Raw genomic sequence first — 55034 nt, 5'->3', positions numbered from 1 at the left:
CGACGGGGCGAGCCGGTTGACCTCGCCGCCGTAGGAGCTGAGGGTGACGGAGGCGCCGGGCAGGACGACGTCCGTGCGCGTCAGGTGCTTGTACAGCGCGGCGAGCTGGCGGTCGGGGAAGGCCGCGCGCATGTAAGCGGACTTGTACTCCTGCCGGTAGGTCGGGTCGGTGAGGTTGGTGTTGGTGGTGCCGAGATAGCGGGTGGCCTCCAGCCAGGGCAGCTTGCGGGGTTCGGCGTAGCTCGCCATCGGGCCGAACTCGGCGAACTGGCGGGTCACGGCGACGGTCGGCACGTCGACGCCGGCGCCGATCGCGGCAAGGTAACCATCGAGGAGCTGACGGGCGTTGGGAACGGTCGCGTCGACCTGGGTGACCATGGCGATCTGGCCGGCGGACTTGTGGGTCAGCACGAGGAAGCTGGCCAGGGCCAGTTCAGGGGCGCCCGGGGCGCTGTGCGCGGTGAACCAGCGCGCGTAGTTCTGCGCCAGCCTGGAGAACCTCGCCTCCGTCATGGTCTCCCACGGCCAGGCCTGCGCCACCAGATACACCTCGCGGGGCGGCCTGGGCAGGAGCTTCTTCGGGTCGGTGCTGGTGGCGCCGGGCGTGCGGAACCAGTAGCGCGTGACGACACCGAAGTTGCCGCCGCCGCCGCCCGCGTGGGCCCACCACAGCTCGCGGTGGGGATCGCCGGGATCGTTGGTCGCCACGACAGTGCGCACCTTGCCGTCGGCGCCGACCACAACCACCTCGACGGCGCACAGGTAGTCGATGATCAGACCGAGCTGGCGGCACAGCAGGCCCCAGCCGCCGCCGCTGACGTGGCCGCCGGCCGCCACGGAGTAGCAGATGCCGCCGGGCACGGTGACGCCGTACACCTGGTAGAGCAGGGTGTAGACGTCGAGGAGCTGGGCGCCCGTCTCGACGGCGAACGCGCGCCGCCCGGCGTCGTAGTACACGTTGTTGAGCTGTGACAGATCGAGCACCACCTGGACCTCGGGGTTGAAGACGAAGTCCTCCAGGCAGTGGCCGCCGGAGCGCACGGTCAGACGTTTGCCGGCGGTGACGGCGGCCTGCACGACACCTGCCACCTGGGAGACATCGTCCACGATCTGCACGGCCTCGGGGCTGCCGACGTAACGGTTGTTCATGCCGTGCACGAGCTCGCCGTACTGGGCGTCCGCCGGCGTCACCGTCACCGGGGCGAATGTGACGGTCGCGGCCTCCTGCTCCGCTGCCGCCGCCCGCCCGGCGAGTGCTCCGCCCATGGCGGCCGTGCCGCCCATGGCCGCGGCGGTCGTGAAGAACCGCCTGCGGCCTATTCCCTTGTTGTCGCGCACTCTACGTCTCCCGTTCTCGCCATTTTCGGCGCACCGCTTCACGCGTTCACCTGCGCCGCGACAGTACGAATCAGCCATCGCGGAAAACACCCCGGATCTTGCGGTCGAATCCCTGAACGGCGGATTCCGGGATACGACCGCAAGATGGGGAGTGTCGGACCGCTCACCGATCGCCACCATCGGAGTCAGATGGAATTCGCCATGGTGGAAGGAGGCGGGGCCGGTGACGGTCAGCGTCGGTGAGGTGTACGAGAACCCGCGGTGCAGGGAGCGGGTCGTGATCAGAACGCCGTCCTCGCACACGGGCGGGGCGCGCACCGTGATGGACGTGTACTCCGAGCCCGGCGGCGCCGTGTCGGGGGAGCATCTGCACCCGGTGAGCGAGGAACGCTTCACGCTGGTACGGGGCAAGGTCGCCTTCCTGATCGGCGGGCGCCAGGTGACCCTCGACAAGCCCGGGCAGAGCGTGCTCATCCAGCCCGGCATCAAGCACCGCTGGTGGAACTGCAGCGGTGAGCAGGCCTTCCACATCTGCGAGATCCGCACAAACAGCGACCGCTTCGAGCAGTTGGTGCTGCGCCAGCTCTTCGGGCTCGCGCAGGACGGCAAGACCACGCCCGAGGGCATGCCCCGGCTGCTGCAGCAGGCGGTGACCACGCTGGAGTTCGGCGACGTGGTGCGGTTCACCTCGCCCCCCTGGGCACTGCAGCGCGCCCTGTTCACCGTGCTGGCCCCGATCGCCCGGCTGCTGGGGCACCAGGGGTGCGACCCTCGGTACATGGATCGCAAGCCGTCCGAGATCGCGGAGCTGGAGGAGCTTCCGGAGGAGGTCATGCGCTGGCACCGCTGATCCCCCGGGCCCGGTGGACATCGCCTGCAACACCTTCGGGCACGGCGGTGTTTCCCATGACGAGAGCACACCGCACCGCGCTCCTCCCTCACCTCAGGGCGGGGCCGACCATCGAGAAGGAACCTTATGGATCTGCAGCTTTCCGGCCGGGTCGCCGTCGTCACCGGTGCCTCGAAGGGCATCGGCCTGGCCATCGTCCGCACGCTCCTCGAAGAGGGCGCCAAGGTCGTGGCCACGTCCCGCAAGAGCACCCCGGAGCTGGATGCGCTGGCCGGCCCGAACCTCGTGCACGTCCCGGCCGACTTCATGGACGAGGACGCGCCGGCGCAGGTCATCGACCGCGCCGTGGAGCAGTTCGGCGGGCTCGACATCCTGGTGAACAACGCGGGCGGCCCTCCGCCCGGCGTGACCCTGCCCCGCGGCTCGTTCCTGCATGCCTCCGACGAGGAGTGGCGTGCCATGTTCGAGTTCAACCTGTTCTCGGCCGTGCGTGCCATCCGTGCCGCCATCCCGCACCTGCAGCAGCGCGGCGGTGGCGCGATCGTGAACATCTCCTCCGGCAACGCCCGGCAGCCCTCGCCGATCAACGTCGACTACGGTGCCGCGAAGGCCGCCCTGAGCAACATCACCAAGGTGCTCTCGGGCGAGTTCGCCCCCCAGGGCATCCGCGTGAACACGGTGTCCCCCGGTGTGGTGCGCACGCCGTGGTGGACCGACGAGGGCGGCGTCGCCGACATGATCGCCTCCCAGGCCGGCACCGACAAGGACAACGTCATCAACAGCGTCGTCCCGGAGATGCTGAACCTGGCCACGGGCCGGTTCGTCGAGCCGCAGGAGGTGGCCGACGCCGTCGTGCTGCTGGCGTCGCCGCGCTCCGGCAGCACCACGGGGGCCGAGTTCGTCGTGGACGGTGGACTCCTCAAGGAGCTCTGAGCACCACCGTGCGGGAGGGCCGGCGAAACCCGGCCCCTCCGCCCGTGCCCGGCCGCCGCACTGCGGCCGGGTGTACGACGCACCACGGCCGTCGGCGGTGTGCGGTGACCTGATCTGCGCGGGCCGCCGGCTCCGCTGGCGGTGCTGTCCGCTGCTGTCGCCTCCTGGAGCGACCTACAGCTGACCCACCGACGCCCCCCCGGGGGACCACAGGAGTTCCGTCCGCTTCCCGACCCGGCTTCACGACGACACCGTCGGAGGACGGAACTCCGCGGCGCCCGGCCTGCTCCCCCGCACGCCTTCGCCGTGTCCCGCTGGTTCCTGAGTGCCGCCGCAGCGCCCAGCCGTCGCGCGCACCCCGCCGGCTTCTCCGCTTTTCCCTGTCCTGCCCGCCGTGACGTCTCGCGGCCCCAGGGCCGCCACTCGTTCGGATCGCCGCTCTCGCCGCCCCGGCCGCCTGCCGCGTCGCCGCAGGCCGCCACTGCGCATGGCCTTGCGCCGTGCCCGCCCGCATCAGGACCCGCCGCCTGATCCGCGCCGATCCGAGCGGCAGGCCGCGGGCCGCCTCTTCCCGTCCACCCCCGCTCGGGGGCCGGCGCGGCGGCATCGATGTCAACTCCCTGGAGTCGTCATGGCCTTGGCCGCCCCTGCTCGCACACGCGACCGCGCAGCGCCCCCGCTGGACCGCCGGCTGCTCGCCCTGGCCGTCCTCGCTCCGCTGCTCGCCAACGCCGACTCCGGCATCGTGACGCTCGCGCTCAGCGACATCCGGCGCGACCTGTCGATGTCGCTCGACGCCGTGCAATGGGTGACCAACATATACGTGCTGCTGGTGGGCGGGCTCCAACTGCTGGGCGGCCGGCTGGCGGACCTGGCCGGGGCCCGGCGTCTCTTCCTGCACGGCATGGGCGCCTTCGCCGTGGCCTCGGCCCTGTGCGGCGCCGCCCCCAGCGGCCCGCTCCTCGTCACCGCCCGCGCCGGGCAGGCGCTGGCGGCGGCCGTTTTCGTGCCCGCCGCGATGTCGCTCCTGGTGACGGCGGCCGCACCGCAGCAGCGCGCCCGGGCCCTGGCGGTGTGGGCGGGCGCGGGCGGCGTCGGCTCGGTGGCCGGTGTAATGTGCGGCGGCCTCGTGGTCAGCGGCCTCGACTGGCGGTGGGCCTTCTGGCTCAACGTACCCGTGATCATCATCGCCCTGGTGGTGTCCCGCCGCACCCCGCTGCCTGATCCGCCCCGCACCCGCGGGGCCCGCCTCGACCTGGCCGGGGCCGCCGCGCTGACCGGCGCTCTGCTCGCGGCCGTGTACGCCCTGGTCCGGCCGGCTGCTCACGGCGTGGACCGGTACACGGCGTACGCCGCGCTCGCCGCGTCGGCGCTGGCAGCCTTCTTCGCACACCGGCAGCGCAGATGTCCGCACCCGCTGCTGCCCCCGTCCCTGCTCCGCGACCGGAACCTGGTGTGCGGCGCGGCCGGCATCCTGCTGGTGTCCACGGCCGCCGCGCCCGTCGCCTTCCTCGGCGGCATGCGGCTGCGTGACACCTACGGGTTCGGTGCGCTGGCCGCCGGAGTCGCCCTGCTCCCGATGGTCGGGGGCATCTTCGTCGTGGGCCGGGCCTGCAGCGCGCTGCTCACCCGGTACGGTGCCCGCCTTCCGTGCGCGCTCGGCTGTCTGCTCCTCGGGGCGGGCCTGTGGACGCTGGCCGCGCGCTCGCACGCCTCGGGGTACGTCTCGGGCATGCTGCCGGGGCTGGTTCTGGCCGGTGCGGGGCTTCCGTTGATCTGGATGTCGTGCGAGGTCGTGGCGCTGGCCCGGTTCCGGGACAGCGGCGCGGGGCTGGCGGCGGGCCTGGTGCAGTGCGCAGGACAGTTCGGGACCGCGCTGGGCACGGTGCTCGCGGTGGCGGTGTGCGGCCATGGCACCGGCGTGGCCGCCGGGGCGGGGCAAGCGTTCGGGGCGGCAGCCGTGCTGATGGGGCCGGCCCTGGTGGGCGCCCTGATCTGCCTGCCTGGCCGCCGCCCGCACGGCCCGGTCCGCCGCGCACAGGCCACGGCCGGTCTCGCGCCGTCCACTTGGACGACGCGGTCGGCGTGCGAACCCGTCCGGCCCCGGCCCCAGCCCTGGCGTGTGCGAACCGGTGCCTGAAGGGTTCCGCGGCAGCTGTCAGCCGGCTGCCTCGACCAGTCCGACGGCGACGCCCTCGGGGCCGCGGACGTGACGGAGCAGTAGACGTCCTCGTACTGCACGGTTCCCGCCGACCGGTTCACCTGCGCCCGTGGGCGGGCCAGGCGGGGGCTCCGGTCACCTTGACACCCGTTGACCGGCTCGCGGACCGCGTGGGATCACCCTGCCGAGAACCCCGCGTGCGGAGGGCGTGCCGCGGGCGGCCCGGACAACGCGTCCCGCGCCGCCGGTTCCCCCGCAGGGCCGTCAGACCAGGACCAGCCCGTCGTCGCCTACCGGGCCACGGGAGGTGGAAACGGTGCGCTCGGCCAGCAGGTTGAGCGACTGCCTGGAGCACGAGCTCGAGGGGGGCTCCAGGCGTTGGTCCCCGGAGAGCATGCGCGTGTGCAGGCGTTGCAGCCGCGCCGACGGTTTGGTGCCGAGTTCCTCACGCAGCCGGGCCCGCAGCCGGTGGTAGGCCAGCAACGCGTCAGCCTGCCTGCCCGACCGGTACAGGGCGAGCATGAGGTGCGCGACGAGGTCCTCGTGGGTGCCGTACTGGTGGACCAGCGCGGTCAGTTCGCCGAGGATCTCATGGTGCCTCCCGAGCCGCAGTTCGGCGCCCAGCCGCTGCGGAACAGCGTCGAGCCGGTCACGCTCGACGACCTCGATGGCGGCCCGGAGCAGCGGACCCGTGGGGACGTCCACAAGCATCGGCCCCGTCCACATCATCTCGGCGGCGCGCAACTGCTCGGTGGCCTCGGCGTATTCGCCGGCGTCCAGGGTGGCGCGGGCGGCCCGCACCTGCTGCTCGTAGCGATCGAGATCCAGTTCACCGGCGTTCAGCTTCAGCAGGTACCCCTGGTCGCGGGTCTGCAGCCGGCCGGGGGTGCGTCCCGGGCCGCGCCGGGCCCCGTCCAGGAAGCGGCGCAGCTGCATGACGTAGGTGTGCACCGCCGCAACCGCGCTCGACGGCGGACGGTACTCCCATATCTCCTCGACAATCTGCGCCACGGACACGACGTGGTTCGAGTTGAGCGCGAGGAGTGACAGCAGTTGCCGTTGTTTCGGCGCAGTCGGGGTTCTGTGGCTGCCTTCGTCGTCACACACGTGCAGAGGGCCGAGAACGCGAAACTCCATGTCATTCCCCCATCGTTGCCCGGGCGGGCCGGCGGAAGGTCGTCCCGCTGAAATACCCGGTCAAACGTTGCGATACGCGCGGATTCTACCGTCGCTCAAGCCGTGCCGGTCCCGTCATGGGGACCTGTTCAGCGCTTGTTCACCACCGCCCGCGGGCCGGGACCGGTGAGCTCGCCGCCGTCTCGCGCGGCCGGCCGGTGACCTGCGCCAGGAGCGCCCCGGGGTCACCGGGCTCCCGGTCGGCCCGCCATGCGACGTGCTGGTCGGGACGGATCAGCACCAGATCACGTTCGTACAGTTCCCGCGCGAGCGGATCGTCGAGCGTCAGGGTCCGCAGCGGCACGCCCCGGGCATGCGCCGCCGCCTCGGTCCGTTCCGTTCGCGGCGGACGCGGGCCGAGCCGCAGCAACGTGAAGCCGGGGCCGAACCGGTCGAACAGCGAACTGCCCTCCGTGCGGCGGTCGTCGAGCCACAGATGAGGTGCGCGGCCGCCCGGCACGGCACAGGGCGTGTACGCGGCGAAGGAGTCGGGCACCGGCTCGGAGCCGTCCCCGACGATGATCGGGGAGCCGTCGTAGCGGGCGCCCAGCTGCACCCCGAGGGTGTCCAGGGTGCGCATCCCGTACTCGGCCAGTTCCGCTCCGGTCTTGACCCGGGCGGCCTCGCCCGATGCGGAGTCCGCTTCCAGCCAGGCGGGCCGGCCGACGGCGCCGAGTCCCTGGCCGAGGGTGCGGGCCGCCGAGGTGTTGCGCAGGGCGACGGGTCGACGCTCGACGCCGTAGGTGTCGAGGAGGTCCGGGCCCGCCCAGCCCTGCACGGCCGCCGCGAGTTTCCAGGCGAGGTTGGCGGCGTCGTCCACGCCGGTGTTCATACCGAAGCCGCCGTTGGGTGTGAACAGGTGCGCGGCGTCACCGGCGAGGCGGATGCGGCCCATGCCGAACGACTCGGCGACCAGCGCCGCGCCTGCGGTCCAGGGCCGGTGGCTGAGCACCTCGACCGGCAAGGGCTCGCCCACCGCCCGCTGCACGAGGCGCACCAGTTCGGCGTCGGTCACCGTGTCCGGGTCGACGGAGCTGGTGAGCAGGAAGAACTCGTCCACGCCGTTGAGCGCGATCAGGTTCAGCGCGAGGTCGGCGTTGACGACCCAGTTGCTCCATGCGCCGCGATCGCGCAGGAAGTCTCGGTACAGCGTGGGCACGCGCAGGTGGGCGGCGGTGGAGCGGCGTCCGAGGATGTCCTGCTCGAGGGTGCCCTCTCCCTCGTAGCGGATGCCCAGGTGGCGTCGGACCAGGCTGTGACCGCCGTCGCAGCCCGCGACGAACGCCGCCCGGAACAGGCGCCGGGTGCCGTCGCCTTCGGCCACGACGTCGACGTGCTCCGCGCTCTCGTGCAGGGCGGTGACCGTCCAGCCGTAGCACAGGGTGATGCGGGGCCGGGTGCGGGCGTGGTCGAGCAGGAGGCGCTCGACGTACATCTGGTTGGCCCGGTGCATCGGTTCGGGGGACGGGTCCGTGCGGTCGGCGGCCATCCGCCGGCGCAGTACCTCGCCGCTGCCCGGCCAGGGCAGCAGGGCCAGTTCGTGCGCGTTGTAGCGGGTGAAGAAGGAGATGCCGGCCGAGTGCCCGGCGGGAAGACCCAGTCCGCGGATCCGCTCGGCCAGTCCCAGGGTGCGGTAGTGCTCCATCGTCCGAGCGTTGTGGGTGCTGCCGCGCGGTTGATCGTGCACGCCCGGCTGGGAGTTGACGACCACGCAGGGAACTCCCTGCCGGTCCAGCAACAGCGCGAGCATCAATCCGACCGGACCGCCGCCGATCACGGCGACCGGGGTTGTCAGCAGGTCGTCCATCCTGACGCGGCCTCCAGCCTTCGCTCGATCGAACCGGTGCGATCGTTGCAACCCGCTCTGAAGAACGAAGCAAGATCGGCGACCGGGACGGCTTTTCCATCGGCTCTTTAGCAGCCGGTTGGAGACTCCGCCACGAACGTTTATCGACCGCTGGGGTATCACGGGCCGCGATGTCTCACCGGTGACCGGAGAATTCGGCGCATCACTGCGGAGTGTGAGGTATTCCTATGTTCCTGCTCGGCACCCACAGGTCCGTCGCGCAACGCCTGCGCCTTCACGCCGACCGGGATCTGGGGGCGGGAAATTTCTTCTGGCACGCGTGGCGCATCGCCCGCGACCGGGACCGTCCGCTGCTGTTCCACCCCGACGTGTCCTCCCCCCGCTGGGCGACGGGCGCGCCGGAAGCGATGTCCCTGGACGACGTGCGCGTCGCCGTGATCCGTTACGCCCACTGGTACCGGGGGCGGGGGGTGCGGCCCGGAGCGCATGTGGGCCTGCACACCCGTGACGGGCTGCTCGGCCTGATCCACCACATCGCCATCACGTCGCTCGGTGCCGCCGCCGTGCACTGCAACCCCAGGATGGCCGCGGCGACGGCGGCCGAGTACTTCCTGCGCACCCGGACCACGGTGCTGGTAGGTGACGGCGACCTCCTCAAGGGCCTCGCCGACGCCTGGGAGGCGGACGCGCCGGGGAAGGACACGCCCGAGGTCGCGGACATCGCCTCGCTCGCCGTCAGTGCTCCGCCGCCGCCCCGGCCGATGCCCGGTTTCCCGTACCGGCACGCCGCCGAGGACTTGATCATGATCTCGCACTCGTCGGGCACCACCGGCCGGCCCAAGGCCCCGGTGTTTCACCACGGTTCGTTCTTCGCGGGCAAGCGGGAGCGGCTGTGGTCCTTTCCCTCGCTGCGCTCCGACCGGCTGCTGACGGCGCTGCCGCACAGCCACTCGGCCGGCATCAGCTACCTCAGCCTTGCGATCCTGCTCGGCATCCCGACACTGATCCTGGACGAGCCGAGCGGCGAAGCCGTGGCGCGGGCGGTCGACCTGTTCCACCCCACCACCGTGCTGGCCTTCCCGCTCACCCTGGCCGAGATACCCACCGAGAAGATCAGCCCGGAGGCCGCACGGCACCTCCACACCTGGCACGGCATGGGTGACGCGTCCCACGAGCGGCACATCCGACCGTTGATCGCGCTGGGCCGGCGCACCGAGAACGGCAAGGTGCTGGACGGCTCCCGCTACCTCGACGGACTCGGATCGTCGGAGATGGGGATGGTGCTGTTCAAGCAGGCGTACACGCCCGAGACGACCCGGTACGCACGCCATATCGGTTCGCCCGCCAAGGTGGTTCGCAAGGCGGCCGTGCTCGACGAGCAGGGCCGTGAACTGCCCGACGGCCAGGCGGGCCGGCTCGGTGTGCAGACACCCAGCATCACCGCCGGCTACCTGGACGAGCCCGACCTGACCGCGGAGGCGACGGTCAACGGGTACTTCCTCACCGGTGACATCATGCGCCGCGACAGCGACGGCACCTGGTACCACCTGGACCGCACCCCCGATGTGATCCACACCGTCAGCGGGCCCGTGTACAGCCTTCCCGTCGAGGAGGTCGTCCTGCTCGCGACGCAGGCGCTGGACACGGCGGTCGTCGCGGTCGACGATCCCCACTCCCCTGGGCACTCCGGTGCCCTGGCGGTCGTCCTGTTCGCCGACGGCGAGGACCACGACGCGGCCCGGCTGCTCGCCTCGTGCAACGCGGCCCTGGCCCGCGAGGGCCTGGCGACGCTCGGCGGGCTGCTACTGGCCGCCGACCGCTCCGAACTCCCCGTGGGGGTGACGGGCAAGGTCCTCAAGCGCCTGCTGCGCGAACGTCTGCGCACCGTCCTGTCCCGCACCGGCGACCCCGCGCTCGCCGTGTCCTCCCCCGTACGGAAGGCCTGATCATGCCCGGTACCGAGAAGACGGCGGCACGTCAGGTGGTCGATCTGATCACCGGCACCTGGCGGGCCCAGGCCCTGCACGCGGCGGCCTCGCTGTCCCTGCCCGACCACATCGCCGCCGGACACCGCACCGTCCAGGCACTGGCCGAACGCACCGGCGCCAACGAGGACAGCCTTGCCCGGCTGCTGCGGCTGCTCGCCGCGCTCGGCGTGTTCAGCGGCGACGAGGAGGGCGGCTACGGGCTCACCGATGTCGGCGCGCTCCTCGTCGCCGACGGTGAGCAGTCCATGCGCGACATGGTGCTGCTGTACGGGGAGGAGTTCCACCGCGCCTGGGGTGCGGTGGTCCCCGCGATCCGCACGGGGACCTCGGGCTTCCAGCACGCCTTCGGCACCTCGCTGCACGCCTATCTGCGCGATGAGCCCGACGCCGGGCCGCGGTTCCTGCGCGCCATGAACGCCGGCAACGTGTTCTTCCCCGAGGCCGCGGCGGCTTTCGACTTCACGCGGGCGCAAACCGTGGTCGACGTGGCGGGCGGCAGCGGCCTGCTGCTGTCGGCCGTGCTCCGGGCCCACCCGCACCTGACGGGGACCGTCTTCGACCTGCCGCACATGCTGCCGGTGGCCGAGCGGCACCTGAGCGCCACCGTCGACGCCCACCGCTACGAGACCGTCGCGGGCGACGTCTTCGACAAGGTCCCCGCGGGCCACGACGTCTATCTGCTGTCCCGGGTGCTCCAGGACTGGGACGACGAACGGTGCGTGACGCTCCTCGCCAACATCCGCGAGGCCATGGCGGATACGGGACGGCTGCTGGTGCTGGAGAGGGTCGTCGCCACCGACGGCTCGGCACCCGTGCTGCCGCTGCTGTGGGACCTGCACCTGCTGATGGCCGCGGGCGGCCGCGAGCGCGCCCTCGACGGGTACCGCTCCGTCCTGGGCGCCGCGGGCCTGCGCCTGGAGAGCATGCGCTCCCTCGCCCTCGAGACGAGTCTGCTGATCGCCGCACCGGTATGAGCCAATCCCCGTCTCCCGGCTCTCGACACCCATGGAGTACCCCTATGCCCAGCGGCGACCTCGACCTGTGCCTCGTCGGTGCGGGACCGCGCGGTCTGTCGGTCCTGGAGCGGCTGTGCGCCAACGAACGCTTGGCACCCGCTCACCGGGTGGTCACCGTGCACGTCGTCGACCCCTACCGTCCCGGTGCCGGACGAGTGTGGCGTACCGGACAGCCTCGTGTGCTGCTGATGAACACCGTGGCCTCACAGGTGACCGTGTTCACCGATGCCAGCGTGGAGATGGACGGCCCGGTCGAGCCGGGCCCCAGCCTGTACGAGTGGGCGCGCACGCTCGGCGACGGGCCCCGCAAGGCGCCGCTGTACGACGAGGCCGTGCTTGCCGAGGCGCGTCGGCTCGGCCCGGACGACTACCCGACCCGCGCCTTCTACGGCCGCTATCTGGAGGACGTCTTCGCCCGGGTGGTGTCCCACGCCCCTTCGCACGTGCGGGTGCGGGTGCACCAGGCCCGGGCCGTGGCCCTGCGGGAACGGCCCGAGGACGGCGCGCAGCAGGTCGTCCTGTCCGACGGGATGGTCCTCGACGGCCTCGATGCGGTCGTACTCTCCCAGGGACACGTGCCGACCTCCGTCTCCCCGCCCCAGCGCCTGTTCTCGCAGCGCGCGCGGGCCCACGGGCTGCTGCACGTGCTGCCGGCCAACCCGGCGGACCTGGACCTGTCGGACGTGCGGTCCGGTGAGACCGTGCTGCTGCGCGGGCTGGGCCTGAACTTCTTCGACCACATGGCCCTGCTCACCGTGGGGCGCGGCGGCCGCTTCGACCGCGTCGGCGGACATCTCGTCTACCGCCCTTCCGGCCGCGAGCCGCGGATCGTCGCGGGCTCACGGCGCGGCATCCCGTACCACGCCCGCGGTGCCAATGAGAAGGGCGCGCACGGCCGTCACGAGCCGCGCATGCTGACCGAGGAGGTGGTGGCGGCGCTGCGGGAGCGCGCGGTGGACGGTGAGCGGGTGTACTTCGGCACCGACCTGTGGCCGCTGATCGCCCGGGAGGTGGAGAGCGTCTTCTACGGGGCGCTGCTGAGCGCCCGGGGCCGGGAGGCCGAACGGGAGGAGTTCGTGGAACGGTTCGTCTCGCTGCCCGAGGGTGCCGTCCACACCGAGAGGCTGCTCGACTCGTACCGCATCCCGCGCGGTGAGCGGTGGGACTGGGAGCGGATCTTCCGTCCGCAGGGTGACCTGGAGTTCGCCGACCGGGCGGAGTTCCGCCGCTGGATGCTGGAGCATCTGCGCGCCGACGTGCGCGAGGCCCGGGCGGGCAACGTGAGCGGGCCTCTCAAGGCGGCGCTGGACGCGCTGCGCGACCTGCGCAACGAGGTGCGGCTCGCCCTCGACCACGGCGGGCTGGACGGCGCCTCCTACCGGGACGAGGTGGAGGGCTGGTACACCCCGCTGAACGCCTTCCTGTCGATCGGGCCGCCCTCGTCACGCGTCGAGGAGCTGATCGCGTTGCTCGAGGCGGGTGTCCTGGACCTGATCGGTCCGGGCATGCGGTTGCGCATCGACTGCGCGGCGGGAGCGTTCCTCGCCGAGTCGGACGACGTGGGGGGTGCCCCGGTGCACGCCCGGGTGCTGGTGGAGGCGCGCCTGCCGGAGCCCGACGTGCGCCGGACCGCCGATCCGCTGCTGCGCGGGCTGCTGTCCAGCGGGCAGTGCCGTCCGTTCCGCATTCCCGGTGCGTGCGGCACGAGTTACGAGACGGGCGGGCTCGAGGTCACCGAGCGCCCGTACCACCTGGTCGACGCCTACGGCCGCAGCCATCCGCGGCGCTTCGCGTACGGGGTGCCGACGGAGGCGGTGCACTGGGTGACCGCGGCCGGCATCAGACCCGGCGTGAACTCGGTGACGCTGGGCGACTCCGACGCCATCGCGCGGGCGGTCCTGGCCCTCGCCCCCGCCGCCGCGGACGCCTCCGCGGGCCGTTCGGGCCGGACGCTGACGGAGGCACCCGCATGACGGGCAATCCGGCGGGACTGGACTCCGGGCTGCTCTCCCCGGTGCGGGCGGGCACCCCGGTGGAGCGGGCGGTCGGTGACGAGGCCTGGCTCCAGGCGATGCTGGACGCGGAGGCGGCGCTGGCACGCGCCCAGGCCGGGCTCGGCACCCTGCCGGCGTGGGCCGCCGCGGCGATCACCCGGGCCGCCCGCGCCGAGCGGATCGACCTGCGCCGGCTCGCCGTCGCCGCCCGGGAGAGCGCCAACCCGGTGGTGGGCCTGGTCCGCGCCTTCACCGCGGTCGTCGCCGAGGAGAACCCGGAGGCGGCGGACTACGTGCACCGTGGCTCGACCAGTCAGGACATCTTCGACACCGGCGCCATGCTGGTCTGCGACCGGGCGCTGCGCCTGGTGCACGCCGACCTGCTGCGCACCGCGGCGGCCCTGGACCGGCTGGCGCAGCGGCATCGGGACACCCTGATGGCGGGGCGGACGTTGACCCTGCACGCCGTTCCGATCACTTTCGGGCTGAAGGCCGCCGGCTGGGGCCTGCTGGTACTCGAGGCGGCCGACCGCGTGGCCCGGCTGCTCGACGGCCGGCTGCCCGTCTCGCTCGGCGGTGCGGCAGGAACGCTGGCCGGCTATCTGGAGTACTCGGCGGTGGACGGCGCGCCGGCTGCGTACGCAGCGGCGCTGTCGAAGGCGTTCGCGGCCGAGACCGGGCTGGCCACTGCCCCGCTGCCCTGGCACGCGTTGCGCTCCCCCGTCGCCGATGCGGCCGCGGCCCTGGCCTTCGTGACCGGGGCGTTGGGAAAGATCGCCGTGGACGTGCAGTCGATGGGCCGTACCGAGGTCGGTGAAGTCGCCGAGCCGCCGGTGGCCGGGCGCGGCGCCTCCTCGGCCATGCCGCACAAACGCAATCCGGTGCTGACCACCCTGATCCGCTCGGCCGCGCTCCAGGTTCCCGCGCTGTCGGGCGCGCTGACGCAGTGTCTGGTGACCGAGGACGAGCGCTCAGGCGGCGTCTGGCACGCCGAATGGCTGCTGCTGCGGGAGTGTCTGCGGCTGGCGGGCGGCGCCTCGCACACCGCCGTCGAGCTGTGCGAGGGGCTTGTCGTCCACGGAGAGCGGATGCGGGCCAACGCGGCCGCGACCGGTGCCCTGATGTCGTCCGAGCGGATCGTCGCGGTCCTGACGCCCGAGTTCGGCAAGGCCACGGCCAAGCGGCTGCTGTCCGAGTCGGCCGAGACCGCCGCGCGCACCGGACGGCCCCTGGCCGACGTCCTTGCCGAACACCCGCTTGTCGGGCCCGCATTGAGCCCCGCGGGACTGGCTGATCTGCTCGATCCCGCCACGTACACGGGCGCGGCCGCCTCCCTGGTGGACCACGCCCTGGAACGTCAGCGCAAACCCTGATCCACGCCCCGTCGCCCCGACCCCAGGAGTTCTCATGTCTGCCCGGCTCTTCACCTCGGAATCGGTCACCGAAGGCCATCCCGACAAGATCGCCGACCGTATCAGCGACACGATCCTCGACGCCCTCCTCACCCAGGACCCCACGGCCCGCGTCGCGGTGGAGACCCTGATCACCACCGGTCAGGTCCATGTCGCGGGCGAGGTCACCACCAGCGCGTACACCGACATCCCCACCCTCGTGCGCGAAGCCGTCCTCGAGATCGGCTACGACTCCTCCGCCAAGGGCTTCGACGGCGCCTCCTGCGGCGTGTCCGTCTCGATCGGAGCCCAGTCCCCCGACATCGCCCAGGGCGTCGACACCTCCCACGAACGGCGGGTGGACGGCTCCTCGTCGTTGGAGGAGGACCGGCTGGCCCTCCAGGGCGCCGGCGACCAGGGTCTGATGTTCGGTTACGCCTGCGACGAGACGCCCAGCCTCATGCCGCTGCCCATCCACCTCGCTCACCGCCTGTCGCGCCGCCTCTCGGAGGTGCGGCGCGACGGGACAGTGCCCTACCTGCGCCCGGACGGCAAAACCCAGGTCACCATCGAGTACCTGGGCAGCAAGCCCAAACGCCTGGACACCGTCGTCGTCTCCTCGCAGCACGCCAGTGACATCGCCCTGGACTCCCTGCTCACCCCCGACGTGCGCGAGCACGTCGTCGAGCACGTGCTGGACGAATTGGCCCAGGAGGGCCTGAAGCTGGAGACCGAGGACTACCGGCTGCTGGTCAACCCCACCGGCCGCTTCGAGATCGGCGGCCCGATGGGCGACGCCGGCCTCACCGGCCGCAAGATCATCATCGACACCTACGGCGGCATGGCCCGCCACGGTGGTGGCGCCTTCTCCGGCAAGGACCCCTCCAAGGTCGACCGTTCCGCCGCCTACGCGATGCGCTGGGTCGCCAAGAACGTCGTCGCCGCCGGCCTCGCATCCCGGTGCGAAGTGCAGGTCGCCTACGCCATCGGCAAGGCCGAACCCGTCGGTCTCTTCGTCGAGACCTTCGGGACCGCCACCGTCCCGCAGGCCGCCATCGAGAAGGCCGTTACGGAGGTCTTCGACCTGCGCCCGGCCGCAATCATCCGCGACCTGGACCTGCTGCGCCCGATCTACGCCCAGACGGCCGCCTACGGGCACTTCGGCCGCGAACTCCCCGACTTCACGTGGGAGCGCACCGACCGCGTCGATGCACTGCGCCGGGCCGCCCGGCGGTAACCGTCCACCCGAACCCGGCCCCGGACCTCGTGGTCCGGGGCCGCGTCGTCGCCTCCTGACGGGCCAGGCTCCCTAGGAATTGATCACCATGCGTATAGCCGTTACCGGTGCCATCGCGACCGACCAGGTGCTGACCGTCGCGGGCCGGCTCACCGACGGCCCGGCGCTGGGCCGCGGCGCCGCCGCGGTGCGGGCCGAGACCCTGCGGGTGCGCCGGGGCGGGGCAGGCGCCAACATCGCCGTGGGACTGGGGCGTCTCGCCCTGCGCCCGCTGCTGGCCGGGGCGGTCGGCAAGGACTTCGCCGACTACGGCCGCTCCCTGCTGTCGTACGGCGTCGATCTCGAACTCGTGCGCGTCAGCGAGGTCCTGGACACGGCGCGGGCGGTGGAGATCAGGGACGCGGGGGACGGCCGGCTCAGGCTGTCGTACGACGGTGCGCAGACGGAGTCCCGGCACATCACCCTGCTGCCGGCCGCACGCCGCATCGGCGGGCTGGGTCTGGTGGTGGTGACGGCGGGGGACGTCGAGGCCATGGTGCGGCACACCGAGGAGTGCAGACGGCTCGGCATCCCCTTCGCTGCCGACCCCGGCGACCGGCTGTCCCGCCTCACCGGCCGGCAGGCACGCCAACTCGTCGACGGGGCCCGCTACGCGTTCACGGACGAGTTCGACGTGCCGCTGCTGCGTGAACTCACCGGGTGGGGCGAGGCGGAACTGCTCGGCCGGGTGGGAACCTGGGTCGTCACACGCGGGCTGCGGGGGGTGGCCATCGCGCGGCGCGGGCGCCCCGCGGCCGGTGTCGAGGCGGTAAGCGCGGCGCGGGAGGGCGATCCGTCGGGGACCGCCGAGGCGTTCCGCGCCGGTTTTCTGGCGGGTGCCGTCTGGGGCTGGTGCGCCGAGCGCGCGGCGCAGCTCGGGTGCGCCCTGGCCGCGGCCGCTCTCGAGTCGCCCGACGCCCAGGGCTACCCGCTGGTCCGGGACCGGCTGTCGGCCCGCCTCCGGTGCGCCTACGGCCCGGACGCCGCGGATCAAATAGCCGCCAGGTTACCGCTCTGAATTCCCAGCCGAAAAAAGAACCGGCCGGCTGACCGAATTAATTATCAATCACCATTCCGTTTGACGTCGAAAACTTTACATGCCTATCCTCGAGTCGTAAAAACAGGATGCCTGTTCGAAGTGTCACGACACCACGGGGATAGGAATTCCTTATGAAGTCGGGCGTTCTCGGGCCCCTCTTACTGTCCGGTTCCGACGCGAATCTGGTGCCGAGCGCACCGAAGCCTCGCCAGCTCCTCGCATTCCTGATGCTGAACGCACCGCGGATGGTGCGCGCCGGCGACTGCATCACCGAGCTGTGGGGGTCGACTCCCCCGAAGAGCGCGATGTCCACGCTCCAGACCTACGTGCTCCACATACGGCAGGCTCTGCGCGGCCCCCGCGGCGACCACAGCCGTCTGCTGCTGACCAGGAACCAGGGCTACCAGCTGACCCTGGAGACGACCGACTTCGACCGGTTCCGGTTCACGGACCTGACACGGCGCGGGCGCCTGTCCGCCGCCGCCGGGGACCACCGCACCGCGTCGGAGATGTTCACTCTGGCTCTCGCCCAGTGGCGCGGGACCGCCCTGTCGGACGTCCGCACCGGCCCCCTCAGCTCACCGCACCTGGCGGAGCTGGCGGAGACCCGGCAAGGGGTGCTGGAACAGCGCATCGAGGCCGATCTGGCCCTCGGCAGGCACCGTGAGCTGGTCGACGAGCTGAGTGATCTGACCGCGCGCCACCCCACCCACGAGAACGTGCACGCGCAGCTGATGCTGGCGCTGTACCGCTCCGGTGACCGCAAACGCGCCGGGGACGTCTTCCACGGCCTGCACCGGGCACTCGGCGACACCCTGGGGATCGAGCCCGTCCCCCGGATGCGGCGCCTGTACCAGGCGATCCTGGCCGGCAACTCGGCGCTGGACGCTCCAGTCGTCCACCGATGACCCGTTCCCGTCGTCCACGGACGACCGCGTCCCGACGTCGGCGCACGACCGCTTCCCGACGTCGGCGCACGACCGCGTCCCGACGTCTGCAACCCCCACGCCCTGGACGGTGTTTCTCTCAGTGATGGACGACAAGGCCGAGCAGCTGACCGATCTCCTGGCGGCGCACCTCGAATCCGGCTTCACCGAGCTGGTCCGGGTGCACGCCGGGGCGGTGCACGCGTTCCTGTACCGGGTCTCCGGCTCGTTCGCCGAAGCGGACGACCTGGGCCAGGACACGTTTCTGCGCGCCTACACGGCTCTGCAGGAATACAGCCCCGCACGGCGCCGTGAGCTGCGTCCCCGTGCGTGGCTGATGACCATCGCAGCGAACGTGTGGCGCAATCACGTCCGTACTCGGACACGGCGTCCGGCCACGGCCGGACTGCCCGTGGAGGAGGCCATGGACGTCTGGCCTGACCACAACCCGGGCCCGGAGGAACGCGCGGCGACCGCGGAGGACCGCTCCCGCCTGGTCGCGGCGCTGTCCGCCTTACCCGAGCACCATTGCATACCGGTCGTGCTTCACCATGTGATCGGGATGAGCTACACAGAGGTGGCCGAGGTACAGGGCTGCGCGGTGGGCACCGCGAAGGCCCAGGTCTCCCGCGGGCTGGCCAGCCTGCGGCGACTGCTCGAACCGGAGCCGACGGCCCTGAAGGAGGTGACGATGTGAACGAAAGCAACGGCGACGCGGTGACGCGGCGTCTGCCGGATCTCGCAACCGGGGCACCGGAGGACTTCGCGCTGCGCGTGCTGCGCCGTGCGGGCATCTCCGAAGAGCGCTACGACACGTACGTGCGCCTCGACACGGCCGCCGGCGGTCTGTTCGTGGCCGCCGGTCCACGAGCCGTGACCGGCGCCTGCCTGGACTCGGCGGGCCTGACCCCGACCGGCTTCGAGGAACTGCACCGCACGCGCACCGGCCGCTCGGCGATCTCGGGGGGTCGACCGCTCCCCGGGCTCATCCCCGCGCTGCGCACCGGCCGGGCCCGTCGGCTGGCGATCGACCTGTCCGGGCTGCCCGCACAGCAGCGCGCAGTCCTGGAGGCCGTGCGGAACATCCCCGCGGGGCAGCTTCGGCCGCTGAGCTGGATCGCCCGCGAGGCCGACGCCGAGGCCCCGCCCTCGGTCTCGGAGATCCTGCGCGCGCTGGCGGCCAATCCCGTCGCCGTGCTCATACCGTGCCACCGGGTCACGCACGACAACGGATCGCCGTGCGACGCCGCATACCTGCCGAAGGCGGGTGAGGCCCTGCGCCGGGCCGAACACATCGACATGCGCAGGGTGGCGGAACTGTCCCGAGCCGGAGCGGTGTTCCTCGGTAGTGACACCACCTTCATCTACTGCCACCCCACCTGCGCCCACGCACGCCGCATCACCCCCGGGCACCGGGTGCACTTCCGCACCGCGCAGGACGCCCGCGAGGCGGGCTACCGGGCCTGCAAGAGCTGCCGGCCCATCACCGTCTGACCCGGCGCACCACGGAGCACTGCAGAGAGGTCCCGATGCCCACCCCACCCACCGCCGCACTCGCCTTGCACCGCACTCCGCTGGGTCCGCTGACCCTCGCGGCCACCGACGACGCGCTGGTGCTGTGCGCCTTCGACGACCGTGAGCAGGCGGTGAACCGGATCACCCGCGGCGGCCTCACCGTCGTGGACGCCGACGCAGCCACCCGGGCCCAGGCCCGCATTCTCGAGGAGGCGGGCCGCGAGCTCGACGCGTACCTCGAAGGCCGCAGCCGCGCGTTCACCGTACGGATGGACCTCCGCCTGGCCACGCCGTTCAGCCGCACCACGGTGGAGCGGCTGGACGGCATCCTCCCCTACGGGATGACGGGCACCTACGCCGAGCTGGCCGCCGCGCTCGGTCGGCCGCGGGCCGCCCGGGCCGTGGGGACCGCGCTCGGCGCGAACCCGCTGTGCGTGGTGCTGCCCTGTCACCGGGTGGTCGGCTCGGACGGCCGGTTGACCGGCTACGCGGGCGGTGTCGCGGCCAAGCGCTTCCTGCTCGACCTGGAGTCCGGCCGCACGGCCGCGCCCTCCCTCTGAACGGGCGGGCGTCGGAGCAACATCCCCCGCCTCTGGCGCCCGTCTTCATCGACGACCGCGGAGCACACCCTGACCAGCTACGACACCCCTCACCTGCCCGGCATGGAGCACGGCCGCATCCCCACCGCGCCCGACGCCAGCGCCGACGACACCCTCGACCTGCCCGCCGTGGACGCGCTGGACTGGACGGCGCTGAGCGCGGAGCTGGACGCCGAGGGCGTCGCCGTCACACCGCCCCTGCTGTCGCCGGAGGCCTGCGGCGAGATCCGCGCGCTCTTCGACCGGGACGACGTGTTCCGCAGCACCGTCGACATGGGCCGTCACCGCTTCGGAAGCGGCCGCTATCGCTACTTCGCCCCGCCGTTGCCTCCGGTGGTGGCCGCGCTGCGCACGCGGCTGTACCCGCCGCTGGCGCGGATCGCCAACCAGTGGGCCGAGCGCCTGGACCGGCCCCGCTTCCCGCAGACCCACGCCGAGCTGACGGCGGCGTGCGCCGAGGCCGGACAGCTCCGGCCCACGCCCCTGCTGCTGCGCTACGGCCCGGGCGACTACAACTGCCTCCACCAGGACGTCTACGGCGAGCTGACGTTCCCGCTGCAGGTGGCGGTGATGCTGGACCGTCCCGATGTCGACTTCACCGGTGGGGAGAGCGTCTTCGTCGAGCAGCGTCCGCGTGCCCAGTCCCGTCCCGTGGTGAAACGGCCGGGCCAGGGGCAGGGACTGATCTTCGCGGTGCACGACCGTCCCGTACGGTCGGCGCGGGGCTGGAGCCGCTACATGCTGCGCCACGGGGTGAGCGCGGTTCACGACGGCCGGCGGCACGTCCTTGGTGTGATCTTCCACGACGCGCCGTGACGTCGGCGCCGTGGCCGGTGCCGGGGGCACCGGCCACGGTGTCATACCGGCTGCCGCGTGTACCCGTGGTCCTGCCTCGCAACGGTCAGGATCGCGCCCCACGAAGGAGGCGGCGTGCACCAGCGTCGTCACGGCCTCGCACATCCCGCGCAGCGTGTCCGGACGTGTGAGATCGGCACCGATGTGCCGCATCCCTTCCGCGTGGGGGACGACCGCTGCGCCGCGGGACTACAGGACCCTCAGGTCTCGGGCACCGGAATCGGCGCCCGACAGCAGCGCACGCGCCACGGCGCTCCCGATGGAACCGGTGCCTCCCGCCACCAGGACGGTGCCCGTCCCGCGCGCGACGTGTGTCGTGGGTTCGGCCACGTGCCGCTCACTTCCCGGCCGCGGTGAGGATCGCGACCCGGCAGGTGCCGGCCTCGAAGCCGTCCTGGAGGAAGCGGACGGTGAGGGTGTGGCGTCCCCTGCCGTCGTGCTCCGGCTCGTCGGCGGACACCAGGCACGGCAGGTCGAACTCGACGTAGCGCCGGAACTGCGCCTCGCACGCGACCAGGAGACCGCGGGGCGCATCCAGGGCCAGCAGGCCGGCCTGCCGGGCCGCCTCCATGAGAACCATGCCGGGCACGTGGTCCACCGGGTGGTCGAAGAGCACCGGATGCTCCGCGACGATTCGCAGCGGGTGGGCGCCGGCGTCGGCGCAGGCGCCGAGCACGACGTCGGACTCGCAGTCGCGGCCCACGAGCCGCGGGTCGACCGGGGCCGCCGTGGTGTGCGGCGGGCGGGCGTCGATCCGGTCGCCGCGCAACCGCCGGTAGACGGCCTGCGAGGTGCACTTGCCTCTCAATCGGCCGCTGCCGAGCCGCTCACCGTCGCGGTGGGCGACGACGTCGTAGCCGTAGCGGCTGACCACCCCGGCGCGCCGCTGTATGTGGCTCAGGCGCATGTCGAGCACCACGTGGGCGGGACGGGCCGGACGGGAGAGGCGCACCTGCTCCTCGTCGACCTCGAAGCCGGTGGACTCGGTGAGGAAGCCCGAGCCCGTGGGCACGTCGAGCGCTTCGTGGGCCAACAACAGGCAGGCTTGTCGGATCGTTTCCGCTAAGAGCATCGGGTCGTGCCAGCGGCCGTCGACCGCTCCGTAGTAGCTGTGGGTGCGGGACCACTGCGCACCCAGGCGGTGATCGTCGTGAACGGTCTCCCACCCGGTCAGCAGCACCTCAGACACGGCGACACGGTGAACGAGACTCCGCGGGACGGTCTGCTCGAACAGCCCGGAGTCGCGCCTCTCTCCGAAATGCGGACGGTCGGCTTGTACAAGGAAATTCATGGAGCCCCCGAGTTTTGGAAACTGATGTGGAAACACCGTCTGACCAGTACCAATACAGCCTCGAAGGCTTCGTGAGCATCCGAGGCTCCGCGCCGAGAATACTAGTCGAATGGTATTCTCTGGCTATAGCGAAGTGGAAGTTCGGGCGCGTGAGGGATGGCGGAATGGCGTCATCCGCACCGCGCGGGAGGAGAACCGGCTGTGGCGACGGGAACGAGAACTCGGCAGGAGCGTGCGGAGGCGACACGGCAGGCGATCCTGGACGGCGCGGCGGCCGCGTTCGACGCGGCCGGGTTCGGCAGCACCAGCCTCAGTGACATCGCCAGGCATTCCGGTGTCACCAAGGGGGCGATGTACTTCCACTTCCAGTCGAAGGAGGCCCTGGCCAGGGAACTGGTGGCGGAACAGTTCGAACTGCTCCCCCAGGGCGCCGATCCCGACCTCCGCGCGCTGCAGCGAGCCATCGACCTGACGCACAGCATGGCCCACGGCCTGCGCTCCAGCACCCGGTTGCGAGCGGGCATCCGCCTCGTCATAGAGCTCGGCTCGTTCGCGGCGCCCGACCCGACGCCCTACAACCAGTGGATCGACTCCGTCCGCGACCTGCTGGCGAACGCCCAGGGTGCCGGCGACGTCAAACCCGAGGTGAACACCGGCGACCTGTCGACCTACATCGTGGGGGCGTTCGCCGGAGTGCAGATCACGTCACAGGTGCGCACCGCCCGGCAGGACCTGCACGACCGGGTCACGGACATGTGGACGTGGCTGCTGCCCGGGGTCGTCCCGGCCCGCCGCCTCGCCCGGTTCGCACCAGCGGGGTCCGGCGAACTGCGGGCGGTGATCGGCGATGGCGCGAGGGCGGATTGAGGTGCCGGCCAGGCTGCCCGGCACCGGCCGGCCCGGTGACGGCACCGCGTGTCACGGCCGCGGGAGCCGTCAGAGCCGGGAACCTCCCGAGGCGTCGATGCACTGACCCGTGATCCACCGCGACGCGTCGGACGCCAGGAAGGCGACGATGTCGGCCACGTCGGCCGGCTGTCCCAGCCGCTCGAACACAGACCACGCGGCCAGCTCCGCCGCCGCTCGACTCGTACGGCGCTTCTGTGCGTTCATGTCGGTCTCGATGAATCCGGGCCGGACGGCGTTGACCGTGATGTGGCGCGCCCCCACCTCCTTGGCCAGCGCCAGGGTGAAGGTGTCGACCGCCCCCTTGCTCATGGAGTAGACCAGGGACTCCGGGTAGGCGATGCGGGCGGCCGCCGAGGAGATGTTGACGATGCGGCCCCCGTCCGGCATCCGCTCGAGCGCCTGCTGAGCCGTGAACACCATGGACTTGGCGTTCACCGCGAAGATGCGATCGAACAGCTCGGGTGTGACCTCGTGGATGCGGGCGGATCCGCTGACCCCGGCATTGTTGACGAGGACGTCCATTCCGGGACCCGTGCCGTGGCGTGCGGCTCCGGCGTCGAATTGGGCGTACAGGCTCTCCACTCCCCCCGGTGCACCCAGGTCCGCTCGTACCGCGAACGCCCGTCCGCCACCGTCCCGGATCGCCCCGACGGTCGTGGCGGCCGCGCTCTCGTCCTCCCGGAAGTGCACCGCCACCAGGGCGCCGTCCTGCGCCAGCCGCTGCGCGATGCCCCGCCCTATCCCCCTGCTCGCACCCGTCACCAGTGCCGTCTTGCCCGCCAACACGCGCATGCCCAACCCCCCTTGAGACCTGCCCCGGATCGCAGCCGTGGCAAGTTGTAGCAGCGGTCAGTGACTTGCGGCGCGCCCGCGGGCCAAGGACGCGCCGCCCGTGGGCGCCGCGGTCCTCACCCGCGGGAGGGCGTCCGGGGAGGCGACGACGGGAAGCACCAGTTCCCACAGACACCCGAGCCACTTGTGACTCTCGTCCTCGGGCACGCCCATCCATGCCAGCGTCTCGACTCCGCAGACCATCGCGGTGACGAGGGTGCGCGCGGAAAGATCGGGAACATCGGCAGCCAAGTCGCCGTCCTTGCGCGCCGTTTCGAGCAACTGCCCGAGCCGGCCCAGCCACAGCGCGTAGAAGCCCACGGGGGCCGGGCTCCCGGCCGTCCGCTCCCGCGCGATCCGAACGCCGGCCTTGATGAAGGGATCCGAGCGCAGCATTCCACTCAGCGCGTGCAGGGCGTCCACGAGGACCTGGAGACAGGACTTCTCCGCGTGGGTCAAGTCCGTGAGCATTGCCTCCAGGATGTCCTGGCCCCGCTTCTGCACGGCGTCCGCGAGGTCGTCCTTGCTCGGGAAGTGGAAGAACAGCGCCCCCTTGGTGACACCCGCGGCCCGGCTCACACCGTCGAGCGTCGACTTGACGAAGCCGTGGAGTGCGAACTGCTCAGCCGCCGCGACGGTCAGCTTCTCCAGCGTGCGTTCCGATCGCTCTTGCTTCGCCATCAGCTGGTCCCCCCATACATCGAAGCGGCAGGACCTGCCCCCGTAGGCCCACCGTCTGCACCGCCGGCCCGTCCCCGGCCTCGCGGTACTCGACAGACGGGAGCGGCTCTCCCGACCGCGGCAAGAATAGAAACCGGTCGAACGACTTGTCAATGAAAAACCGGTCGACTGACTTGTGAACTGGGGGTGACCCCAACGGCAGTCGGGCGCACTTGAGCGCGGCCCCGCACTGGGGTCGACGTCGGCAGTGGATCAGCCCACGTCATGCCCCGTGCGCCCACGGGGCGCGACAGCGCGTCAGCCACCGGCCCATGCCCGTACTGCCGGGCGGCGCCGTCGCCCTGGACGAGCCCCCTGCCCAGGGCGCTGCCCTCGCAGACGCTGATCCTCACGCCGTGCGGAAGCGCACCGTACGCTCTTCATCGGCCTGGCCACAGTGATCTTCTTGCTGACAGTGGAATGATCACCAGCGTTGTGGCCGACAAGGTTTGTGCAGGCGCGCGACGCCGAGTTGACCTTCCATCACTTCCACCCAGGAGACGTACGCAGGGTCGCGTCGGTCATCGCCGACGGACACGTCGACATCCCGTCAGACCGGCGCACTGACACTCCGTGCGCTCGATCACGCAGGAACGGCGCGATGACATCCACGACGCCTTCCTCGGCCTCGCCACCTGCCCGTTCCGGCATCGTTCCATCCGGGGCATTACCAGCAGCCCTTCACTCGTTCGAGTGGCGGGCGCGGTTCGCTCGCCGGAAATGATCACACCGGCACGACCATGTCTGTGACAGTCCGTCAGAAACACTGCCGCGGAAGGCGGAACATCCATGCCGGTCAACGGATCCCCGGAGAACCCGTTCGCTCTCAGCCCCGACAACGTCGCCATGCTGGAGGCGATCCGCGCGGCGCTGCTCGACCCGTCGCCGCGCCGGGTCGGCATGCTCGACCAGTGGGGTCTTGCCGACACCTTCGAGGTGCAGGCTGAGATCGCCGAGTACCGGGAGTTCCCGATCGTCATGTCGGACGGGACCCGGATCGATGCCGGGCTGAGCATGCCGCGCAGCCTCACTCCGGGGCAGAACTGTCCTGCCATCGTCATGCCCGCCCCGCTGAACGACCTCGGCCGCCTGGCCTACTTCGGCACGATCCCGCGCTGGACGCTCGGCGGCTACGCCGTCCTGACCTACAGCCAGCGTGGCCTGGCTCGCTCCGAGGGCGAGATCCAGGTCGCCGGGCCCCAGGACGTGGCCGACGGCGTCGAGATCCTCAACTGGCTCACCGGTGTGGAAGGCGTCGACGCTGCCAGGATCGGGTGCTTCGGCGCCTCCTACGGCGCCGGGACCAGCTTGCTGCTGGCCGCGGAGGACCCCCGTGTCAAGGCCGTCGCCGGCGCCAGCGCCTGGGGCGACCTGTTCACCTCGCTCTTCGAGAACGGCACGCGGCACATCAAGGCGTTCGAGGCGCTCGTGGCCCTGTTCCACGAGGAGCGCTGCTCGGCGGAGTTCCAGAAGATCATCAAGAAGATCCGCGACAACATCGTCGACGACGAGGTCAAGGAGTTCGCCCGGCTCCGCTCGCCGATGCAGCACCTGAAGACCTACAACGACCGCAAGCTGCCGGTCCTGATGACCACCTACTGGCACGAGACGATCTTCTCCGTGCCCGCCGTCGTCGACCTCTTCACCCAGCTGCAGGGCCCCAAATCGCTCCTGGTGCAGATCGGCGACCACGGCAACGGCGAACTGCCCGGCCTGTTCGGGGGGATCTCCAAGCCCACCGAGATGACCTACCGCTGGATGGACCACCACCTCGGCGGCCGCGCCGGTGACGGCGCGACGCCGCAGTTCGGCATCCGCTCGGAGTACATGCACAACCTCCTGTCCGACCTCACCCACCCCGACTGGGCGAGCTATGCCCTGCCGAGGCAGCGCTTCCACCTCGGCCCTGTGCCTGGCGGGCAGCAGGATGCGCCGATGGCACAGGGTCAGCCGCAGGCGGGCTGGACCCGCTCCGTGCAGGCCGCCGGCCCGGACACAGGGGTCGTCGTCGCCCCCAAGCTCGTCCGGACCGGTCTGATGGAGCGTGCCGGACTGCCTCACGTCTACAAGACCGCCGACATCAAGCGCGATGTCGCCGCGGTCTGGACGACCGCGCCGCTGGAGCAGCCCATGCGCGTCCAGGGCGACCTGGAGGCCAAGGTCACCGTGAAGCCGCAGACGAACAACGCCACCTTCGTCGCCTACCTGCTGGACTGCGACCCCGCCACCGGCCGAGCCGCCATCATCACCCACGCCCCCTACACCCTCACCGACCAGCAGACCGCCACGGTGACCTTCCGCCTCCAGCCCGCACACTACGTCCTCGCCAGGGGCCGTCGGCTGCAGCTCATCATCGACAGCTACGACCCGTTCTTCTCGGACGACAACACCGTTCCAGCCGCCCTCGAGATCACCTCCCCCGAGGGCAACGAGTCCTACATCGACATCCCCCTCGCCACCCTGCCGTAACACGCACCCGCCCTGCGGGGCACTCACACCCGTCACACCCACCGGACAGCCCGGTCCGGGACACAGCGGACCGGGCCCGTCTCACGCCCGGCCACCAACCCAGCCCTGTCCCACTCACCTCGCGGACCGTTTCCCCTGGAGCATCGGTGACGGCCAGTGGGCTCGAGTGGCACCTACCGCGTCCCAGCACACCACCGGCAGCCGGCGCTCGGCCGGCCAACGCTGAGCGGTGGGCCGGGCCGGTCAGGACCGCCCGGGCCCGGTGCGGTGGCCGTGCTTGCGCATCGGGTCCTCGTCCGGCTGCCGCGATACTGGTCGTGGCCGCCGTTCATGCCCTGGCCGTGCATGCCGCGCATCATGAAGAACATCACCAGCGGGCAGGCCGCACCAGGGGGCGTCCGGTGTTCAGGACGTGGTGACGCCGCCGCCGGTGCCGGCACCGTTGTTCGACGAGGTCGAGCCGACCGGCCAGCCGGTGGCGGTGTTGGCGGCGGTGCCGGTGACCGCGTACAGCGCCAGACCACCGTTGATCACCTCGACGGCTTCCTGCGGGGCGCTCCGGGCGAGAGCGACAGGGGCCGGCAGGGTGACCGGTCCGAGGCAGAGCGCGGCGACGGCCGGGCGGCGCAGGGCGGGGGATCGTCTTCTCACGGTCGTCCTCTCCGGGACCGGGGCACACCCCTTGCCCGGATGCCCGACCTCCTCCTCGTCGCGCCGCAGGTGCCCGGCATGCAGTTTCAGGGCGAGTTCGGCACCAACGGCTACGGGAGCCGCTCAACGGCTTCGACGGGCTCTCGATCGGGCTGGCTCTCGCGGTGGCCAACCTCGGTGAACCCGGCCCGCAGCCTGGGACCGGCCGTCTTCGTGGGCCCGGCCGCTCCGTCCCAGGTGTGGCTGTTCCTGGTCGCACCCCTGGTCGGCGGCGCTCTCGCCGCCGCGGTGCACCGCGTCACCCACCCCACCGCCCACCACGCGGAGATCCGGGAGACCGGCCCGGGCCGGACAACCGCCTGACGGTTCAGAGCGCTCCCCAGAACGACGTGTGACCGCGCCCGACAGTGGCGGGTGTAGGCCGGTGACCTCCGGATACTTCCCTCTCATGAGACTTCTGGCGTGTTTTCACGACACTGATCGGACGCTGGCCAAACAGGCGGCCTCCCGCATCCCGCCCCACGTCGGCAAAATGCTTTCGGCGGTGGAGGAGACCGCGGAAAACACGAAACTGTGGTGCGGCTCCGCCGCCGCGATGGCATGGCTGGGCGGGTGGCGCGGCCGCAAGGCTGCTGCGGCCGGCCTGAGCGCCCTGGTCGTGGCCCAGCTCGTCTCGAACGGCCTGTGCAAGCAGTTGGCCGACCGACCCCGGCCACCGAAGGAGTGGTTCCCCCACGACGAGGTCGACGACCGACCCGACTCCTCCTCCTTCCCCTCCGGACACACCGCCGCCGCAGTGGCCTTCACCGCCGCCGTGGCACCCACGTGGCCGGTCGCCGGAACACTGTGCGCAGTACCCGCCGTCCTGGTGGCGCTCGAGCGCGTGCAAAGCGGCGCACACTATCCCAGCGACGTCGCTGCCGGGGCCGCCATCGGTCTGGCCAGCGCCTGGCTCATCCGCAACGCCCCAGGCCTGGTCCGCCGCCACTGGCTCTCAAGCTGAGGTGAGATGACGTCGCCGTAGAACACGGCCTGGGATCAAATGCTCAGCCCGCGTACGCATCGGAACCGCGATCGCGCCACCTCGCCCGCCCTGAACGCGCCTGGTCGGGGTACCCGCGGCTCTATCGGATGGTCGGGCACATGTCAGTGGTCCGGCTTACAGGGACTCAGAGGGACGGAGGTGACCGTCGTGTCGAGCACGCAGCCACACCATGCCGGGCACGGCCAGAGCACGGACCGCTTGGGCCAGGAGCCGGTGGGCGAGCTGGTGCAGCGGGCCTCGCAGCAGTTGACCGAGCTGGTGCGCGGTGAACTGCGCCTGGCCCAGGCGGAGATGAAGGAGAAGGGCAAGCGCTACGGCAAGGGTGGCGGCCTGTTCGGGGGTGCCGGCGTGGTCGGCTTCCTGATGGCACAAGCGCTCGTCGCCACCGCGATCGCCGCGCTGGCGGTGGCGCTGCCGGTATGGGCGGCCGGCCTGATCGTCACAGCGGTGCTGGGTGTCATCGCCGCGGTGCTGGCCATGCGTGGAAAGAAGCAGGTCGACCGAGCCGCGCCGCCCACGCCCGAGCAGACGGTCGAAAACGTGAAGGCCGACGTGGCCGAGATCAAGGAGAGCGCACACCGATGACCCAGCCACCTCACGACGAACCCACCGCCTCCAGCCCCGAGGAACTGCGCGAGCAGGTCGAGCAGACCCGGACCGAGCTCGGAGAGACGGTCGAGGCACTCGCAGCGAAGGCCGACGTCAAGGCGCGCGCCCAGGACAAGGCCGCCGAGGTCAAGGAGCAGGCGGCGGCGAAGGCCGGCGACCTGAAGGAGCAGGCCGCCCTCAAGGCCGTGGAACTGAAGGCGAAGGCGGCCGACCTGGCCCACCAGGCGCAGGACCGGCTGCCCGGTCCGGTCAAGGACAAGGCCGCCCGAGCCGCAGGACAGACCCGGGCCAAGACTGCCCAGGCCGGCCGGCTGTGGAACGAGAAGGCACCCGAGCCGGTGCGGGAGAAGACCGCCCGGGGGGCGCAGCTGGCGCGGGACAACCGCAGCGTGCTGCTGGCGGCGGGTGCGGCCGTCGTGGTGTGGCTGGCCTGGCGCCGCCGGAAGGCGTGAGCCAGGTACAGGCATCGAAGATCGTCTCAGGGCCGTCGACGGAGTCGGCGGCCCTTCGCCGACGAGCCTCACGCTCCGTTCAGGGTCAGCGCGGTTCGCGCCAGCCCGCGGAGCCAGGCGTGGGCCTGGTCGGTGTCGTAGCGCTGATGCCACGACAGGTACACCGGTGCGGGCGGCAGTTCGAGCGGGAGGGGGAGCACCACCAGGCCGAGGTCGGCGACCGCTGACCGCGTGGTGGCTTCGGGGACGCTGATCAGGAGATCGGAGTCGCGCGCGAACTCCAGCGCGGCCGCTTCCGTGGGCGCGGTCGCCACCACGCGACGGGTGAGGCCGAGGCTCGCGAGGGCGTCGTCGAGGGCATTGCCGAGGTTTCCGCGGCGCGAGACGGTGACGTGCTCGGCGGCGGCGTACCGCTTCGCGGTGACGGTCCTGACGCGGGTGAGGGGGTGCCCCTTCCTCACGACGATGACGAGGGGGGTCTCGCTCACCTTCTCGGCACGGATGTCCGGTGCGTTCGGGCGGTTGGCGTTCGCCTCCAGGTCGACCTCGCCGCGCCGCAACTCGGGGGTGTCGATGCTCGATTCCGCGACGAAGCGCAACCGCACACCCGGCGCCTGGCCGCGCACGGCCGCGAGCAGTGCGGGGCCGCTCAAGGCGACGAGGGAATCGTGCCAGCGGAGTGTGAAAGTCCGCTCCAGCCTGGCCAGTTCGAGTTCACGGCTCGGCGCCAGCACCCCCTGGACCTGGTGCAGCAGCTCGTGCACCTGTTCCCGGACGGCGATCGCGTACGGCGTCGGAGTCATCGTGCGGCCGGTGCGCACCAGGATCTGATCCCCGGTCGTACGCCGGATCCGGCCCAGAGTCCGGCTCATCGCGGGCGCGGTGACATGCAGGCGCGCGGCCGCTCCGGCCACACTGCCCTCCTCCAGCAACGCATCGAGCGCGGCGAGCAGGTTCAGATCCAATTGCATCTGGGTAATCCTAGCCGTGCTTTACATGCATTTGAAGTTAATCAAAGGGCTCCATACCGTTGAGACGAAGGAGCGGGCCGGACTGCACAGTCCATCCGGACCGACCTGTCCATCCCCCTCTCACACCGGAGTTCCCCCATGCCCGAAACGCTTCAGACCACTGATGTCGCCGCCTCCGACGCCGACGTGCTCGCCCGGACCGCGATCGCCGTGCGTGAGGCGGGTTCGGCGCTGCGCGAGCGCTTCGGGGAGGTGGTCCGCCACCGGACGCGCGAAGAGCTGATGCGCGCGCTCGCCGACAACGACGACACGGCCCTCGACATCCTGCGCCCCGGCCTCACGCGCCTGCGCCCGGACGCCGGCTGGGTGGAGGACGAGCTGGACGGCGGGGCGCTGCCGTCCGGCGAGTGGTGGGTCGTCGATCCGGCCGAAGGCAACGTCAACCACCTGCACGCCCTGCCGGAGTGGGCGGTGACGGCCACCCTCGTGCGGGACAACCAGCCGGTGCTCACCGCGGTCCACCTGCCGTTGACCGGCGAGACGTACACCGCGCTCACCGGCATGGGCGCCCACCTCGACGGCCGACCGCTGTACGTCTCGCAGACCGCGGACCTCGGCCTGAGCATCGTGGCCACCAGCCAGGCCCGGCCGGACGAGGACGAGAAGGTCGTACGGCGCGTCGGCTCCTCGATCACGGCGATGCTCTTCGACGCGCTCGTCGTCCGCACCGCCGTGCCCGCGACCCTGCACCTGCTGAACGTGGCCGCCGGACGGATCGACGCCTTCTGGCAGTTCGCCGGCGCCCGCGCGGACCTGCTTCCCGGGGCGCTGCTCGTCACCGAGGCAGGCGGACGGATCTCCGACGCCGAGGGCCGCCCCTGGACCCCGCAGAGCGAGAGCTTCCTGGCCGCAGCGCCCGGCGTTCACGCCGAGGCCGTCGCCACCCTCTCGCGCTGACAGCGCACCACAACCCGCACCCGCACCCACGCCCCCGGAAGGACCACATCATCATGACCGGAATCGCAGTTCTCGGAAACGGCCGCGTCGGCGGCAACCTGGCCACCGCCCTCACCCGGGCCGGGCACGAGGTGACCGTCGCGGACCGCACACCGGGCGCCGCCGCCGACGCCGCCCGCGCAGCCCGCATCGTCATCAACGCCACCCCGGGCGCCGGCTCGCTGGACCGGCTCGCGACTCTGCGCGAGGAACTGCGTGACAAGATCCTCGTCGACGTCTCCAACGCCACCGTCGACGGACCGGACGGACTGCCCGCCGACCTGATCCACCCCGGCTCGAGCCTCGCCGAGCAACTCCAGGAAGCGCTCCCCGAGACGCACGTCGTCAAGACACTCAACACCATGCTCTTCCCGGTGATGACCGCACCGGCCGCGCTCCCCCAGGCACCGACCGCCTTCCTCTCGGGCGAGGACCCGCAGGCCAAGCAGACCGTCCGTGAACTGCTCATCGACCTCGGCTGGCGCGAGGAGTGGATCACCGATCTCGGCGGGATCCGGACCGCCCGCGCCACGGAGGCCGCCATACTGTTCGTGCCGCACGTGATCCGGTCCAGCGGCTTCGCTCCTTTCGCGATCTCGATCGCCCGCTGATCCGCAACCGGCAGGGAGGTCGCAGGCGCTCCGGGTGTGGGCCCGGCGGACGTCCTGCCTCAGCCGATGATCTCGATGCGGTGTGTCTTGCCACGAGGTACGCGTCCGGTTCACCGGCTGGTTCGCCGCACAGGAGTCCGAGGCGAATGAGTTGCCCTCGCGGACGAGCGTCGCGCGGCCCGCCGGCCCCGCTGACGGCCTTCCTGGTCGGGTACGCAGGCGGGCTACGGAGGGGAGTCGGTGGCCGCCGCACACCCCATCGCCCAATGCACCGCCAAGACGGACCACGATCCCGGCACCGCCGCATGACCGCCCGAGACTCGCTCGACAGCCTGCCCCGTTGCCGGGGGCCCGGGCGGCCCGCGCACCCCCGCCGGGCCCCTGCTCGCCGGACCAGCACCTGCCGCCGGCCTTCCGGACGGGCACGCCGTCAGTTCGTCTCCGGCCCGAACCGGCGCTTGTACGCCGACGGCGTGATGCCGGTCTCGCGGCGCATCAGCGTGCGCAGGTTGGCAGCGGTGCCGAGCCCGCTGCGTCGCGCGACCACCTCGAACCGGGACTCGCCTCGCTCGATCAACCGGCACGCCAGAGCGAGCCGTTCCCCCGTCAGCCACGCCAGCGGCGTCGTGCCCAGTTGCGCCTGGAAGCGGCGATGCAGCGTAGCCGGACTGACCGCCGCGCGCGCCGCAAGGCCGGACACAGTGAGCGGTGAGTCCAACCGTTCCTGAGCCCAGGCCAGGACAGGCGCCAAGGACTCGTCCGGCAGGTCGGGCACGGGACGCTCGACGAACTGCCGCTGCCCACCGTCCCGGTGCGCCGCGAAGACCAGCCGTCGGCTCACAGAGTTGGCGACCTCCGCGCCGTGGTCGCGGCGGACCAGGTGCAGCCCGAGATCGAGCGCAGCCGCACTGCCTGCCGCCGTGAGGATGTCACCGTCATCCACGAACAACACGCCTGCTTCGAGCTGGACAGAGGGGTAGCGGGCCCGGAAGGGGTCCGCCCACTGCCAGTGGGCGGTGGCCCGGCGCCCGTCGAGGACGCCGGCCTCGGCCAGTGTGAAGGCGCCGCTGCAGAAGCCGACCAGGCGCGCACCGCGGGCGTGTGCCCGGCGGACGGCGTCGAGCACGGCGGTGCGGCGGGGCACTTCGATGTCCGGGCGGTTGGGGACGATCAAGGTGTCAGCCTCGTCGGCCGCGTCCAGGTCGGCGACTCCCGTGAGCGTGAAGAATCCGTCTCGCATCAGAGTGCGGGGCTCGGGCGAACAGAGCCTGAAGTCATAGAGATCCCGGCCGATTTCCGGTCTGCGCAGACCGAAGACCTCGGTCGCGCAGCCCAGTTCGAAGGGGTTCGAGTTCTCGTCCACGATCACGACGACCTTGTGTATGCCCGCCGCGTGAGCCGCGTGCGAGGATTCTTTCGCCATGTGCGATTCCTAGCACTCACGGCGGCCGTGCGAAACCGCTCAGGATGAGCCATGAGCAGCGAACCCATCTCCCTCAGCAAGGCTCTGGCCTCCTTCGATGCCTTGTGGAGCCCCCGCATCGTCACTCGCGTCAACGACTACGACGTCCGCATCGCCAAGGTCGAGGGCGAACACGTCTGGCACGTCCACGACGACACCGACGAGTTCTTCCAGGTACTCGACGGCGAGCTGCGCATCTCCCTGCGCGAGCCCGACGGGGAGCGCACGGTCCTGATCCCGCAGGGGGCGGTCTTCACCGTCCCCCGAGGCACAGAACACAAGCCGCACGCTCCGTCCGGCGCGGCGATCCTCATGTTCGAGCCCACCGGGACACCGACCGTGGGGGATCGCCACGACGAGATCCCGGAGCACGTCGACGCGACGACCGGACACGCACTCAGCACCTGACCCGACAGGCTTCGGACACGCCGCTGCCCACGGCGTCAGCCTGGCACCGGGTCGGTTCCGTTCACCGGCCGGCGGCGGCGGGGCCCGGGGCGCCGACGCCGCCCCGGGCCCCGTCCACCGGGGAGTACGTCCACCGCCACATCGGGTCAGCGGACCGGTACGGCGTTCGGCGCGCCGCCGGGCGGGTGGAGGCACCCGCCCGGCGGCGCGCCGCAGCCGCTTCCCGCGGCGCCGCCGCCCGGACCGGGTGCGGTCAGATGTCGATGACCCGGTACGCGATGGTGTAGACGCCGCCGGACCCCTCGAGCGAGCGGTACTGGACCTCGGCGCCCGCCTCGCTCCCGGTGGCGAGCGTCGAGCCCAGCTTGTCGTTGGGGCTGGAGGTGTCGTAGTCCCACAGCGTCATGGTGCGGGCCTGCTGCTTGCCGAGGACGAGGGCCGCGCTGCCGTTTCCGTCCGTCATCGACCGCACGTAACCCGGGCCCATCGTCTGGTACTTGAGGCTGCCGGGCCACACCTTCACGGCGTTGCCGTTGGCGTCGGTGACCTTCAGGTAGGCCTCGTCGTGATCGCCCTCGCTCTGCTGGTGGCAGGTCAGCTCCAGCAGCTCGATGCGGACGTAGTCGATCGGCTCGGCCTCGGCAGCGCCGGCGAACCCGGCGACGCCGGTGAGCGAGAGCAGGGCGGCCGTGGCCACTCGAGCGATTCCACGCATGATGTCGGTTCCCCCTTGGCTGATGTCACCCCGCGTCGTGCTGCGGGGCCGTGCCGTCCCCCGGCACGCGAACCACCATGCCCGCCCGCCCGGCCCCGCATCTACGCGCGTTCCACTGAGCGGGACACGCCCGGGCGTTCCTCCACCGGGCCGCCCGGCCGTCGCCGTGCGGGCCCGTCATCGGACCGCCCGCGCCCCGTTCCCGCTCCCGGGACCGATGCCGGTGCCGGTGCCGGTGAGCGCGCGGGTGATGCCCGCGGCCGCCTCGGCGACCCGGCCTGCCACCACGTCCAGCCGCTGGCCCGCCTCCACCATCGCGGCCACCGCCCCCACCACGGCTCCCGCCGGGGACCGCACCGGCAGGGCGGCGCAGCACACCCCCGCCACCACCTCCTCCCGGTCCAGCACCGCGCCCCCGCGCACCGGGCCGCGCAGCGCCCTGCCCAACGCGGTGTCCAGCGCGAACGTGTCGCCGTCCCGCACCGGGACGAGCGGCTCCACGCGGCCCGGCACCGAACACACCGTCAGGGGCCTCTCGTCACGCAGCACGGCCAGGACCACGCTGCCCCCGGTCGCGGCCCGCAGCCGGTGCAGCGGCAGGCGGCCCGCCGCGCGCAGCCCCGGGTGCGGCTGCCACGCCTGCCCGAGCCGGTAGAGCTGGGCGCCCAGCCGGTAGCGCAGACCGTGGCGCTCGACGGCCTCCATGGCCACCAGTTGCTCCAGCAGCCGGTGCGCGGTGCTCTTGGGCACGCCGCACGCGACCGCCAGCTCGGTCACCCCCGCTTCGTCACCGTGCTGCCGCAGGGCCTCCAGCAGTGCGAAGGCCCCCTCCAGCACCCCTCGTCCCCGGTTCTTCGTACGCACGTGAACGGCTGCGTCCATGACATCCCCCCGGATGGCGTGGCCCGGCCGCGTCCCCCGAACAGCTGCGGCCCCGGCGCATGTGTTCCGCGGCCATGTTCCCCGGACGGACGTGCCGGGCGAAACCGTTCCGCCATGCACAGTCCGCCGCCGACCACCACGGCGTCGTACGGCGTCACGTTCGTCGCGGACCGGGCCGGGCGGACCTCGGCCGTGAGTCCCTCCTTGCGCACGACCACGACGACGGCTTCGGCGATCCTCGCGGTCGATCCTTTCGTGGGGCGCCTCCTGCGTCCACCCTGTCTGCCCTTCCGGCAGCCGGCGATCACCATGGTCGGGGACGCCGAAGGGCTCTCGTCGGTCGCCGACCGGCCCCCTGGCAGGGCCGACCGGCCCATGGTTCGGGGCGCGTGGAGCGAACAAGCTTGAGGTGCTGGTACCCGAGTGCGTATGGGAGGCACGTCATGACCGGTTCCCTCACCACCACCATGCTGCGGACCCTGCCGGCCGATGACCGAGAACGGCTCATGCGGATCCCTCGTGAGGTGTCGTTCCCCCAGGGAACCCGGCTCTTCGAGGAGGGCGGCCGCGCCGACCGCTTCTGGATCATCCGTACGGGCACCGTCGAGCTCGACATGCGTGTGCCGGGCCGGCGAGCCGCCGTGATCGAGTCCCTGGGGCATGACGAACTCGTCGGCTGCTCCTGGTTGTTCGCCCCGCACTGCTGGCACATGGGCGCGGAGGCCGTGACGCCGGTGCGCGCGTACGAGTTCGATGCCGCCGCGGTCCGTTCGATGTGCGCGGACGACCCCGCGCTGGGGCGGACGGTCGCCATGTGGGTGGGTGACGTGCTCGCCCACCGGCTGCGCTCCGCGCGTACCCGCCTGCTGGACCTGTACGCACCGCACGGCAGCGGCAGCCTACGGTGACACCTCTCCCACCGTGCGGGTCCGACGCACCGGTGACGTGGACGACCAGGCACTCGCCTACGTCCGCACCAAGGTCGACGCAGTCCTCGGCCGGCCGGGCCTGCCGCCCGTCAGCGGCGAGGTGAGGATCGGGAAGGCCGCGGCGCACCACGTCGGGTGCGCCCGTGGACGGCTGGGCCGAGAGAGGACTGCGCGCACCGCGCGGGGCCGTCCGGGCCACCTGCGGGGCCGGGCGGACCCTCCCGCCCGGCGCGACGCGGTACAACGATGAGAAGGAGACCGAAGGGCTGGACCGAGCGTGCGAGGTCCACATGCGAAGCAATGGAGGTGCGCGCCCATGCCACGACCGGTCGTCGCCGGAGTCGACGGATCCGCCGAGAGCCTTGCCGCCGCCGCATGGGCAGCCCGCGAGGCGGTGGGTCGCGGGCTGCCGCTGCATCTCGTGCACGCCTTGAACTGGAGCCCGCCCGGCACCCACTCCGACGCGGACGAAGCCGCACGCCGACGTGCCGCGCAGCGCATCCTGCACGAGGCCCGGGGGCACATCGCGCGCACCTGCCCCGAAGCCCTCGTCACCGACGCGCAGGTGGACGGTCCCGCGAGCACCGCGCTGCTGCACGCCGCGGACCGGGCCGAGCTGCTGGTGCTCGGTTCCCGCGGCCTGAGCGGCATGACCGGCTTCCTCGTCGGCTCGGTCGCCCAGACGGTCGTGGCGCGGGCGGGCCGCCCCGTGGTCCTCGTCCGCGCGGATGAGAGACCGGAGGACGAGCCGCTGCCGGGCCACGAGGGCACTACGTCGGTGCGTACGCCGTGCCGCGAGGTCGTCCTCGGTCTCGATCTCGGCGATCCGTGCGACGAGGTGATCGGATTCGCCTTCGAGGCGGCGCGGGTGCGTGCGGCGACCTTGCACACTGTGTCCGCGTGGACCGATTCCTCGCCCTTCTCGCTCGGTTCGGGAGAGATCGGCCTCCTGGACGCCCCCCGGCTCGACGAGGAGTGGCGCGGATTCCTCATGGCCGTGCTCCAGCCCTGGCGGGAGAAGTTCCCCGCGGTCGAGGTCTCGGAGACGGTCACGGAAGGAAAGGCCGCCACCCGCCTGGTGCACGCCTCCTCCGGTGCGAGCCTGCTCGTCGTCGGCCGCCGGACCAGCGACGCGGCGTTCGGCTTCCGCACCGGACCCATCGTCCACACGGTGATCGCCCGGGCGAACTGCCCCGTCGCCGTCGTGGCCCACGACTGACGACCCTCGGGACCATTCTCAGTGCTCAGGGCGCGGTTTGATCCGGCCCGCGTGGTGGGCGGCCATGTGGCGGGCGACGTGCTTGGCGAGGTGGACGACGGAGGTGATGTTCAGGGAGAGTTCGTGGTCCAGGTCGGTGTCGAGGAAGGCTCCGCCGATGCTGCGTCCGGCGTTGAGCACCGCGGCCGCCAGGGGGCGGCCGCCCTCCTCCACGGCCTTCCACACCGTCTCGACTCCCCCGGCGTCGGCGAGGTCGGCGCGGACGGGAACGACGTGGGCGCCGTCGCGGGTGAACTGCTCGGCGGCCTCACCGGCAGCGCGGACTTCCCGGCCCGCCGGTAGCCCTGCTTGTGGGAGCGGGAGCGGTGGAAGGCGGTGTGGGGTCAGTCGGTGTCGAGGCCGTCGATCAGGCGGTTGAGGAACCGGGTGAAGGTGGCTTCGGGGGTGAGGGGGCGCCCGGGGGCGGAGAGGGCTTCGGCGAGTTCCGGGTGGCGGCCGTCCGCGGCGACAGTGGCGAGGTAGCGGGCTTCGGCCGCGGACCGGTCGGGGGACTCCGCGGCCGCGGCCTGCGCGATCTCGTGGGCGACGTGCCCGGCCACGAAAGCGGTGAGTTGGGCGAAGACCTCCAGCTTCGCCGCACCGTCCAGTCCGGTGGGCCGCAGGGCGGCGAGCGCGTGTTCCAGGAAGGCCAGGGTGTTGGGTCCGGGGACGCGTCGAGTGGACAGGGCGGCGGTCAGCCAGGGGTGTCGCAGCATGTGCGTGCGCTGCAGGTGGGCGATGGCCTTCAGGTCGGCGCGCCAGTCGCCTGTGGGGGTGTCCGTGGTCGGCAGTTCACCGCTGACGTGGTCGACCATCAGGTTCAGCAGCGTCTCCTTGTCGGGGGCGTAGCTGTAGAGCGACATGACGCCGGCGCCGACCTGTGCGGCGACTTTGCGCATGGTCACCGCTTCGAGACCCTCGGCGTCCGCCAGGGCGACGGCCGCCGCAGTGATCGCCTCCCGGCTGTAGGCAGGCTTGCGACCTCTGCGCGGCTGGTCGGAGGTCAGCCAGAGCTGTTGAGGGTCGACGCCCGGTGCGGCGGCCTCTCCGTCACGCGGCATGGCCATGCTCCTTCCGTGATCGACGGCCCTTGCGGGCCACAGTCAAGCATCCTCTATTCTCGTACATCGTACGTAAATAGAGGGGGGAACGATGACGTCATGCACGCACGGTTCTGCGTCGAGGCCGACCTGGGCACCGCCTTCAGGCAAGCCGCCGCTGACCTCACGGATGATGAGGGCGATCTGGCGCGGCCTCCCGGCCGGACAGCACGAGGTCGGGTGGGAGCCGGGGCTGCCGGTGCCGGCCGCCGACGGCAGCCCGCTGATCACGGACCACTACTTCCCGCGCCGCGAGGGCGACTTCCCCACCCTGCTGGTGCGCTCGCCGTACGGAAGGGGCCTGCCGTGGTCCCCCATGTACGGCCTGCTCTTCGCCGAACAGGGCTTCCACGTCGTACTGCAGAGCTGCCGCGGCACCGGCGGTTCCGGAGGTGCGTTCGACCTGTGGCGCAACGAGGCCGCCGACGGCCGGGCCACGGTGAACTGGCTGCGCGAGCAGCCCTGGTTCAACGGCACACTGGGCACCGTCGGCCCCAGTTACCTGGGCTACGTGCAATGGGCCCTCGCCGTGGACCCGCCGCCGGAACTGAAGGCAATGGTGGTGCAGGTGGGCCTGCACGATCCCCACGCCCTGTTCCACGCGCACGGTGCGCTGGGCCTGGAGACCGCACTCGCCGTCGGCGTGGGCATGACCTACCAGCACCAGGGCATGGCACCGTTCCTGAGGGCGACGCTGCGCCTGCAACGACGCATACGTGATGTCATCGTCGCGCAGCCGCTGCGCGGGGCGTACGCGTCGGCCCTCGGAGGCGAAGTCCCCTGGCTGGACGACGTGATGACACACCCGGACGCCGAAGACTCCTACTGGCGCGGCGCGTCCCTGGCGCAGGCGGCGGAGCGGCTCAGCGTGCCCACGAGTCTGATCACCGGATGGCACGACGTGCTGGCCGACCAGACTTTCGAGCAGTACGACCGGCTGCGTCAGGCCGGATGCGAGACCGCCATGCTCGTCGGTCCCTGGACCCACACCTCCGCGCTGCAGCAGGGTTGGCCCGAGGTGTTCGCCGAGAGTCTCGCCTGGCTGCGCGCGCACCTGTACGACGATCCCTCCGGCCTCCGTCCCACACGGGTGCGCGTGCACGTCGGCGGTGAAGAGGATTGGCGGGACATCGACGACTGGCCGCCGGCCACGGCCGTCAGCCCGTGGTTTCCCACCGCGCGGGGGCACCTCACCCGGCAGGCCCCCACGGAGTCCGCACCGCTGACGTCGTTCCGCTACGACCCGGGCGACCCCACCCCGTCCCTCGGCGGCCCACTGCTCTCCCGTACGGCCGGTCCGCGCGACAACAGCAGCCTGGAGGCCCGGGAAGACGTTCTGACGTTCACCGGCCCCCCGCTGACCGAGCCCGTGGACGTTCTCGGCCCGGTCTCCGCGCGGTTGAGCATCTCCACGGACACCGGCCATGCCGACGTCTTCACCCGCCTGTGCGACGTGGACCCGCAAGGCCGCTCCGTCAACGTCTGTGACGGGCTGGGCCGGCTGCGGACGGACGGGCAGGAGCCGTCGGCGATCACCGTGCCGATGAGTTCGACCGCCCACAGATTCGCCGCCGGCCACCGCATACGCTGGCAGATCAGCGGAGGCGCCCATCCGCGCTACGCCCGCAATCCCGGCAACGGGGAGTCGCCGGTGGACGCCACCACCTTCATGCCGGTGCGCATCACGCTCCACAGCGACTCGGCACTGATGCTTCCGATGCGTGCCCACACTTCCGGGCCCAGTCCGGCGGCGAACGGCTGACCAGCCGGATCCTGCGGCGTTGCGTACTGGATGGTGCAGGTCAGGACGTGGGTGACGGCGCATAGTGGTCGACAAGTCGGGTGGCGAGGTCGCGAAGGTGAGCCCTGACTCCGGCGCCGCGGGGCTGAAAGGCCGCAATGCGGCAGGCGCGCACGACAGGTGTCGCGCCTGCCGTCGTCCGACTTCGAGAGGACGACCCTGGGGGGTCAGCGCAGTCCGGCGAAGAGGTCGTTCTCGGGTACGGCCGCGCCGGTGGCGTCCTGGACGCGTACGAAGGTCTCCACGCCCATCAACTCGCCGAACCTCTCCTTGCCCATCTTGAGGAAGAAGATGTTCTCGCCCTGACTGGCGTGCGCGGCCAGCGCGTCGAACTTCTGGTCGCTGAACGCGGTGGTGTCCACCCACGTGGTGATCTCGTCGTCGGGAAGGCCGATCTCGGCCATCGCGGCGGCGTCGGCGGGGTCCGGCTCCGGCATGTCGGGCTGGAACTCGCGCATGATCTCCCCGAACCGCTGCATTCCGGAGCGGGGCGCCGTCGTCCAGTACACCTTGGGTGTCAGCTCGGTCATCTCCAGTGCCGCCATCGTGATGCGGTGGGCCTGGATGTGGTCGGGGTGGCCGTAGAAACCGTTCTCGTCGTAGGTGACGACCACATCGGGCTGGTAGTGCCGCATGAGTTCCGCGAGTCGGGCGGCGCCCTCCTCCACGGGGGTCCGCCAGAAGGACCCGGGGGCGTCGTTGCTCGGCCAGCCCATCATCCCGGAGTCGGCGTAGTCCAGCGTCTCCAGATCGCTGATCTTCAGGACCTCACAGCTCGCCTCGAGCTCCTGACGCCTCATCAACGCGACGGCCTCCGGATCGTGCCCGGGATCGCCCGGCTTGACACCCCCCGGTCCGTCACCGCAAGCGCCGTCGGTACACGTCACGAGAACCGTCCGGATGCCTTCCGCCGCATACCGCGCCAGGACCCCTCCCGTTCCGGTGGCCTCGTCGTCGGGGTGGGCGTGCACTGCCATGAGCGTCAAAGGCCGGTCAGTCATGAAACAGTCCTCCTGCAGAAATACTTGTCGGTGCGAGGGCGGGCGTTCCGCGATCCCGGGGTGCGGATCCTTCCATGGGCACACGGCCGTGTGTTCTCCGTATGGCCCGCCCATACGGCACCGGTCCCCCGCTCCCTACAACCGTGCGGACCTGGCCGACTGTTCCCGCCGCCGGGGTGGAATCGAGCACCGGCGCAGGTACTCCTGATCACCCATGTGTGCGGCCTCTAGGCAGTCTCCAGCAGCAGCGCGGTGAGCTCGACGGGCATGGTGATCATGCAGTCGTGGCCGGTCGGCAGCTCGCGTACCCGTTCGCCTGCCGGTACGGGACGCCGGGTGATGTCCGCCGGCCGGCCCTCGAGGCAGTGGATGTGAGTGCGCGGGATCGTGCGCGCGGCCGGGTCGTCCAGCAGGACCGGCTCCCTCAGGCACCGCACCGGCTGGTCCGACAGCATCGAGCGCAACCAGGCCAGGTCGTCGGGATCGGTGACGCCGAACAAGCCGAGCGGCGGCGGCTGCTCGGGCATCGGCGGAACCCGCCAGCCGTCCACGGCAAGGTCGATGAGCTGCTCGGTGACAGGGAGGACGTCGGCAGCGCTCTCGCCGTCCTCGGGGACCATCGCGTCGAGGAACACCAGATGCGCGATCCGCTTCGGGACCCGGTTGGCGACTCCCGAGATGACCATCCCGGCGTAGCTGTGCCCGACGAGCACGACGTCGTCGAGGTGCTCGTCCTCGATCAGGCCGGCGACGTCGTCGATGTGGGTGCCGAGCCCGACCTCGGGGCTCAGCAGGTGCGCCTTGTCGCCGTAGCCGGTCAGCGACGGCGCGAGCACCCGGTGCCCGGCCGCCTCCAGCAGCGGGACCACCCGGTCCCAGCTTCGCCCGTTGTGCCAGGCGCCGTGTACCAGTAGAAACGTGGCCATGGTCGGGGGTTCCTCCTCGTGCCTCGGTACTCTTCGGTAACCGCGAACATCGTGATCCCCGCGACGCGCCCCGGGCAATACGGCACATTCCGGTGCCCCGGTTCTCAGGAGGTAACCGTGCAGGACCCGTGCCAGGCCCGTGAAGTCCTCGGCATCGTCGGGGACAAGTGGGCGCTGCTGATCGTGCGCATGCTCAAGGACGGGCCGTTGCGCTTCACCGAGCTCAAGCGGGCCATCGACGGCATCAGCCAGCGCATGCTCACCGTGACGCTGCGCGACCTCGAACGCGACGGGATCCTGACGCGCACGGTCCGCAACGTCATGCCGCCGCACGTCAGCTACGAACTGACCGCGATGGGCCAGAGCTTGCGCGAGGCCACCGCGCCGCTGCTCGAATGGAGCATCACGCACCTGCCGCACATCGACGCCGCCCGCACGGCCTACGACAACCGCTGAACGTGGCCTGACGGAACGCCACGGTCAGTTGCCCGCCCGCGGAAGGCGTCAGATCTTTCCGATGCCGAGCGTGGTCTCGCGAGGCAGCATTCCCGAGCCGAGGACCTCCAGCCACAGCGGGCCGAGGAGGTCGGCGAGCCGCACGGTGCCATCGGTACCGAGCGCGCGCCAGGGGGCGGCGGCCAGTTCGTCGGTGCGGCGCTCGACCTCGGCGCGCAGGGCGCGGCCCGCATCGGTCGCGCCGTCGTCGGCGTCCAACAGCCGCCGCGCTACGAGCCGTTCACGGGCGGCCGCCCACTCGTGCGCGCTCCAGCCGCGGCTCGCGAAGACCTCGGCCGGCGCCGCGCCGATCGCGGCGAAGGACACCAGCGCCTCCACCGGGTCGAGCCTCGCGGTCAGCAGGGCGGCGAGATGGCCGTCACCCCGGTGCTCCCGCAGGATCGTCGCGGCCTGCCACAGCACGAGGTGAGGCTCCTGGGGCCAGGGCAGCTCGGCGTTGGCGGCGGCGAGCGGGCGGCCTTCGGTGTGCGCGGCCTCGGCCGCCCGGCGGGCGAGCGCGGCCGCCTCGGCGAGATCGGGACTGTCCGTCCGCTCACCGAGGAGCGCACGGTACGCCCGGTCGACGCCACGCGTCCGGGCCGCGAGCACCTTGTCCGGTGCGGCGACGTCCCAGGCGGCCGGGATGTGCTCGGCGACCATGCGGGGGCTGAAACTGTAGAAGACCGAGGTCACTTGACGGGCTCCGGGCGCCCCGAGCGGCGCCGCCCGCAGGGCGAAGTAGCTCGGCCAGCGCTCGGCGGTGTCGTAACCGAGCGCCGTCACCTCCTCGAGGACCTCGGGGGCGTAATACAGGACCGCGTGCAGAGGCTCCAGGAGGTGCCACATCTGCCGTACGCGTCCGTCGTCGTTGCTCATGTGGCGATCCCTCTTCCCGTGAACCTCACATCTTGACACCGACTAGATTCCCTTCGGCGACCGAACTTGTCAACGTCTAGATTGCGCGTAACCTGCTGGGCATGACCGCTGAACGCGCCTACCATCACGGCGACCTGCGACGGGCCGTGCTCACCGCGGCCCTCGACGTCATCTCCGCCGAAGGGCCGGCGGCCCTGTCCCTGCGCGACCTGGCACGCCGCGCGGGCGTTTCCCACGCCGCGCCCGCGCACCACTTCAAGGACCGCGCGGGCCTGCTCACCGCCATCGCGGCCGAGGGCTACGGCCTGCTGTCCGCGGCGCTCGGCGAGGCGGAGGACCTGCGCGGTCTGGGCGTGCGGTACGTGCACTTCGCCACCGCCCATCCGGCGCACTTCCAGGTCATGTTCCGTCCGGAGCTCCTGCGCGCGGACGACCCCGAGCTCCTCGCGGCGCGCGAGCGGACGCGAAGCCGGCTCCGTGCGGCGGTGGAGGGCTACGCCGACGACCCTGCCGTCGGTTTCATGGCCGCCTGGTCGATGGCCCACGGCTTCGCGACACTGCTGCTCTCCCGCAACCTGGACGGCTCCCTGGACGGGCGGGACCCGGAGGATGCCTTCCGGGCGCTGACGGACGAGATGTTCGGGAGTGCCGGGAAGCCCCCGACGCGTTGAACCGGCCGGGGCTGTTCTTGGTCATCAGGCACCCGGGGCCGGCATGCCGGCTTCCGCCGGTTCCGACGAGGCCGGGGCGGGCGGTCCGGGCTCCGGCAGTTCCTGTTCCGTCCAGATGCACTTGCCGTCGTGGAGGTAGCGGGCGCCCCAGCGCTGGGAGAGGGCGGCCACCAACTGCAGGCCGCGTCCGCCTTCGTCGGTGAACGTCGCGCGTCGTATGCGGGGCGTGGTGAGGCTGCCGTCGTAGACCTCGCAGACCAGGGAACTGCTGCGCAGCAGCCGCAGGCGGATGGGTCCCCTGCCGTGTCTGATGACGTTGCCGACCAGCTCGCTGACGATCAGTTCGGTGGCCATCAGGCAGTCGTCCAGCCCCCAGAGGGCGAGCTGTTTGCGGGCGTACTCCCGGGCCTGTCCGGCGGCGGAGGGATGTTCCGGAAGGTTCCAGGACGCGACGTCCTCGGGGGCGGTCGGGCGGGTGTGGGCGATGAGCAGCGCCGTGTCGTCGCTGGTCTGCTCCGTGTCGGGCAGCAGGGCCGAGATGACGAGATCGCACAGACGTTCCAGACGCCGCTCCGCCGGGTCGCCGCGGTGCCCGGCCGGTCCGGCGGGTTCGTCCGGGAAGTACGTCGTTCGCGTCACCGCGTGCGCAAGGGTCCGCTGGAGTTGGGCCAGGCCCCGGTCGATGTCGCGAGTGCGCGATTCGACCAGTCCGTCGGTGTAGAAGACCAGCAGGCTCTCCTCCGGCAGGCGCAGTTCGTGGAGCTTGAACGGGGGCACAGCCGCGCCCAGTGGCGGGTCGGCCGCGAGTTCGGGGCAGCGCACCGCGCCGTCGGGGGCGACGATGACCGGCGGGGGGTGGCCGGCCAGGGAGAACGAGCAGGTACGGGTGACGGGGTCGAACACGGCGTACAGGCAGGTGATGTAGCAGTCCTCGCCGAGGTCGCTCGTCAACTCGTTGAGGTGGTAGAGGAGTTCGTCGGGGGGCATCTCCAGGTCGGCGAGGGTGCGTACGGCGGTGCGGAGGCGGCCCATGGTGGCGGCCTCGGTGATGCCGTGTCCCATGACGTCGCCGATCACCATGGCGACGCGCTCGGCGGACAGCGGGATCACGTCGTACCAGTCGCCGCCCACCTTCTCGCCCTTGCCGGCGGGCAGATACCGGGCCGCGGCGAGGACGGCGGGCAGGCGGGGCAACGCCCTGGGCAGCAGGCCGCGTTGGAGTTCCTGCGCGCGTGCGTGTTCCACGTCGTAAAGGCGGGCCCGTTCCAGGGCTTGGGCGAGCAGTCCGCTCAGGGCCAGGATCAGGTTCCGCTCCTCGTCGCTGAAGGAACGCTGCTGAGTGAACGAGATGACGCAGCATCCGATGGGACGTCCCGAGGCGATCAGGGGCGCGAAGACCCATGCGTTCTTGGGCGACGCGTCCGCGAGGAACTTGGCCTCAGGGTAGAGCCGGAGGTACTCGGCCGGGGATTCGACGAAGCGGGGTGTGCCGGTGCGGAGCACGGCGGCGACCGCGGGGCTGGCGGCCAAGGGGGAGAGCCGTGTGCCGACCACGTCGATGAAGCTCTGGGGGTAGCCGACGCAGCCGATCAGGCGCAGCCGGTCCTCGTCGAGGGCCTGCACGAGGAGTCCGTCGGCACCCAGGGCGGGCAGGACACGCTCCTCGACGACCCGCACCACGTCCGCGGCGGTGACGGCCTTGGCCAGAGCGGCGGTGACCTCGCTCATCCGGACGGGACGCTCGGACGGGCCTCTCCCGGCGGCCTCGGCGGCCGGGCTCCCGAAGGCGTCCACCGTGGGGGTCGTGACGTCGGACAGGTGGATCGCCAGGCCGCCGCCCCCGGACGCGGGGATCAGCCGCACCTGGTGGAGACGCTGATCGGCCGGCGAGTGGGCGAGGAAACCGACCGGCTGCCCCTCGGCGACAGCCCGCCGGCACGGTCCCTCCAGTCCGGGCAGGCGGCCCGCCGGCCCCTTCCACAGGACGGTGCCGGTCAGCGGCGCGCATCCGTCGCCGAGCAGTCGTTCGGCTCCTTCGTCGGCGAAGACGATCCGCCAGTCGTCGTCGACCGTCAGCAGACCCTCGGGCATGCCATCGGGCGTGCCGAGGACGGGGAAGGGCTCCAGGCGCGCGGCGGTCCACGTCGTGAGGGTCCGCAGGAGGGAGCGCTGCGTCGGGTCCGGTCCCACGGGCCCCGCCGTGAGGACGGACAGCGCCCCGACCGGCCCGTCGGGACCGGGCAGCGGCAGCGCGACCGTGCCGTGAGCCCCGGCGATCGCGCTGTCCCCGGCCGTCCAGACGTACGCGTCGCCGCGCACCGCACGCGCGGGTGCGGCCCGATCGTCCAGCCGCAGCTCCGCCCACTCCTCGACGCTCGAAGCATCGAGCCCGCTGACGGCCACCAGCCGCAGCCGGTCGGCACCGCGCCGGTGCGCCAGCGCGCCCAGCCCGTCCACGCACGCCGTCGCCTGCCGCAGAGCCAGGCTCAGCGTCCGCGCCCCGGACAGCTCCTCGTCGGCGGGCATCTCGCCTCCTGCCGGTCGCGGATCCGGGCTGCCCTGCTGATGCCCTGCCGAGCTGCTGTGCACGGATCACGCGATCTGACCACGATATGAACACAAACAGACTAGTACCGCCCCTTTTGGGTGCGCCGTGATCAAGCCATCGCGGCTTCCTCATGCCTTCCGGGTCGCGGCCGCCTCGTGGAGGAGGGCGGTGAAGGTGCGGGCGGCCGGGGTGAGGGAGTGGTCGGACATGCGGACCAGGAGGATGCGGCGGACGGGGGCGGGGGGCTGGAGGGGCAGGGCGGTGACGCCGGGGCGGGTGCCGTCCAGGGCGAGGGTCGGCGCCAGGGCGACGCCGATGCCGGCGGCGACCATGGCCTGGGCTTCCTGGTAGTCGTGGGCCTCGTAGGCGATGTGGGGCTCGAAGCCGGCGGCGCGGCAGCCCCGGACGAGGGCTTCGGCCACCGGATGGCGGTCGGCGCGGGTGATCCAGGGATCGTGAGCGAAGTCGGCGAGCGAGGCGGAGTCGAGGCCGGCGAGGGGATGGCGGTCGGCGACGAGCAGGGCCGGCGGGTCGTCGAGGAGCGGGGTGATGGCGATGTCCTCGCGGTCGATGCGGCTCCAGTCGTAGTCCCACATCAGCGACATCTCGATCTCACGGTTCTCCAGCATCGTCCAGAGCCCGGCGATGCGGGCACTGCGGACGGTCAGCCGTACGTCGGGGTGGGCGCCCCGGAAGGCGATCACGGCCTGCGGGAGGAGCGAGGCGCCGACGGTGGGGAACGTGCCGATGCGCAGGGTGCCCGCGCGCAGGCCGGCGAAGTCGGCGAGTTCGTTCTCCGCGGCCCGCAGTTCACGTTCGATCCGCTGCCCCCGTTCGGCCAGCGCGCGCCCGGCGTCTGTGAGGGTGACGCCCCTGGCGTGGCGTTCGAGGAGGGGCTGCCCCGCCTCCGCCTCCAGGCGGCTGATCTGCTGCGACACCGCTGACGGGGTGTAGCTGAGGGCGCGGGCCGTCGCGGTGACCGAGCCCCGCCGGGCGACCTCCGTGAAGAGCAGGATGCGTCGGACGTCGAGCATGTGACCCCCTCCAGCGTTCACCGCAGCTTAATAGCCATGCAGATTTCCGAGATTGTACTTCACGCTGCCGTCACCCACCGTGGAGGAACCCCGCACGGCGAGACCGTCGGTGGACCCCCCTTTTCCACGTCCGTGAGGAGTCGGTTGTGCTGCGTCTGCTGGGCGAGATGATCCGCGGAGGAACCAGCAAGTGCTGGATCTTCGAGCACGGCGACGTGGCCGCCACGGGCGTGGACGTCGACCCCCTCCTGCTCGCCGCGTTCAACGCCGCCGACCCCCGCCAGATCGACGGAGTGGGCGGCGCCTCGTCCACCACGTCCAAGGCCGCCGTCGTACAGGAGTCGACGCGGCCCGGCGTCGACGTCGAGTACGCCTTCGCGCAGGTCGGCATCGGCGACGAGCGCGTGGAGTGGGCCAGCAACTGCGGCAACTGCGCCAGTGCCGTGGCGCTGTACGCCGTCCATCACGGTCTGGTGCCGATCACGTCGGACACGACCACCGTCCGCATGCTCAACGTCAACACCGGCGCCCGCCTCACCGGCACGATCCCCACGCCCGCCGGCGTGGCCCCGGAGGAGGGCACGGCCGTGGTGCCGGGCACCTCGGCACCGGGCGTGCCGGTGCTGCTCGGGTTCCAGGACCCGGCGGGATCGACGACCGGGCGGGCCCTGCCGACCGGCCGGGCGCTGGACGAGCTGACCGGCCCGGCGGGTCCCGTCGAGGCGTCCCTGGTGGACGCCGGCGCGCCGGCCGCGCTGTTCGAGGCCAAGGCGTTCGGCCTCGACGGCACGGAGTCCGTCACCGCGTTCGCCCCCGCCGTCCCCGCCCTGACCCTGCTGCGCCGCCGGGCGGCGCTGGCCATGGGTCTGGCCCGCGCGGGCGATCCGGTCAGTCACGCGGTGCCCAAGGTGGGCGTCGTGGCCCGCCCCGCCCCCTATCGCACGTCACAAGGCACACTCGTCGACCAGGACGAGTACGACCTGGCCGTCCGCATGGTCTCCATGCACGCCCCGCACCCGGCGATCGGCCTGACCTCCGCCGTGGCCCTGGCCACGGCAGCCGCCACCCCCGGCACCCTCGCCCACCGCGTCGCCCGGCAGACCGCCGACGGCACGCTGCGACTGGGCACCCCCGCCGGCGTGATCACCACCCGCGCCGTGCCCGCGCCCGGGAGCGCGTCCCCCACGGTGCTGCTGCACCGCGCCGCCCGGCGTATCGCCCGAGCCGAACTCCTCGTCCCCGTTCTGGAAGGACGCCCCGCATGAGCCGCAACGAAGCCGCCCCGGGTACCGTCACCGCACCGCCCGGCCGTGTCCGCCGGACGCTGTCCCACCTCTACGTGCAATGTCTGGTCGCCGTTCTCCTCGGCGCCGTCGTGGGCTGGCTGTGGCCGTCCGTCGGCACCGAACTCAAGCCGCTCGGCGACGGGTTCATCGCGCTGGTGAAGATGTTCATCGCGCCGGTCGTCTTCTGCACGGTCGTCCACGGCATCGCCTCCATGGGCGACGCCCGCGCGGTCGGCCGCGTGGGCCTGAAGGCCCTGGTCTACTTCGAGGTGCTGACCACGGTGGCCATGGTGATCGGCCTGGTCGTCGTCAACGTCGTCAAGCCGGGCAGCGGTCTGCACATCGACCTGTCGACCCTGTCGACGAAGGGCCTGCCGCCGGAGGCGACCGCGACGCACGAGGGCTTCGCCGGGTTCCTCCTCGGCATCGTCCCCGACACCCTGGTCAGCGCCCTGACCGGCAACGAGATCCTGCCGGTGCTGCTGGTGTCGGTGCTGTTCGGCTTCGGCCTGCACGCGAGCGGGGAAGCCGGGCTGGGCATCGCCGGGGGCGTCGAGAAGTTCTCCACGGTCCTGTTCACCCTGATCCGCTGGGTCATGCGGCTGGCCCCCGTCGGCGCGTTCGGCTCGATGGCGTTCACCATCGGCAACTACGGCCTGGGCACCCTGCGCCATCTGGCCCTGCTGGTGGGCTCGTTCTGGCTCACCGCGCTCTTCTTCGTCCTGGTCGTCCTCGGGACGGTGATGCGCCTGAACGGGCTGCGGCTGCTGCCCTTCCTGCGGTACATCAAGGAGGAGCTGCTGATCGTCCTGGGCACCTCCTCCACCGAGCCGGTCCTGCCGCGCATGATGGCCAAGCTCCAGCACGCGGGCGCGTCGAAGCCGGTCGTCGGCATCACGCTGCCCGCCGGGTACTCCTTCAACCTCGACGGCACCGCCATCTACCTGACCATGGGCTCGGTCTTCCTCGCCCAGGCCCTCGGCATCGACCTCGGCCTCACACAGCAGCTGACCATGCTCGCCGTCATGCTGCTCACCTCCAAGGGCGCCGCGGGCGTCACCGGCTCCGGCTTCATCGCCCTGGCCGCCACCCTCAGCGCCGTCCCCCATGTCCCGGTCGCCGCCCTCGCGTTGATCTTCGGCATCGACCGGTTCATGTCCGAGGCCCGCGCCCTGACCAGCCTGGTCGGCAACGGCGTCGCCACCCTGGCCGTCGCCCGCTGGGAGGGCGAGCTCGACGAGGACCGCGCGAAGGCCGTCCTGCGTGGGGAGATCCCCTACGCCCCCGCCCCTTCCGCGGCGACGTCCGAGCCCGGCCCGAAGACGGCGCCCACGCCGGCCCTCGACCCGGTCCCCGCGGCGAGTTGACGTCCCCCCGCGGGCGGGCCGGCCGGGAGCGCACGCTCCGGGCCGGCCCGCCGCACGCAGGAGGCAGGGGTTCACCGCTGCCCGGCCGCCGCACGGCCGACCGGTGCCATCGGTCACCATGACGGCATGGACGTACCCGAACTGCTCGAAGCGGCCGGCCTTCTGGTCCCGGAGGGGGCCGCCACCGCGAACGCGATCACGGTGAGCGACGTCTGGGACTACCTCGCTCACGACGAGTGGGAGATCGCCCTCGGTCTGCTGAAGGAACTCGGGGACGACCGCCCGCAGCCGCCGGCCTTCTGGCGTTCGCTCGCCGAAGCGGCCGAGCAACTCCGGCTGGAGCGGAGTGCGGCCTGGTGCCATTGGCGCTGCTCCGAGACACGTCACGGTGTGGTGCGAGCGGAGCTGACGCTCCGGCCGGCCGGCTCGACGTTCCGCAAGGGGCCCGTCCCCGGCCCCGGCGTCCTGCGGCCCATGTGGGACATCGGATGCCGGCTGCCCACCGGGGAGGCGTCGCTGTGCATCGGCCGTCTCTGGGTGGAGCACACGCCCTTCCTGGAACTCGGCGAGCGGGCCACGGTCCGCATCGTCCCTCTGACGCCCTCGCTGTGGACGGACGTCCACGTCGGCCAGGAGATCACCATGCACGAAGACCGAACGGCGGCCGCCGGCGCCATCGTCCTGGAGGTCCGTCCGCCGGCGGTCGGCGCGCCGGACGGCTGACGGGCGCACCGCCTCCGCGCGTCGAGCGGAGGCGACGGAATACCGCACCGCCGGTCCTGGTTGTCGGCCGCGAAGGAGGTCACGAGTGGACACGACATACGAGGCGGCGTACGACTCCGCGTACTACGCCCACGGGACGCCGGCCGAGCGGTGGGAGCGGGCGCAGTTGTTCTTCGCGGCGAAGGAGTACACCGCCGCAGCGCGCGTCCTCGCGGGGCTCGTCGAGGAGGCGCCGGAGCAGACCGGGCCGCGGCTGCTGCTGGCCCGCGCCTACTACCACTCGGCCCAACTGCGCCGCGCCGAGACCGAGTTGCGGGTCATCGTCGAGCGCGACCCGGTGGAGGGGTACGCGCGGCTGATGCTGGGCCGCACCCTGGAGCGCCAGGGGCGGCACGCGGAAGCGCGACCGCATCTGCGTCTCGCCTCGGCGATGGCGGGCGACTTCCCGGAAGTCTGACATACACGAGGGCGGCCCGGCGGTGACCTCCACCGCCGGGCCGCCACACGTGTGCGGGCTCCTCAGACCGCCGTTCGCCGCCCCCGCCGGTGCGCGATCTCGCCGAGGACGACGTCCACGACGAGGAACGCGGCCAGCGGTATCCCGAGCAGCGGCACGAAGTAGCCGAGCGCGGCGATCACCGCCATCAGCGGGACGAGGACGTACGGCGGGACCTGCGCCCACGCGCCGCGCGGGATCGGCCGACCGAAGGAGTTGCCGCGGCCGCGCTGCCACCACATGCGGTAGCCCCAGAAGATGAGCAGGATCAGCGCCAGTGCGAGCAGCATCAGGGCGATCTGGTTGACCAGGCCGAACAGCACCCCGGTGTGCAGGTCGATGCCCCAGCGCGTCAGCTTGGCGAGGACCGGATGGTCGTCGAACCGCAGCACGTCGGTGACCTCGCCGGTGGACGGGTCGATCGCGACAGCGTCCTGCTTCGTGGGCCAGCTGCGCTGCACCTGCTTGACGACGTACGCCGACCCGGCGTCCGCGGGCGGCACGATCTCCACCGGGTCGCCCAGGCCCTCGGCGCGGGCGGCGGCCAGGACCTTGTCGAGGCCGACGCCGTGCTCGCCGTTCCCGCCGTCTCCGCCGGCGGCGTCGTGGCCGGCGTGGTCGCCGCCGCTCGCCGTCGCCGAGATGGACGGGGTGGCGCCGCCGAGCGAGGAGCGCAGGTCGTCGATGCTCGTGCCCGCGTACTGCGACCAGGTCAGACCGGTGGCCGACAGGAAGAGGAAGCCGGCCGCGGTCCACACGCCGACCGTGCCGTGCAGGCCAAGGGTGCGGCGACGGCCGCTCGTGCCGCGGACCTTGCGCAGGGCGCGGCGGCGGGAGAACCACAGCACGAGGCCGCCGCCCGCGATCACCCACAGCCAGCTGGCGGCGAACTCGCTGTAGAGGCGGCCGTTCTCACCGAGGTGCAGGTCGCGATGGAACTCGTCGATCCAGGTGCGCAGCGGCAGCGCACCGGTCGAGCCGTACTGTTCGAGGCCGCCGCGCACCTCGGCGGTGTAGGGGTCGACGAACACGGCGAAGGTGTGGGGGGCGGCGACGCCCTCGACGCCGGAGAGCATGACGCGGGTGGTGGCGTCGTCCTCCGGGGAGGGCCGCACCGCCGTGACCGTGCCCTCGGGGTACGCCTTGCGGGCGGCGGCCACCTGCTCGGAGATCGGCCGCTCGGTCCCACCGGCAGCCGGCACGGTCAACTCGTGGGCGTAGACGAACTTCTCGGCCTGGAACGCGCCCGCGTACAGGAAGCCGGTGACGGCGGCGACGAGCAGAAAGGGGGCGACGAACACACCGGCGTAGAAGTGCAGTCGGAGCACCAGGGGGCGCAACGGGGCCCACGGTCCACGGGACTTGGCTGTGGATGTGGGCGCCGAGGACTGCGGGGCCTCGTCCGTGGTGTGCGGGGGTGCGGTGGACATCGGCGGGTTTCTCCGGGGGTCGAGTAGAACTTCGAGGGCACGGTCGGCGAGGCGATCGGCAGGTACGCCGTCGGCCGTGACGTAACCAGTGGTCGGGCCGGGGCCGTGCAGAGTTCCCGCAAGTCGAAGTGATCTGCGTCACATGGGAGTCGAGCCGTGGCATGCTGGTGTGATGGCCTCTCCCAGTCCCCGCGCCCCCCTTGCCGAGCGGGTCGAGGAACTCCTCGCCCACGGAGGCCCGTTGCCCATCGTCGCGGCCGGCGACCCGGTCCTGCGCGCCGGCGCCGAGCGCTACGACGGCCAGTTGGGCCCCGCGTTGCTGGCCCGCTTCGTGGAGGCGCTGCGCATCACCATGCACGCGGCGCCCGGGGTGGGTCTGGCCGCGCCGCAGGTGGGGGTGGGGCTGCGGATCGCGGTGATCGAGGATCCGGCGCCGGTGCCCGAGGCGGTGCGGGCGGCCCGGGGCCGGGTGCCGCAGCCGTTCCGGGTGCTGGTCAATCCGTCGTACGAGCCGGTCGGGAGCGTTCGCGCCGCGTTCTTCGAGGGCTGTCTGAGCGTGCCGGGCTGGCAGGCGGTGGTGGCCCGGCCCGCCGAGGTGCGGCTGACGGGCGCGGACGAGACCGGCCGGCCCCTGGACGAGGTGTTCGGCGGGTGGCCCGCCCGTATCGTCCAGCACGAGACGGACCACCTCGACGGCGTGCTCTACCTCGACCGGGCCGAGCCGCGCTCGCTCGCCGCCAACCAGGCGGTGCTGGAGCGCTGGGCGCAGCCCACGCCGGAGAAGGCGGCGCGGGAGCTGGGCTTCGACCTGCCCTGAAGCCCCGTCCACTGAAGACCTGCCCTGAGACCCCGTCAGGGGAGCTCAGGCGTCCCGGAAGGCCTCCAGCAGGCGCAGCCACACCTCGCTGATCGTCGGGTAGGACGGGACGGCGTGCCACAGCCGGGAGAGGGGGACCTCTCCGGCGACCGCGACCGTGGCCGAGTGGATCAGTTCGCCGACGCCGGGCCCGACGAAGGTCACCCCGCGCAGGATCTCCCGTTCCAGGTCGACGACCATGCGGGCGCGGCCTTTGTAGCCGTCGGCGTACAGGCCCGCCCCGGCCACGGAGGAGAACTCGACGTCGACGGCGCGGACGCGGTGGCCCGCCTGTTCGGCCTCGGCGAGCGAGAGGCCCACCGCGGCGGCCTCGGGGTCGGTGAAGACGAC

General features: G+C 71.9%; 54 protein-coding genes (2 of these 54 running past the window's edge). 34 read left to right on the top strand and 20 right to left on the bottom strand.

The window, feature by feature from the left end; translation table 11 throughout:
- On the bottom strand, positions 1 to 1338 hold the 5' portion of the coding sequence (locus ACIOC0_RS32535; RefSeq protein WP_402159326.1) for an FAD-binding oxidoreductase. 336 nt of this gene lie to the left of the window's left edge; the window shows 1338 of its 1674 coding nt (coding positions 1–1338); its start codon is at positions 1336 to 1338; the stop codon falls past the left edge of the window.
- A gap of 223 nt (positions 1339 to 1561) precedes the next feature.
- On the opposite strand from ACIOC0_RS32535, the gene ACIOC0_RS32530 reads away from it, so the two are divergent.
- From ACIOC0_RS32530 to ACIOC0_RS32520, 3 genes are all read left to right on the top strand, one after another.
- On the top strand, positions 1562 to 2188 hold the full coding sequence (locus ACIOC0_RS32530; RefSeq protein WP_402159325.1) for a cupin domain-containing protein: 627 nt from the start codon (positions 1562 to 1564) through the stop codon (positions 2186 to 2188).
- Between the two features lie 126 nt (positions 2189 to 2314).
- Positions 2315 to 3121, top strand: coding sequence for an SDR family NAD(P)-dependent oxidoreductase (locus ACIOC0_RS32525; RefSeq protein WP_402159324.1), 807 nt, complete (start codon positions 2315 to 2317; stop codon positions 3119 to 3121).
- Between the two features lie 631 nt (positions 3122 to 3752).
- The gene (locus tag ACIOC0_RS32520) at positions 3753 to 5261 is read left to right on the top strand and encodes an MFS transporter (protein ID WP_402159323.1); all 1509 of its coding nucleotides are present in this window, start codon (positions 3753 to 3755) and stop codon (positions 5259 to 5261) included.
- Positions 5262 to 5546: 285 nt separating this feature from the next.
- Here the strand turns inward: ACIOC0_RS32520 and ACIOC0_RS32515 are convergent, their stop codons facing one another.
- Complete coding sequence (locus tag ACIOC0_RS32515; protein WP_402159322.1) at positions 5547 to 6419, bottom strand: BTAD domain-containing putative transcriptional regulator; 873 nt, start codon at positions 6417 to 6419, stop codon at positions 5547 to 5549.
- A 139-nt stretch (positions 6420 to 6558) separates the two neighbouring features.
- On the bottom strand, positions 6559 to 8265 hold the full coding sequence (locus ACIOC0_RS32510) for an FAD-dependent monooxygenase (protein WP_402159321.1): 1707 nt from the start codon (positions 8263 to 8265) through the stop codon (positions 6559 to 6561).
- A 227-nt stretch (positions 8266 to 8492) separates the two neighbouring features.
- Between ACIOC0_RS32510 and ACIOC0_RS32505 the strand changes: the two genes are divergently transcribed.
- From ACIOC0_RS32505 to ACIOC0_RS32455, 11 genes are all read left to right on the top strand, one after another.
- On the top strand, positions 8493 to 10211 hold the full coding sequence (locus ACIOC0_RS32505; RefSeq protein ID WP_402159320.1) for a class I adenylate-forming enzyme family protein: 1719 nt from the start codon (positions 8493 to 8495) through the stop codon (positions 10209 to 10211).
- A 2-nt stretch (positions 10212 to 10213) separates the two neighbouring features.
- Positions 10214 to 11227, top strand: coding sequence for a methyltransferase (locus ACIOC0_RS32500; protein ID WP_402159319.1), 1014 nt, complete (start codon positions 10214 to 10216; stop codon positions 11225 to 11227).
- Positions 11228 to 11271: 44 nt separating this feature from the next.
- Positions 11272 to 13242 (top strand): FAD/NAD(P)-binding protein, encoded by a 1971-nt coding sequence (locus ACIOC0_RS32495; protein ID WP_402159318.1) that lies wholly within the window; start codon positions 11272 to 11274, stop codon positions 13240 to 13242.
- Positions 13239 to 14636 (top strand): lyase family protein, encoded by a 1398-nt coding sequence (locus ACIOC0_RS32490; RefSeq protein ID WP_402159317.1) that lies wholly within the window; start codon positions 13239 to 13241, stop codon positions 14634 to 14636. The genes ACIOC0_RS32495 and ACIOC0_RS32490 overlap by 4 nt, the downstream gene beginning before the upstream one ends.
- A 34-nt stretch (positions 14637 to 14670) precedes the next feature.
- Positions 14671 to 15891: a methionine adenosyltransferase gene (gene metK, locus ACIOC0_RS32485; RefSeq protein ID WP_402159316.1), complete on the top strand. Its 1221-nt coding sequence runs from the start codon at positions 14671 to 14673 to the stop codon at positions 15889 to 15891.
- Between the two features lie 88 nt (positions 15892 to 15979).
- Positions 15980 to 16948: a PfkB family carbohydrate kinase gene (locus ACIOC0_RS32480; protein ID WP_402159315.1), complete on the top strand. Its 969-nt coding sequence runs from the start codon at positions 15980 to 15982 to the stop codon at positions 16946 to 16948.
- 152 nt (positions 16949 to 17100) lie between these two features.
- On the top strand, positions 17101 to 17877 hold the full coding sequence (locus ACIOC0_RS32475) for a BTAD domain-containing putative transcriptional regulator (RefSeq protein ID WP_402159314.1): 777 nt from the start codon (positions 17101 to 17103) through the stop codon (positions 17875 to 17877).
- Positions 17878 to 18001: 124 nt separating this feature from the next.
- A complete protein-coding gene (locus tag ACIOC0_RS32470; protein WP_402159313.1) occupies positions 18002 to 18592 on the top strand; it encodes an RNA polymerase sigma factor in 591 nt (196 codons plus the stop codon).
- Entirely contained in the window at positions 18589 to 19389 is an 801-nt protein-coding gene (locus ACIOC0_RS32465) for an MGMT family protein (protein ID WP_402159312.1), read from the top strand. Before ACIOC0_RS32470 ends, ACIOC0_RS32465 begins: the two co-directional genes overlap by 4 nt.
- 35 nt (positions 19390 to 19424) lie before the next feature.
- Positions 19425 to 19970, top strand: a complete 546-nt coding sequence (locus ACIOC0_RS32460; RefSeq protein ID WP_402159311.1) for a methylated-DNA--[protein]-cysteine S-methyltransferase — start codon at positions 19425 to 19427, stop codon at positions 19968 to 19970.
- A 102-nt stretch (positions 19971 to 20072) separates the two neighbouring features.
- Positions 20073 to 20825, top strand: coding sequence for a 2OG-Fe(II) oxygenase (locus ACIOC0_RS32455; RefSeq protein WP_402159310.1), 753 nt, complete (start codon positions 20073 to 20075; stop codon positions 20823 to 20825).
- A 376-nt stretch (positions 20826 to 21201) separates the two neighbouring features.
- On the opposite strand, the gene ACIOC0_RS32450 is transcribed toward ACIOC0_RS32455, so the two are convergent.
- Complete coding sequence (locus ACIOC0_RS32450) at positions 21202 to 22155, bottom strand: ScbA/BarX family gamma-butyrolactone biosynthesis protein (RefSeq protein ID WP_402159309.1); 954 nt, start codon at positions 22153 to 22155, stop codon at positions 21202 to 21204.
- A gap of 201 nt (positions 22156 to 22356) precedes the next feature.
- On the opposite strand from ACIOC0_RS32450, the gene ACIOC0_RS32445 reads away from it, so the two are divergent.
- Positions 22357 to 23022: a ScbR family autoregulator-binding transcription factor gene (locus ACIOC0_RS32445; protein ID WP_402159308.1), complete on the top strand. Its 666-nt coding sequence runs from the start codon at positions 22357 to 22359 to the stop codon at positions 23020 to 23022.
- A gap of 69 nt (positions 23023 to 23091) precedes the next feature.
- Here the strand turns inward: ACIOC0_RS32445 and ACIOC0_RS32440 are convergent, their stop codons facing one another.
- Together ACIOC0_RS32440 and ACIOC0_RS32435 are read right to left on the bottom strand one after the other, a co-directional pair.
- On the bottom strand, positions 23092 to 23856 hold the full coding sequence (locus tag ACIOC0_RS32440; protein WP_402159307.1) for an SDR family oxidoreductase: 765 nt from the start codon (positions 23854 to 23856) through the stop codon (positions 23092 to 23094).
- A 57-nt stretch (positions 23857 to 23913) separates the two neighbouring features.
- Positions 23914 to 24576: a ScbR family autoregulator-binding transcription factor gene (locus tag ACIOC0_RS32435; protein ID WP_402159306.1), complete on the bottom strand. Its 663-nt coding sequence runs from the start codon at positions 24574 to 24576 to the stop codon at positions 23914 to 23916.
- An 828-nt stretch (positions 24577 to 25404) separates the two neighbouring features.
- Between ACIOC0_RS32435 and ACIOC0_RS32430 the strand changes: the two genes are divergently transcribed.
- Positions 25405 to 27084 carry a CocE/NonD family hydrolase gene (locus ACIOC0_RS32430; protein WP_402159305.1) on the top strand — a complete coding sequence of 560 codons (1680 nt, stop codon included), beginning with the start codon at positions 25405 to 25407 and terminating at the stop codon, positions 27082 to 27084.
- A gap of 405 nt (positions 27085 to 27489) precedes the next feature.
- On the opposite strand, the gene ACIOC0_RS32425 is transcribed toward ACIOC0_RS32430, so the two are convergent.
- Positions 27490 to 27735 (bottom strand): hypothetical protein, encoded by a 246-nt coding sequence (locus ACIOC0_RS32425; protein ID WP_402159304.1) that lies wholly within the window; start codon positions 27733 to 27735, stop codon positions 27490 to 27492.
- A 39-nt stretch (positions 27736 to 27774) separates the two neighbouring features.
- Between ACIOC0_RS32425 and ACIOC0_RS32420 the strand changes: the two genes are divergently transcribed.
- The 4 genes from ACIOC0_RS32420 (at position 27775) to ACIOC0_RS32405 (ending at position 29841) form a co-directional block, all read left to right on the top strand.
- Positions 27775 to 28098: an aquaporin gene (locus ACIOC0_RS32420; RefSeq protein ID WP_402159303.1), complete on the top strand. Its 324-nt coding sequence runs from the start codon at positions 27775 to 27777 to the stop codon at positions 28096 to 28098.
- 85 nt (positions 28099 to 28183) lie between these two features.
- Complete coding sequence (locus ACIOC0_RS32415) at positions 28184 to 28738, top strand: phosphatase PAP2 family protein (RefSeq protein ID WP_402159302.1); 555 nt, start codon at positions 28184 to 28186, stop codon at positions 28736 to 28738.
- Positions 28739 to 28993: 255 nt separating this feature from the next.
- A complete protein-coding gene (locus ACIOC0_RS32410) occupies positions 28994 to 29365 on the top strand; it encodes a phage holin family protein (RefSeq protein WP_402159347.1) in 372 nt (123 codons plus the stop codon).
- Positions 29362 to 29841, top strand: a complete 480-nt coding sequence (locus tag ACIOC0_RS32405; RefSeq protein ID WP_402159301.1) for a DUF3618 domain-containing protein — start codon at positions 29362 to 29364, stop codon at positions 29839 to 29841. The genes ACIOC0_RS32410 and ACIOC0_RS32405 overlap by 4 nt, the downstream gene beginning before the upstream one ends.
- A gap of 68 nt (positions 29842 to 29909) precedes the next feature.
- Here ACIOC0_RS32405 and ACIOC0_RS32400 read toward each other — a convergent pair whose 3' ends face one another.
- The gene (locus ACIOC0_RS32400; protein WP_402159300.1) at positions 29910 to 30812 is read right to left on the bottom strand and encodes a LysR family transcriptional regulator; all 903 of its coding nucleotides are present in this window, start codon (positions 30810 to 30812) and stop codon (positions 29910 to 29912) included.
- A gap of 138 nt (positions 30813 to 30950) precedes the next feature.
- Between ACIOC0_RS32400 and ACIOC0_RS32395 the strand changes: the two genes are divergently transcribed.
- Together ACIOC0_RS32395 and ACIOC0_RS32390 are read left to right on the top strand one after the other, a co-directional pair.
- Positions 30951 to 31769, top strand: coding sequence for an inositol monophosphatase family protein (locus tag ACIOC0_RS32395; protein WP_402159299.1), 819 nt, complete (start codon positions 30951 to 30953; stop codon positions 31767 to 31769).
- Positions 31770 to 31822: 53 nt separating this feature from the next.
- On the top strand, positions 31823 to 32419 hold the full coding sequence (locus ACIOC0_RS32390) for an NADPH-dependent F420 reductase (RefSeq protein WP_402159298.1): 597 nt from the start codon (positions 31823 to 31825) through the stop codon (positions 32417 to 32419).
- Between the two features lie 430 nt (positions 32420 to 32849).
- Here ACIOC0_RS32390 and ACIOC0_RS32385 read toward each other — a convergent pair whose 3' ends face one another.
- Positions 32850 to 33842 (bottom strand): GlxA family transcriptional regulator, encoded by a 993-nt coding sequence (locus tag ACIOC0_RS32385; protein WP_402159297.1) that lies wholly within the window; start codon positions 33840 to 33842, stop codon positions 32850 to 32852.
- A gap of 51 nt (positions 33843 to 33893) precedes the next feature.
- On the opposite strand from ACIOC0_RS32385, the gene ACIOC0_RS32380 reads away from it, so the two are divergent.
- A complete protein-coding gene (locus ACIOC0_RS32380; RefSeq protein WP_402159296.1) occupies positions 33894 to 34289 on the top strand; it encodes a cupin domain-containing protein in 396 nt (131 codons plus the stop codon).
- A gap of 253 nt (positions 34290 to 34542) precedes the next feature.
- Here the strand turns inward: ACIOC0_RS32380 and ACIOC0_RS32375 are convergent, their stop codons facing one another.
- Together ACIOC0_RS32375 and ACIOC0_RS32370 are read right to left on the bottom strand one after the other, a co-directional pair.
- Positions 34543 to 35004 carry a hypothetical protein gene (locus ACIOC0_RS32375; RefSeq protein ID WP_402159295.1) on the bottom strand — a complete coding sequence of 154 codons (462 nt, stop codon included), beginning with the start codon at positions 35002 to 35004 and terminating at the stop codon, positions 34543 to 34545.
- Between the two features lie 177 nt (positions 35005 to 35181).
- The gene (locus tag ACIOC0_RS32370) at positions 35182 to 35886 is read right to left on the bottom strand and encodes a helix-turn-helix domain-containing protein (RefSeq protein ID WP_402159294.1); all 705 of its coding nucleotides are present in this window, start codon (positions 35884 to 35886) and stop codon (positions 35182 to 35184) included.
- Positions 35887 to 36000: 114 nt separating this feature from the next.
- On the opposite strand from ACIOC0_RS32370, the gene ACIOC0_RS32365 reads away from it, so the two are divergent.
- The 3 genes from ACIOC0_RS32365 (at position 36001) to ACIOC0_RS32355 (ending at position 38034) form a co-directional block, all read left to right on the top strand.
- Complete coding sequence (locus tag ACIOC0_RS32365) at positions 36001 to 36294, top strand: hypothetical protein (RefSeq protein WP_402159293.1); 294 nt, start codon at positions 36001 to 36003, stop codon at positions 36292 to 36294.
- Between the two features lie 35 nt (positions 36295 to 36329).
- Complete coding sequence (locus ACIOC0_RS32360) at positions 36330 to 36794, top strand: Crp/Fnr family transcriptional regulator (protein WP_402159292.1); 465 nt, start codon at positions 36330 to 36332, stop codon at positions 36792 to 36794.
- Between the two features lie 337 nt (positions 36795 to 37131).
- A complete protein-coding gene (locus tag ACIOC0_RS32355) occupies positions 37132 to 38034 on the top strand; it encodes a universal stress protein (RefSeq protein ID WP_402159291.1) in 903 nt (300 codons plus the stop codon).
- An 18-nt stretch (positions 38035 to 38052) separates the two neighbouring features.
- On the opposite strand, the gene ACIOC0_RS32350 is transcribed toward ACIOC0_RS32355, so the two are convergent.
- Both ACIOC0_RS32350 and ACIOC0_RS32345 read right to left on the bottom strand, forming a co-directional pair.
- Complete coding sequence (locus ACIOC0_RS32350; protein ID WP_402159346.1) at positions 38053 to 38421, bottom strand: SDR family NAD(P)-dependent oxidoreductase; 369 nt, start codon at positions 38419 to 38421, stop codon at positions 38053 to 38055.
- Complete coding sequence (locus ACIOC0_RS32345; protein ID WP_402159290.1) at positions 38418 to 39134, bottom strand: TetR/AcrR family transcriptional regulator C-terminal domain-containing protein; 717 nt, start codon at positions 39132 to 39134, stop codon at positions 38418 to 38420. The genes ACIOC0_RS32350 and ACIOC0_RS32345 overlap by 4 nt, the downstream gene beginning before the upstream one ends.
- A 172-nt stretch (positions 39135 to 39306) precedes the next feature.
- Here ACIOC0_RS32345 and ACIOC0_RS32340 point away from each other — a divergent pair, with 172 nt between their 5' ends.
- Positions 39307 to 40935 (top strand): CocE/NonD family hydrolase, encoded by a 1629-nt coding sequence (locus ACIOC0_RS32340; protein ID WP_402159345.1) that lies wholly within the window; start codon positions 39307 to 39309, stop codon positions 40933 to 40935.
- 206 nt (positions 40936 to 41141) lie between these two features.
- Here ACIOC0_RS32340 and ACIOC0_RS32335 read toward each other — a convergent pair whose 3' ends face one another.
- On the bottom strand, positions 41142 to 41975 hold the full coding sequence (locus tag ACIOC0_RS32335; protein ID WP_402159289.1) for a PIG-L family deacetylase: 834 nt from the start codon (positions 41973 to 41975) through the stop codon (positions 41142 to 41144).
- Positions 41976 to 42202: 227 nt separating this feature from the next.
- Positions 42203 to 42901: an alpha/beta fold hydrolase gene (locus ACIOC0_RS32330; RefSeq protein WP_402159288.1), complete on the bottom strand. Its 699-nt coding sequence runs from the start codon at positions 42899 to 42901 to the stop codon at positions 42203 to 42205.
- Positions 42902 to 43018: 117 nt separating this feature from the next.
- Here ACIOC0_RS32330 and ACIOC0_RS32325 point away from each other — a divergent pair, with 117 nt between their 5' ends.
- Entirely contained in the window at positions 43019 to 43357 is a 339-nt protein-coding gene (locus tag ACIOC0_RS32325) for a winged helix-turn-helix transcriptional regulator (RefSeq protein WP_402159287.1), read from the top strand.
- Positions 43358 to 43405: 48 nt separating this feature from the next.
- Here the strand turns inward: ACIOC0_RS32325 and ACIOC0_RS32320 are convergent, their stop codons facing one another.
- The gene (locus tag ACIOC0_RS32320; protein ID WP_402159286.1) at positions 43406 to 44272 is read right to left on the bottom strand and encodes a hypothetical protein; all 867 of its coding nucleotides are present in this window, start codon (positions 44270 to 44272) and stop codon (positions 43406 to 43408) included.
- 101 nt (positions 44273 to 44373) lie between these two features.
- Here ACIOC0_RS32320 and ACIOC0_RS32315 point away from each other — a divergent pair, with 101 nt between their 5' ends.
- The gene (locus tag ACIOC0_RS32315; protein ID WP_402159285.1) at positions 44374 to 44943 is read left to right on the top strand and encodes a TetR/AcrR family transcriptional regulator; all 570 of its coding nucleotides are present in this window, start codon (positions 44374 to 44376) and stop codon (positions 44941 to 44943) included.
- 24 nt (positions 44944 to 44967) lie between these two features.
- On the opposite strand, the gene ACIOC0_RS32310 is transcribed toward ACIOC0_RS32315, so the two are convergent.
- Positions 44968 to 47469, bottom strand: coding sequence for a SpoIIE family protein phosphatase (locus tag ACIOC0_RS32310; protein WP_402159284.1), 2502 nt, complete (start codon positions 47467 to 47469; stop codon positions 44968 to 44970).
- A gap of 150 nt (positions 47470 to 47619) precedes the next feature.
- Positions 47620 to 48525, bottom strand: coding sequence for a LysR family transcriptional regulator (locus ACIOC0_RS32305; RefSeq protein WP_402159283.1), 906 nt, complete (start codon positions 48523 to 48525; stop codon positions 47620 to 47622).
- A 146-nt stretch (positions 48526 to 48671) separates the two neighbouring features.
- Between ACIOC0_RS32305 and ACIOC0_RS32300 the strand changes: the two genes are divergently transcribed.
- The 4 genes from ACIOC0_RS32300 (at position 48672) to ACIOC0_RS32285 (ending at position 52358) form a co-directional block, all read left to right on the top strand.
- Entirely contained in the window at positions 48672 to 49790 is a 1119-nt protein-coding gene (locus ACIOC0_RS32300; protein WP_402159282.1) for a PrpF domain-containing protein, read from the top strand.
- Positions 49787 to 51178, top strand: a complete 1392-nt coding sequence (gene dctA, locus ACIOC0_RS32295; RefSeq protein ID WP_402159281.1) for a C4-dicarboxylate transporter DctA — start codon at positions 49787 to 49789, stop codon at positions 51176 to 51178. The genes ACIOC0_RS32300 and dctA overlap by 4 nt, the downstream gene beginning before the upstream one ends.
- Before the next feature lie 126 nt (positions 51179 to 51304).
- The gene (locus tag ACIOC0_RS32290; protein ID WP_402159280.1) at positions 51305 to 51901 is read left to right on the top strand and encodes a hypothetical protein; all 597 of its coding nucleotides are present in this window, start codon (positions 51305 to 51307) and stop codon (positions 51899 to 51901) included.
- An 85-nt stretch (positions 51902 to 51986) separates the two neighbouring features.
- Positions 51987 to 52358, top strand: coding sequence for a tetratricopeptide repeat protein (locus ACIOC0_RS32285; RefSeq protein WP_351098429.1), 372 nt, complete (start codon positions 51987 to 51989; stop codon positions 52356 to 52358).
- A gap of 62 nt (positions 52359 to 52420) precedes the next feature.
- Here ACIOC0_RS32285 and ACIOC0_RS32280 read toward each other — a convergent pair whose 3' ends face one another.
- Entirely contained in the window at positions 52421 to 53827 is a 1407-nt protein-coding gene (locus tag ACIOC0_RS32280) for a PepSY-associated TM helix domain-containing protein (protein WP_402159279.1), read from the bottom strand.
- 172 nt (positions 53828 to 53999) lie between these two features.
- Between ACIOC0_RS32280 and ACIOC0_RS32275 the strand changes: the two genes are divergently transcribed.
- Positions 54000 to 54644 carry a peptide deformylase gene (locus tag ACIOC0_RS32275; RefSeq protein ID WP_402159278.1) on the top strand — a complete coding sequence of 215 codons (645 nt, stop codon included), beginning with the start codon at positions 54000 to 54002 and terminating at the stop codon, positions 54642 to 54644.
- A gap of 45 nt (positions 54645 to 54689) precedes the next feature.
- Here ACIOC0_RS32275 and ACIOC0_RS32270 read toward each other — a convergent pair whose 3' ends face one another.
- Positions 54690 to 55034, bottom strand: partial view of a dihydrolipoyl dehydrogenase family protein gene (locus ACIOC0_RS32270; protein WP_402159277.1) — the 3' portion only. Its footprint extends 1101 nt past the window's final position; the window shows 345 of its 1446 coding nt (coding positions 1102–1446); its start codon lies beyond the right edge, outside the window — the gene reads right to left on this strand; it ends in the stop codon at positions 54690 to 54692.

Source organism: Streptomyces sp. NPDC088254 (assembly GCF_044740925.1).
Taxonomy (GTDB): domain Bacteria; phylum Actinomycetota; class Actinomycetes; order Streptomycetales; family Streptomycetaceae; genus Streptomyces.
This window is presented reverse-complemented; position numbering and strand designations above follow the sequence as displayed.

Coding starts and splice junctions, on each gene's coding strand:
- ACIOC0_RS32525 (WP_402159324.1), top strand. CDS start 2,315: ATGGATCTGCAGCTTTCCGGCCGGGTCGCCGTCGTCACCGGTGCCTCG.
- ACIOC0_RS32520 (WP_402159323.1), top strand. CDS start 3,753: ATGGCCTTGGCCGCCCCTGCTCGCACACGCGACCGCGCAGCGCCCCCG.
- ACIOC0_RS32515 (WP_402159322.1), bottom strand. CDS start 6,419: ATGGAGTTTCGCGTTCTCGGCCCTCTGCACGTGTGTGACGACGAAGGC.
- ACIOC0_RS32510 (WP_402159321.1), bottom strand. CDS start 8,265: ATGGACGACCTGCTGACAACCCCGGTCGCCGTGATCGGCGGCGGTCCG.
- ACIOC0_RS32505 (WP_402159320.1), top strand. CDS start 8,493: ATGTTCCTGCTCGGCACCCACAGGTCCGTCGCGCAACGCCTGCGCCTT.
- ACIOC0_RS32500 (WP_402159319.1), top strand. CDS start 10,214: ATGCCCGGTACCGAGAAGACGGCGGCACGTCAGGTGGTCGATCTGATC.
- ACIOC0_RS32495 (WP_402159318.1), top strand. CDS start 11,272: ATGCCCAGCGGCGACCTCGACCTGTGCCTCGTCGGTGCGGGACCGCGC.
- ACIOC0_RS32490 (WP_402159317.1), top strand. CDS start 13,239: ATGACGGGCAATCCGGCGGGACTGGACTCCGGGCTGCTCTCCCCGGTG.
- metK (WP_402159316.1), top strand. CDS start 14,671: ATGTCTGCCCGGCTCTTCACCTCGGAATCGGTCACCGAAGGCCATCCC.
- ACIOC0_RS32480 (WP_402159315.1), top strand. CDS start 15,980: ATGCGTATAGCCGTTACCGGTGCCATCGCGACCGACCAGGTGCTGACC.
- ACIOC0_RS32475 (WP_402159314.1), top strand. CDS start 17,101: ATGAAGTCGGGCGTTCTCGGGCCCCTCTTACTGTCCGGTTCCGACGCG.
- ACIOC0_RS32470 (WP_402159313.1), top strand. CDS start 18,002: ATGGACGACAAGGCCGAGCAGCTGACCGATCTCCTGGCGGCGCACCTC.
- ACIOC0_RS32460 (WP_402159311.1), top strand. CDS start 19,425: ATGCCCACCCCACCCACCGCCGCACTCGCCTTGCACCGCACTCCGCTG.
- ACIOC0_RS32455 (WP_402159310.1), top strand. CDS start 20,073: ATGGAGCACGGCCGCATCCCCACCGCGCCCGACGCCAGCGCCGACGAC.
- ACIOC0_RS32450 (WP_402159309.1), bottom strand. CDS start 22,155: ATGAATTTCCTTGTACAAGCCGACCGTCCGCATTTCGGAGAGAGGCGC.
- ACIOC0_RS32440 (WP_402159307.1), bottom strand. CDS start 23,856: ATGCGCGTGTTGGCGGGCAAGACGGCACTGGTGACGGGTGCGAGCAGG.
- ACIOC0_RS32435 (WP_402159306.1), bottom strand. CDS start 24,576: ATGGCGAAGCAAGAGCGATCGGAACGCACGCTGGAGAAGCTGACCGTC.
- ACIOC0_RS32430 (WP_402159305.1), top strand. CDS start 25,405: ATGCCGGTCAACGGATCCCCGGAGAACCCGTTCGCTCTCAGCCCCGAC.
- ACIOC0_RS32420 (WP_402159303.1), top strand. CDS start 27,775: ATGCCCGACCTCCTCCTCGTCGCGCCGCAGGTGCCCGGCATGCAGTTT.
- ACIOC0_RS32415 (WP_402159302.1), top strand. CDS start 28,184: ATGAGACTTCTGGCGTGTTTTCACGACACTGATCGGACGCTGGCCAAA.
- ACIOC0_RS32405 (WP_402159301.1), top strand. CDS start 29,362: ATGACCCAGCCACCTCACGACGAACCCACCGCCTCCAGCCCCGAGGAA.
- ACIOC0_RS32400 (WP_402159300.1), bottom strand. CDS start 30,812: ATGCAATTGGATCTGAACCTGCTCGCCGCGCTCGATGCGTTGCTGGAG.
- ACIOC0_RS32395 (WP_402159299.1), top strand. CDS start 30,951: ATGCCCGAAACGCTTCAGACCACTGATGTCGCCGCCTCCGACGCCGAC.
- ACIOC0_RS32390 (WP_402159298.1), top strand. CDS start 31,823: ATGACCGGAATCGCAGTTCTCGGAAACGGCCGCGTCGGCGGCAACCTG.
- ACIOC0_RS32385 (WP_402159297.1), bottom strand. CDS start 33,842: ATGGCGAAAGAATCCTCGCACGCGGCTCACGCGGCGGGCATACACAAG.
- ACIOC0_RS32380 (WP_402159296.1), top strand. CDS start 33,894: ATGAGCAGCGAACCCATCTCCCTCAGCAAGGCTCTGGCCTCCTTCGAT.
- ACIOC0_RS32375 (WP_402159295.1), bottom strand. CDS start 35,004: ATGCGTGGAATCGCTCGAGTGGCCACGGCCGCCCTGCTCTCGCTCACC.
- ACIOC0_RS32370 (WP_402159294.1), bottom strand. CDS start 35,886: ATGGACGCAGCCGTTCACGTGCGTACGAAGAACCGGGGACGAGGGGTG.
- ACIOC0_RS32365 (WP_402159293.1), top strand. CDS start 36,001: ATGCACAGTCCGCCGCCGACCACCACGGCGTCGTACGGCGTCACGTTC.
- ACIOC0_RS32360 (WP_402159292.1), top strand. CDS start 36,330: ATGACCGGTTCCCTCACCACCACCATGCTGCGGACCCTGCCGGCCGAT.
- ACIOC0_RS32355 (WP_402159291.1), top strand. CDS start 37,132: ATGCCACGACCGGTCGTCGCCGGAGTCGACGGATCCGCCGAGAGCCTT.
- ACIOC0_RS32345 (WP_402159290.1), bottom strand. CDS start 39,134: ATGCCGCGTGACGGAGAGGCCGCCGCACCGGGCGTCGACCCTCAACAG.
- ACIOC0_RS32340 (WP_402159345.1), top strand. CDS start 39,307: ATGAGGGCGATCTGGCGCGGCCTCCCGGCCGGACAGCACGAGGTCGGG.
- ACIOC0_RS32335 (WP_402159289.1), bottom strand. CDS start 41,975: ATGACTGACCGGCCTTTGACGCTCATGGCAGTGCACGCCCACCCCGAC.
- ACIOC0_RS32330 (WP_402159288.1), bottom strand. CDS start 42,901: ATGGCCACGTTTCTACTGGTACACGGCGCCTGGCACAACGGGCGAAGC.
- ACIOC0_RS32320 (WP_402159286.1), bottom strand. CDS start 44,272: ATGAGCAACGACGACGGACGCGTACGGCAGATGTGGCACCTCCTGGAG.
- ACIOC0_RS32315 (WP_402159285.1), top strand. CDS start 44,374: ATGACCGCTGAACGCGCCTACCATCACGGCGACCTGCGACGGGCCGTG.
- ACIOC0_RS32310 (WP_402159284.1), bottom strand. CDS start 47,469: ATGCCCGCCGACGAGGAGCTGTCCGGGGCGCGGACGCTGAGCCTGGCT.
- ACIOC0_RS32305 (WP_402159283.1), bottom strand. CDS start 48,525: ATGCTCGACGTCCGACGCATCCTGCTCTTCACGGAGGTCGCCCGGCGG.
- dctA (WP_402159281.1), top strand. CDS start 49,787: ATGAGCCGCAACGAAGCCGCCCCGGGTACCGTCACCGCACCGCCCGGC.
- ACIOC0_RS32290 (WP_402159280.1), top strand. CDS start 51,305: ATGGACGTACCCGAACTGCTCGAAGCGGCCGGCCTTCTGGTCCCGGAG.
- ACIOC0_RS32280 (WP_402159279.1), bottom strand. CDS start 53,827: ATGTCCACCGCACCCCCGCACACCACGGACGAGGCCCCGCAGTCCTCG.
- ACIOC0_RS32275 (WP_402159278.1), top strand. CDS start 54,000: ATGGCCTCTCCCAGTCCCCGCGCCCCCCTTGCCGAGCGGGTCGAGGAA.